Annotated in this window: 49 protein-coding genes and 1 pseudogene (1 of these 50 running past the window's edge); 23 read left to right on the forward strand and 27 right to left on the reverse strand. The window is 68.6% G+C overall.

Annotated features, from left to right (window positions below; all coding sequences use genetic code 11):
- Both AOM45_RS04030 and AOM45_RS04035 read right to left on the reverse strand, forming a co-directional pair.
- Positions 1-271 (reverse strand): annotated as a pseudogene (locus AOM45_RS04030) (hypothetical protein); the annotation flags it as partial.
- 473 nt (positions 272-744) lie between these two features.
- On the reverse strand, positions 745-1,326 hold the full coding sequence (locus AOM45_RS04035) for a Scr1 family TA system antitoxin-like transcriptional regulator (protein WP_030474096.1): 582 nt from the start codon (positions 1,324-1,326) through the stop codon (positions 745-747).
- A 130-nt stretch (positions 1,327-1,456) separates the two neighbouring features.
- Here AOM45_RS04035 and AOM45_RS04040 point away from each other — a divergent pair, with 130 nt between their 5' ends.
- The 6 genes from AOM45_RS04040 to AOM45_RS04065 are packed head-to-tail and all read left to right on the forward strand — an operon-like array spanning position 1,457 to position 6,896.
- Entirely contained in the window at positions 1,457-2,593 is a 1,137-nt protein-coding gene (locus AOM45_RS04040) for an efflux RND transporter periplasmic adaptor subunit (protein WP_030474097.1), read from the forward strand.
- On the forward strand, positions 2,590-3,270 hold the full coding sequence (locus AOM45_RS04045) for an ABC transporter ATP-binding protein (RefSeq protein WP_030474098.1): 681 nt from the start codon (positions 2,590-2,592) through the stop codon (positions 3,268-3,270). The genes AOM45_RS04040 and AOM45_RS04045 overlap by 4 nt, the downstream gene beginning before the upstream one ends.
- Positions 3,267-4,460, forward strand: coding sequence for an ABC transporter permease (locus AOM45_RS04050; RefSeq protein ID WP_030474099.1), 1,194 nt, complete (start codon positions 3,267-3,269; stop codon positions 4,458-4,460). The genes AOM45_RS04045 and AOM45_RS04050 overlap by 4 nt, the downstream gene beginning before the upstream one ends.
- 11 nt (positions 4,461-4,471) lie before the next feature.
- On the forward strand, positions 4,472-4,957 hold the full coding sequence (locus AOM45_RS04055) for a hypothetical protein (protein WP_030474100.1): 486 nt from the start codon (positions 4,472-4,474) through the stop codon (positions 4,955-4,957).
- Complete coding sequence (locus tag AOM45_RS04060; RefSeq protein WP_030474101.1) at positions 4,957-5,649, forward strand: response regulator transcription factor; 693 nt, start codon at positions 4,957-4,959, stop codon at positions 5,647-5,649. The genes AOM45_RS04055 and AOM45_RS04060 overlap by 1 nt, the downstream gene beginning before the upstream one ends.
- Positions 5,646-6,896, forward strand: a complete 1,251-nt coding sequence (locus AOM45_RS04065; protein WP_030474102.1) for a sensor histidine kinase — start codon at positions 5,646-5,648, stop codon at positions 6,894-6,896. Before AOM45_RS04060 ends, AOM45_RS04065 begins: the two co-directional genes overlap by 4 nt.
- A 19-nt stretch (positions 6,897-6,915) precedes the next feature.
- Here the strand turns inward: AOM45_RS04065 and AOM45_RS49180 are convergent, their stop codons facing one another.
- The 3 genes from AOM45_RS49180 to AOM45_RS04080 all read right to left on the reverse strand — a co-directional run bounded on the left by AOM45_RS49180 (position 6,916) and on the right by AOM45_RS04080 (position 9,342).
- Positions 6,916-7,974, reverse strand: coding sequence for a DUF1684 domain-containing protein (locus AOM45_RS49180; protein WP_081902848.1), 1,059 nt, complete (start codon positions 7,972-7,974; stop codon positions 6,916-6,918).
- Positions 7,971-8,690 (reverse strand): class I SAM-dependent methyltransferase, encoded by a 720-nt coding sequence (locus AOM45_RS04075; RefSeq protein WP_051784842.1) that lies wholly within the window; start codon positions 8,688-8,690, stop codon positions 7,971-7,973. The genes AOM45_RS49180 and AOM45_RS04075 overlap by 4 nt, the downstream gene beginning before the upstream one ends.
- 67 nt (positions 8,691-8,757) lie before the next feature.
- Positions 8,758-9,342, reverse strand: coding sequence for an XRE family transcriptional regulator (locus tag AOM45_RS04080; RefSeq protein WP_174517887.1), 585 nt, complete (start codon positions 9,340-9,342; stop codon positions 8,758-8,760).
- A 47-nt stretch (positions 9,343-9,389) separates the two neighbouring features.
- Between AOM45_RS04080 and AOM45_RS04085 the strand changes: the two genes are divergently transcribed.
- A complete protein-coding gene (locus AOM45_RS04085; RefSeq protein ID WP_051784843.1) occupies positions 9,390-10,742 on the forward strand; it encodes an MFS transporter in 1,353 nt (450 codons plus the stop codon).
- On the opposite strand, the gene AOM45_RS04090 is transcribed toward AOM45_RS04085, so the two are convergent.
- The 4 genes from AOM45_RS04090 to AOM45_RS04105 all read right to left on the reverse strand — a co-directional run bounded on the left by AOM45_RS04090 (position 10,678) and on the right by AOM45_RS04105 (position 15,704).
- Positions 10,678-11,766, reverse strand: a complete 1,089-nt coding sequence (locus AOM45_RS04090; protein WP_030474107.1) for an FAD-dependent oxidoreductase — start codon at positions 11,764-11,766, stop codon at positions 10,678-10,680. The two genes, AOM45_RS04085 and AOM45_RS04090, sit on opposite strands and share 65 nt — an antisense overlap.
- A 98-nt stretch (positions 11,767-11,864) precedes the next feature.
- Positions 11,865-13,007 carry a galactonate dehydratase gene (gene dgoD / locus AOM45_RS04095; protein WP_030474108.1) on the reverse strand — a complete coding sequence of 381 codons (1,143 nt, stop codon included), beginning with the start codon at positions 13,005-13,007 and terminating at the stop codon, positions 11,865-11,867.
- Positions 13,004-13,681, reverse strand: coding sequence for an SDR family NAD(P)-dependent oxidoreductase (locus AOM45_RS04100; protein ID WP_030474109.1), 678 nt, complete (start codon positions 13,679-13,681; stop codon positions 13,004-13,006). Before AOM45_RS04100 ends, dgoD begins: the two co-directional genes overlap by 4 nt.
- Before the next feature lie 10 nt (positions 13,682-13,691).
- Positions 13,692-15,704 (reverse strand): DUF8189 domain-containing protein, encoded by a 2,013-nt coding sequence (locus AOM45_RS04105; protein ID WP_030474110.1) that lies wholly within the window; start codon positions 15,702-15,704, stop codon positions 13,692-13,694.
- 49 nt (positions 15,705-15,753) lie between these two features.
- Here AOM45_RS04105 and AOM45_RS04110 point away from each other — a divergent pair, with 49 nt between their 5' ends.
- Positions 15,754-16,344 (forward strand): bifunctional 4-hydroxy-2-oxoglutarate aldolase/2-dehydro-3-deoxy-phosphogluconate aldolase, encoded by a 591-nt coding sequence (locus AOM45_RS04110; RefSeq protein WP_030474111.1) that lies wholly within the window; start codon positions 15,754-15,756, stop codon positions 16,342-16,344.
- Between the two features lie 16 nt (positions 16,345-16,360).
- On the opposite strand, the gene AOM45_RS04115 is transcribed toward AOM45_RS04110, so the two are convergent.
- The 4 genes from AOM45_RS04115 to AOM45_RS04130 are packed head-to-tail and all read right to left on the reverse strand — an operon-like array spanning position 16,361 to position 21,216.
- Positions 16,361-18,304 carry an alpha-galactosidase gene (locus AOM45_RS04115; protein ID WP_030474112.1) on the reverse strand — a complete coding sequence of 648 codons (1,944 nt, stop codon included), beginning with the start codon at positions 18,302-18,304 and terminating at the stop codon, positions 16,361-16,363.
- Positions 18,301-19,122, reverse strand: a complete 822-nt coding sequence (locus AOM45_RS04120) for a carbohydrate ABC transporter permease (protein WP_059362205.1) — start codon at positions 19,120-19,122, stop codon at positions 18,301-18,303. Before AOM45_RS04120 ends, AOM45_RS04115 begins: the two co-directional genes overlap by 4 nt.
- Before the next feature lie 2 nt (positions 19,123-19,124).
- On the reverse strand, positions 19,125-19,952 hold the full coding sequence (locus AOM45_RS04125) for a carbohydrate ABC transporter permease (protein ID WP_051784844.1): 828 nt from the start codon (positions 19,950-19,952) through the stop codon (positions 19,125-19,127).
- A gap of 1 nt (position 19,953) precedes the next feature.
- Positions 19,954-21,216 carry an ABC transporter substrate-binding protein gene (locus tag AOM45_RS04130; RefSeq protein ID WP_030474115.1) on the reverse strand — a complete coding sequence of 421 codons (1,263 nt, stop codon included), beginning with the start codon at positions 21,214-21,216 and terminating at the stop codon, positions 19,954-19,956.
- Between the two features lie 78 nt (positions 21,217-21,294).
- On the opposite strand from AOM45_RS04130, the gene AOM45_RS04135 reads away from it, so the two are divergent.
- Positions 21,295-21,981: a FadR/GntR family transcriptional regulator gene (locus AOM45_RS04135; protein WP_030474116.1), complete on the forward strand. Its 687-nt coding sequence runs from the start codon at positions 21,295-21,297 to the stop codon at positions 21,979-21,981.
- A 555-nt stretch (positions 21,982-22,536) separates the two neighbouring features.
- Here the strand turns inward: AOM45_RS04135 and AOM45_RS04140 are convergent.
- Together AOM45_RS04140 and AOM45_RS04145 are read right to left on the reverse strand one after the other, a co-directional pair.
- A complete protein-coding gene (locus AOM45_RS04140) occupies positions 22,537-23,730 on the reverse strand; it encodes an HNH endonuclease signature motif containing protein (RefSeq protein ID WP_059362208.1) in 1,194 nt (397 codons plus the stop codon).
- 540 nt (positions 23,731-24,270) lie between these two features.
- Positions 24,271-24,858: an NADPH-dependent F420 reductase gene (locus tag AOM45_RS04145; protein ID WP_030472324.1), complete on the reverse strand. Its 588-nt coding sequence runs from the start codon at positions 24,856-24,858 to the stop codon at positions 24,271-24,273.
- 66 nt (positions 24,859-24,924) lie between these two features.
- On the opposite strand from AOM45_RS04145, the gene AOM45_RS04150 reads away from it, so the two are divergent.
- Both AOM45_RS04150 and AOM45_RS04155 read left to right on the forward strand, forming a co-directional pair.
- Positions 24,925-25,293, forward strand: coding sequence for a winged helix-turn-helix transcriptional regulator (locus tag AOM45_RS04150; RefSeq protein WP_030472325.1), 369 nt, complete (start codon positions 24,925-24,927; stop codon positions 25,291-25,293).
- Between the two features lie 91 nt (positions 25,294-25,384).
- On the forward strand, positions 25,385-25,798 hold the full coding sequence (locus AOM45_RS04155) for a hypothetical protein (RefSeq protein ID WP_156094290.1): 414 nt from the start codon (positions 25,385-25,387) through the stop codon (positions 25,796-25,798).
- Here AOM45_RS04155 and AOM45_RS04160 read toward each other — a convergent pair whose 3' ends face one another.
- Complete coding sequence (locus AOM45_RS04160) at positions 25,799-26,806, reverse strand: LacI family DNA-binding transcriptional regulator (protein WP_236703116.1); 1,008 nt, start codon at positions 26,804-26,806, stop codon at positions 25,799-25,801.
- Between the two features lie 134 nt (positions 26,807-26,940).
- On the opposite strand from AOM45_RS04160, the gene AOM45_RS04165 reads away from it, so the two are divergent.
- Genes AOM45_RS04165 through AOM45_RS04200 form a run of 8 tightly spaced genes read left to right on the forward strand, consistent with a single transcriptional unit; the run spans position 26,941 to position 36,320 of the window.
- Entirely contained in the window at positions 26,941-28,440 is a 1,500-nt protein-coding gene (locus AOM45_RS04165; RefSeq protein WP_030472328.1) for a sugar ABC transporter ATP-binding protein, read from the forward strand.
- Positions 28,437-29,483 (forward strand): ABC transporter permease, encoded by a 1,047-nt coding sequence (locus AOM45_RS04170; protein ID WP_030472329.1) that lies wholly within the window; start codon positions 28,437-28,439, stop codon positions 29,481-29,483. Before AOM45_RS04165 ends, AOM45_RS04170 begins: the two co-directional genes overlap by 4 nt.
- Positions 29,476-30,435 carry an ABC transporter permease gene (locus AOM45_RS04175; protein WP_035913155.1) on the forward strand — a complete coding sequence of 320 codons (960 nt, stop codon included), beginning with the start codon at positions 29,476-29,478 and terminating at the stop codon, positions 30,433-30,435. Before AOM45_RS04170 ends, AOM45_RS04175 begins: the two co-directional genes overlap by 8 nt.
- Positions 30,432-31,496, forward strand: a complete 1,065-nt coding sequence (gene rhaS, locus AOM45_RS04180) for a rhamnose ABC transporter substrate-binding protein (RefSeq protein WP_030472331.1) — start codon at positions 30,432-30,434, stop codon at positions 31,494-31,496. Before AOM45_RS04175 ends, rhaS begins: the two co-directional genes overlap by 4 nt.
- 1 nt (position 31,497) lies before the next feature.
- Complete coding sequence (locus tag AOM45_RS04185) at positions 31,498-31,809, forward strand: L-rhamnose mutarotase (RefSeq protein WP_030472332.1); 312 nt, start codon at positions 31,498-31,500, stop codon at positions 31,807-31,809.
- 17 nt (positions 31,810-31,826) lie between these two features.
- Positions 31,827-32,981: an L-rhamnose isomerase gene (gene rhaI, locus AOM45_RS04190; RefSeq protein ID WP_030472333.1), complete on the forward strand. Its 1,155-nt coding sequence runs from the start codon at positions 31,827-31,829 to the stop codon at positions 32,979-32,981.
- A gap of 1 nt (position 32,982) precedes the next feature.
- Complete coding sequence (locus AOM45_RS04195; protein WP_030472334.1) at positions 32,983-35,007, forward strand: bifunctional rhamnulose-1-phosphate aldolase/short-chain dehydrogenase; 2,025 nt, start codon at positions 32,983-32,985, stop codon at positions 35,005-35,007.
- Positions 35,004-36,320 (forward strand): rhamnulokinase, encoded by a 1,317-nt coding sequence (locus tag AOM45_RS04200; RefSeq protein ID WP_030472335.1) that lies wholly within the window; start codon positions 35,004-35,006, stop codon positions 36,318-36,320. Before AOM45_RS04195 ends, AOM45_RS04200 begins: the two co-directional genes overlap by 4 nt.
- Here the strand turns inward: AOM45_RS04200 and AOM45_RS04205 are convergent.
- The 4 genes from AOM45_RS04205 to AOM45_RS04220 are packed head-to-tail and all read right to left on the reverse strand — an operon-like array spanning position 36,268 to position 40,854.
- Entirely contained in the window at positions 36,268-37,947 is a 1,680-nt protein-coding gene (locus tag AOM45_RS04205; RefSeq protein WP_030472336.1) for an amylo-alpha-1,6-glucosidase, read from the reverse strand. The two genes, AOM45_RS04200 and AOM45_RS04205, sit on opposite strands and share 53 nt — an antisense overlap.
- Before the next feature lie 12 nt (positions 37,948-37,959).
- A complete protein-coding gene (locus AOM45_RS04210) occupies positions 37,960-38,754 on the reverse strand; it encodes a carbohydrate ABC transporter permease (RefSeq protein WP_030472337.1) in 795 nt (264 codons plus the stop codon).
- A complete protein-coding gene (locus tag AOM45_RS04215) occupies positions 38,751-39,629 on the reverse strand; it encodes a carbohydrate ABC transporter permease (RefSeq protein ID WP_236703117.1) in 879 nt (292 codons plus the stop codon). Before AOM45_RS04215 ends, AOM45_RS04210 begins: the two co-directional genes overlap by 4 nt.
- Before the next feature lie 7 nt (positions 39,630-39,636).
- Complete coding sequence (locus AOM45_RS04220) at positions 39,637-40,854, reverse strand: sugar ABC transporter substrate-binding protein (protein WP_051784519.1); 1,218 nt, start codon at positions 40,852-40,854, stop codon at positions 39,637-39,639.
- A gap of 166 nt (positions 40,855-41,020) precedes the next feature.
- On the opposite strand from AOM45_RS04220, the gene AOM45_RS04225 reads away from it, so the two are divergent.
- A complete protein-coding gene (locus AOM45_RS04225; protein WP_030472340.1) occupies positions 41,021-42,031 on the forward strand; it encodes a LacI family DNA-binding transcriptional regulator in 1,011 nt (336 codons plus the stop codon).
- Between the two features lie 242 nt (positions 42,032-42,273).
- On the opposite strand, the gene AOM45_RS04230 is transcribed toward AOM45_RS04225, so the two are convergent.
- From AOM45_RS04230 to AOM45_RS04240, 3 genes are read right to left on the reverse strand one after another with little or no spacing between them, the layout of a single operon-like run.
- The gene (locus AOM45_RS04230; protein ID WP_030472341.1) at positions 42,274-44,856 is read right to left on the reverse strand and encodes an RNaseH domain-containing protein; all 2,583 of its coding nucleotides are present in this window, start codon (positions 44,854-44,856) and stop codon (positions 42,274-42,276) included.
- A complete protein-coding gene (locus AOM45_RS04235) occupies positions 44,853-48,035 on the reverse strand; it encodes a hypothetical protein (protein ID WP_030472342.1) in 3,183 nt (1,060 codons plus the stop codon). The genes AOM45_RS04230 and AOM45_RS04235 overlap by 4 nt, the downstream gene beginning before the upstream one ends.
- Positions 48,032-49,120 (reverse strand): restriction endonuclease-related protein, encoded by a 1,089-nt coding sequence (locus tag AOM45_RS04240; RefSeq protein ID WP_236703118.1) that lies wholly within the window; start codon positions 49,118-49,120, stop codon positions 48,032-48,034. Before AOM45_RS04240 ends, AOM45_RS04235 begins: the two co-directional genes overlap by 4 nt.
- Positions 49,121-49,395: 275 nt before the next feature.
- Between AOM45_RS04240 and AOM45_RS04245 the strand changes: the two genes are divergently transcribed.
- Both AOM45_RS04245 and AOM45_RS04250 read left to right on the forward strand, forming a co-directional pair.
- The gene (locus tag AOM45_RS04245; protein WP_030472344.1) at positions 49,396-50,565 is read left to right on the forward strand and encodes an SEFIR domain-containing protein; all 1,170 of its coding nucleotides are present in this window, start codon (positions 49,396-49,398) and stop codon (positions 50,563-50,565) included.
- On the forward strand, positions 50,562-53,681 hold the full coding sequence (locus AOM45_RS04250) for a DEAD/DEAH box helicase (RefSeq protein WP_162185746.1): 3,120 nt from the start codon (positions 50,562-50,564) through the stop codon (positions 53,679-53,681). The genes AOM45_RS04245 and AOM45_RS04250 overlap by 4 nt, the downstream gene beginning before the upstream one ends.
- A 23-nt stretch (positions 53,682-53,704) precedes the next feature.
- Here AOM45_RS04250 and AOM45_RS04255 read toward each other — a convergent pair whose 3' ends face one another.
- Positions 53,705-54,676 (reverse strand): hypothetical protein, encoded by a 972-nt coding sequence (locus AOM45_RS04255; RefSeq protein ID WP_030472346.1) that lies wholly within the window; start codon positions 54,674-54,676, stop codon positions 53,705-53,707.
- A 129-nt stretch (positions 54,677-54,805) separates the two neighbouring features.
- Between AOM45_RS04255 and AOM45_RS04260 the strand changes: the two genes are divergently transcribed.
- Complete coding sequence (locus AOM45_RS04260; protein ID WP_030472347.1) at positions 54,806-55,180, forward strand: SH3 domain-containing protein; 375 nt, start codon at positions 54,806-54,808, stop codon at positions 55,178-55,180.
- A 64-nt stretch (positions 55,181-55,244) separates the two neighbouring features.
- On the opposite strand, the gene AOM45_RS04265 is transcribed toward AOM45_RS04260, so the two are convergent.
- The 3 genes from AOM45_RS04265 to AOM45_RS04275 form a co-directional block, all read right to left on the reverse strand.
- The gene (locus AOM45_RS04265) at positions 55,245-55,595 is read right to left on the reverse strand and encodes a molybdenum ABC transporter substrate-binding protein (RefSeq protein ID WP_156094292.1); all 351 of its coding nucleotides are present in this window, start codon (positions 55,593-55,595) and stop codon (positions 55,245-55,247) included.
- Positions 55,592-55,801 (reverse strand): hypothetical protein, encoded by a 210-nt coding sequence (locus AOM45_RS04270; RefSeq protein ID WP_030472349.1) that lies wholly within the window; start codon positions 55,799-55,801, stop codon positions 55,592-55,594. The genes AOM45_RS04265 and AOM45_RS04270 overlap by 4 nt, the downstream gene beginning before the upstream one ends.
- Before the next feature lie 119 nt (positions 55,802-55,920).
- Positions 55,921-57,671 carry the 3' portion of an XRE family transcriptional regulator gene (locus AOM45_RS04275; RefSeq protein WP_030472350.1) on the reverse strand. The gene runs 481 nt beyond the window's last position, so the window shows 1,751 of its 2,232 coding nt (coding positions 482-2,232); its start codon lies off the right edge, out of view; its stop codon occupies positions 55,921-55,923.

Here is a 57,671-nt window from a genome sequence, read left to right on the forward strand (position 1 = left end):
CTCCGTCCGCACCAGCGGTGCGTGCGCCTTTGTTGCCGCGCACCCTTTCCCACGCCACCAGCACGAACGCGGGATCGACCACGAGATTGAACAGATCATCGAACCGGCGACCAGGTTCCTCGGCCGCCCAACGGTGCAACTTGGCCTGGATCTCCAGTACCCGGCGCTCCGCCCTCAACAGGGTCAGCTCGTCCGGTTCACGGGTATTCACCCGCGCCCTCCCGGCATTCCAGCATCCTCCGATTGCAGAATCACTGGTCCCCTTCGCCATGTGCACGCCTCTCGCGTGCTCGGACTACTACGGAACCTCCGCCCCATCCGGTGACCCTCAGCCGGCAACGAGCCTGCCCCAGCCTCCAGGCTGGATACCTGAAGCCGGGGCGGCCACGGATGGTTCCCACGTTCACTCGATGTTCGATCAGCCCGGCAGGCACCCAGCTCTACCCCGGCAGCATCGCCACGCCTACGCCGCAGACCTTCAGCGAGGCCTCCACGCCGACCATGAGAAACGGCCATGGAGTCGGCTGTTTCACGAAACAACAGCCGCGCACTGCACCCCGGCCCATATCCGCCAGATTGGAGCCGGTTCCACTCTTACGGGGCGTCAACCACTGGTTCGCTCACGCTGCACCCTCGGGCCTCGCTAGCCGGACCCGCACCATCTGGCAGTGCTGGCACGTCCCGGCGTTGTCAGAGCTGCTTCCCGCCCTCCCCGGCGTTCCCCAGGTCAGACTGCTCCCAGCTTCACCCAGCCGCTGCGACGACCAGACGGCAAGGGCCTCTCACCCTCACTCGAACATCAAGCGCCTCGTGGCGCACCTCGTGGACGTAAAACAAGCAAGTCGGCCGATCATGGCGCTTCAAGAGCGACTGGCGATCGATCCTGGACTGTACCAGCGCAGAGATTCGCTCCTCGGCAACGAAACCCGTCATTCGATAGAGGCCGTCGGCGTACTCCGGTGTCTGCAGGAGGCCGGACACTGCCTGCGTGTCGTAACGCATGATCTTCTTGGCAGTGGACTCCGCCAGTGCGAGAGTGCGCAGATTGTCCGACACCTCGACGATGTACTCGTCGAAGGCGTTGCGGTAGCGCCGCTTGAAGTCCTCGAAGAAGTCGATGTCCTTGCCGCACATGGACAAGTACTGGACGAGATCGATCTCACTGGCACGGTACTTGCCGGTCTCGATGGTCGACAGCTTGCTCGGATCCCAGCCGAGCCGGACCGCGAGCGCGGCTCCGTTCAGGTCGGTGCAGGTCTCGCGCAGCTTGCGCAGTTGTTCGCCCAGATCCCGGCTGTAGGCGGTGGAAGCAATGGTCGTGGCCATGCCTCGACGCTAGGGCTTTCTCGAAGAGCAACAAGGTGCTCATTCGGGTGAAAATGAGCCTCTCGATCATCAGGAAACTGCCAGGAAACTCGCAGCCGGTCTACAGCTTGGCAGACGACGATCCGTCCCCATGAGTCGACGTCGCAGATCCCTGTTGATCAACGGGCTGCTCGTGGTGGTGCTCCTCGGTGCCGGTGTGGCCGGCTACCTGGTGTTCTTCGGTTCCACCGGCAGCGCCCAGACCACCACCGCCCGCACCGCCGCAGCAGCCAACCGCGACGTCAGCGAGGTGGTGACGGCGTCGGGGACGGTGCAGAGCTCGTTCAGCGCCGCCGCGTCGTTCGGCACCAGCGGCACGGTCACGGAGGTCGACGTCAAGGTCGGCGACACCGTCACCAAGGGCCAGCAGCTCGCCAAGCTCGATCCCACGCAGGCTCAGCTGCAGGTCGACATCGCGCAGGGCAACGTCGACGCGGCGCTGGCCAAGGGCACGGGCACGACCGCGCTGCTCACGGCGTACCGGCAGGCGCAGCTCGCGCTCAAGCAGGCGCAGGACGCGCTGGCCGCCACCACGCTCACCGCGCCCGGCGACGGCACGATCACATCGATCACCGGTGCCGTCGGGCAGAAGGTCGGCAGCGGCAGCACCTCCACCAACAACAGCAGCACTTCCAGCACAACGACCAGCACCACCACCACGTCCGGGTTCGTCGTCGTCACCGACCTGAAGAACCTCGTGGTGCACGCGAACGTCTCCGAGTCCGACGTCAGCAAGCTCAAGGGCGACCAGGCCGCGACCGTCACGGTCAACGCGATGGCGACGCAGCCGATCCAGGCCAAGGTCACTCAGGTCGACCTCACCCCCACCACGTCGAACAACGTCGTCCAGTACGGCGTCACGCTGACGCTGACCGAACCGCCCGCGGGACTGCGGCCAGGTCAGTCGGCGAGCGTCGAGGTCACCGTGAACTCGGCGACCAACGTCCTCGCCGTGCCCGCCGCGGCCGTCCAGACCGTCAGCGGCCAGAGCAGCGTCCAGGTGATGGAGAACGGCGCGGAAACCCGCAAGACCGTCGAGATCGGCGTTCGCGGCGACCAGTACGTGGAGATCAAGTCCGGGCTGACCGCCGGCGAGGAGGTCGTGCTGCCGCAGGTGACCACGTCGACCAACCAGAACCGCACCGGTCAGCAGCAGGGTGGCAACTTCCCCGGCACGGGTGGCGGCAACCGCAACGGCGGCTTCGGCGGCACCGGGACCGGTCGATGAGCCCCGTCATCGAGGTCAGGAACCTCCGCAAGACCTACGGCGCCGGCGACACCGCCGTGCACGCACTGCGCGGACTCGACCTGACCGTCGAGAAGGGCGAGTACATCGCGATCATGGGCGCGTCGGGGTCGGGCAAGTCGACGCTGCTCAACATCCTCGGCTGCCTCGACGTGCCGACGTCCGGCAAGTACCTGCTCGACGGCATCGATACGGGCGAGTTCGACGAGGAGCAGCTCTCCTTGCTGCGCAACAGGAAGATCGGTTTCGTCTTCCAGTCCTTCAACCTGGTGCCGCGGACCACGGCACTCGCCAACGTCGAGCTCCCGCTGGTGTACGCGGGAGTTCGACGTGCCCAACGTCGCGAGCGGGCGCTGGCCGCGCTGGAGCTCGTGGGCCTCAAGGAACGCACGCACCACAAGCCCAACGAACTGTCCGGTGGCCAACAACAACGCGTCGCCATCGCCCGTGCGCTCGTCACGTCGCCCGCGATCGTGCTGGCCGACGAGCCCACCGGGAACCTCGACACCGAGTCCAGCCGCGAGGTTCTGGGCATCCTCGACCGCCTCAACGCCAGCGGCCGCACGGTCGTGTTGATCACGCACGAGGACGAGGTCGCCGCGCACGCCATGCGGACCGTGAGGGTCGTCGACGGCAGAGTCGCGGGGGTGCTGGTGTGAGGCTCTTCGAAATCGGCGCGTTCGCCGTGCGCGGCCTGACCGCGAACAAGATGCGGTCCGGCCTGACCACGCTGGGCATCCTGATCGGTGTCGCGTCGGTGATCCTGCTGATCGCGGTCGGCAACGGCGCGTCGAGCGCGGTGCAGCAGAGCATCGCCGGGCTCGGCACGAACATCCTGACGATCAGCCCGCAGCGCGCCCAGCCCGGCAGCAGCGCCAAGCCGCTGACCACGGCGGACGCGGCGGCGCTGGTGAGCCCCGACTCCCCCGACGTCAAGTACGCCTCGCCGGTCGTGAGCGCGCAGGCGACCGCGGGCTACGGCAGCACGAGCTACGCGATCAACCAGTTCATCGGCTCCGATCCGCACTACTTCGAGACCACGAACAGCGCTGTCGCCCAGGGGAACCTGTTCTCCGACAACGACGTCCAGCAGGCGCGCAAGGTCGTCGTGATCGGCGCGACGGTCGCCACCCAGCTCTTCCCGGGCACCGATCCGGTCGGGAAGTCCATGCTGGTCAACAACATCCCGTTCACCGTCGTCGGAGTGCTGGCGGCCAAGGGTTCCAGCGGGTTGCAGGACGCCGACGACATGGCCGTCGCGCCGCTCACGACCACGCAGAACGCGTTGACCGGCTACGGCAGCCTCACCCAGATCGTCGTGCAGGCCCGGTCAGCCGACGCGTTGCCGAACGCGCAGGCCCAGGTCACCACGATCCTCAACGGCCGGCACAAGATCACCGGCACGACCGCCGACTACCGGATCCTCAGCCAGGACCAGCTGCTCACCGCGCGCACCGCGACGACGGAGACGTTCACCGTGCTGCTCGCGTCGGTGGCCGCGATCTCGTTGCTGGTGGGAGGAATCGGCATCACGAACATCATGCTGGTCACCGTCACCGAGCGGATCCGCGAGATCGGCATCCGCAAGGCGGTCGGCGCGCCGCGGTCGTCGATCCTCGGGCAGTTCCTGATCGAGGCCACGCTGCTGAGTCTGTTCGGCGGGGCGCTGGGCGTCGCCGCGGGCATGATCGGCAGCCAGTTCACCATCGCGGGCATCAAGCCCGTGCTCGTGCCGTCGTCGGTGTTGCTCGCGTTCGCGGTGTCGGCGTTGATCGGCCTGTTCTTCGGCAGTTACCCGGCTTCCCGCGCGGCGAAGCTCCGCCCCATCGAAGCCCTCAGGCACGAATAAGGAGAAGTTCTGTGTCCAATCCACTCGACCAGCCGCTCGAGGACGACCTGACCACCGAGCTGAAGGAACGCAAGCGCGGGGTCGGCAAGACCACGATGATCCTCGGGGTGGCGGTGCTCGCGATCGTCGCGTTCGTCGGCGGGGTGTTCGTGCAGAAGTCCTTCGGTTCCACCCAGACCCCGACGCGCCAGAACGCGGCCGGCCGCCAGTTCAACGGCACCCCGCCGTCCGGTCAGAACCGCCCGAACGGCGGCAACTTCGGAGGCCGCGGCACCACGGGCACGATCGACCACGTCGACGGCACCACGGTGTACGTGAAGACGCCGAACGGCCAGATCGTCAAGGTGTCCACTTCGGACACGACGAAGGTGCAGATCACGTCAGAGGGCAAGCTCAGCGACCTGAAGGCGGGCCAGCAGGTCGTCGTGCAGGGTCAAGCCGGCCAGGACGGCACAGTGACCGGGCAGACCATCACCCAGCGGCCGTCCAACGGCTGATGCAGGATTCACGCGTGGAACGTGGCCGGTTGCTCGTCGTCGAGGACGAACCCAGCATCCGCGAACTGCTGTGCGCCAGCCTGCGGTTCGCCGGGTTCACCGTGTCCAGCGCGGCAACCGGCTCCGAGGCGTTGACGGCCGCCCGCTCGGACGCGCCGGACCTGGTGCTGCTCGACGTGATGCTGCCCGACCGCGACGGCTTCGAGGTGGTGCGGCGGCTGCGTTCCGACGGCGTGCGCGTGCCGGTGCTGTACCTGACCGCGCGCGACAGCACGGACGACCGGATCACGGGCCTCACGATCGGCGGCGACGGTTACATCACCAAGCCGTTCAGCCTGGAGGAGGTCATCGCGCGCGTCACGGCCGTGCTGCGCCGCACCCGGCCAGGTGGCGAGAGCGAGCAGCTGACCTGCGGCGATCTCTCGCTGGACGTGGAAAGCCACGTCGTGCGGCGCGGCTCGCGGGTCGTGGAGCTCTCGCCGACGGAGTTCCGGCTGCTGCACTACCTGATGCGCAACAGCGGGCGGGTGCTGTCTAAGGCGCAGATCCTCGACCAGGTGTGGTCGCACGACTTCGACGGTGACGTGGGCGTGGTCGAGTCGTACATCTCGTACCTGCGGCGCAAGGTGGACTCCTCCGAGCCGCGTCTGATCCACACGGTTCGCGGCCTGGGGTACATGATCCGCCCATGACGTTGCGCGTGCGGCTGGTGGTCGTGCTCGTCGCCCTGGTGGCCGCGGGCCTGTTCGGCACGTGGCTGATCGGGTCCAAAGTGATGGAGAACTACCTCCTGCACCAGCTCGACGCCCGCCTGGACCGCGCGGCGGCGATCGCCCGGCCGTTTCCCGGGCGGGAGAACGTGATCCTGCGGTCACCTTCGGAGGTGCTGTCCGGCACGCCGTTCGAAGGGCTGCCGGGCTACGGGAAGCTGACGCCCGGCGAGCACGTCACCGTCGGCTCGCACCGACTCGTGATGCACGAGCTCGATGGTGCGGAGCTGATCGTGGCGACCGACCAGTCCGAGGTGGACAAGGCCGTCGGTGACCTGCGGGTGGCGTTCCTGCTGATCAGCCTCGGCGCGTTGCTGCTCGTGGGCATGGCCGGGTATGCGCTGGTCAGGGCCTCGACGCGGGCGTTGGAGGAGGTCGAGCAGGTCGCAGGGGAGATCGCGGCCGGTGACCTGTCCCGGCGCGTTCCGGTGCGGCGGCCCGGCAGCGAGGTCGGGCGGCTCGCGTCGGCGTTGAACACGATGCTGGGGCAGATCGAGCAGGCGTTCGCGGTGCGGGTGTCGTCGGAGAACCGGATGCGGCAGTTCGTGGCCGACGCCTCGCACGAGCTGAGGACGCCGTTGACGTCGATCCGGGGCTATGCCGAGCTGTACCGGCAGGGCGCGGCGACGGACGCCGCCGAGGTGCTGAAGCGGATCGAGGACCACGCCGAACGGATGGGGTTGCTCGTCGAGGACCTGCTCCAGCTGGCACGGCTGGACTCGGCGCAGCCCCTGTCGCTGTCCACTGTGGACCTGGTCGTGCTCGTCACGGATGCCGTGGTCGAGGCACGCGTTCGTGACGCGGACCGTGTCGTCTCGCTGGAACTTCCCACCGGACCGGTGCTGGTGCAGGCCGACGAGGCGCGGGTGCGGCAGGTGCTGACCAACCTCATCGACAACGCGCTGATCCACACGCCGGCGGGGTCGCCGATCGAGGTCCGGCTCACGTCCGACCGCGTCGAAGTGGCTGATCACGGGCCCGGATTGGAGCCGGAGCAGGCGTCGCGGGCGTTCGAACGGTTCTACCGCGTGGATCCCGCGCGCGGACCCGGCGGCACCGGGCTGGGGCTCGCGATCGTGGCCGCACTGGTCGCGGCGCACGGGTGGCGGATCGAGCTGGACACCGCGCCGGGTGAGGGCGCGGTGTTCCGGGTGCTGTTCGGGACGTGACCGGTTCGTCGACCTGGCGTCAGCCGGGCAGGCTCGCGTACTCCTCGATGCGGGTGATCAGCCCTTCCTCGAACCGGAAGTACACGGCGGCGTCTACCTGGAACACCGCGCCGTCCTTCATCACGACCTTCACGACGTGCTGTTGCATCACCTCACCTGGCTGGTCGAACTGCCGGGTGACGTCGTAGCGCATGGACGAGATGGGCCCGACCTTGGCGGCCATGCCGGCGATGTTCTCCTGGATCGTCGAGTCGCCCTTGCCGTCGTTGTGCCAGACGGTGGCGTTCTCGGAGCACATCGCCCGTGCCGCGTCCCACTCCCTGTTCTCCAGGTGGCGCAGGTAGGTGGTGGTCTTTTCCTTGAGGTCGTACATCAGCGCGCGTTCTCCTGCTTCGACTCGCGTGGGGAGGTGGTTGCCGGGCGGTGAGAGGGGGCAGCTGAAGACCGCCGGGGCCAGGTGATGGTGCGAGAGGGAGGCCTGGTTGAAGTCGACCGTCAGCCTGCTGCCGGGTTCCAGCAGCGGGAGCACCAGCCAGCGGCCGATCGCGGGCGTCTCGGTGCCGTTCGTCTCGTCGGTGAAGACGACAAGTCGTTGGCCCGGCATGGTTTCGATGACGTGCAGGACGTACTCGGTGCCGTTGATCGTGACGACCAGGTCGACCGGGGCCAGGACCGAGTCGGTGGTGCGCGGGGACGTCAGGTGCTCGACGTCGAGGCGGCGACCGTCCGGTGCGGCGCGGAACTCGCCCTCGAAGACCCAGGCGGGGTCGTACGGATAGGCGTCGATTCCGCTCGGCGCCTGGACCCCGTCGTCGGTGACCACCACGCCGTAGAAGCCGTCCGCACCGCCGGCCAGAGCGACCCGCCCCGTGCCGAGCTCGACAGGACTGCCGCTGGGGACTTCGCGCGTCACGCCGTCAGCCGTGTGCGTCAACGCACCCGACTCGGTGATCCGCCACTCCCCCGGGATTCCTGGTAGGACACGGGTTTCGTGACCGGTGACGGTGCCTTTGGCGACGACCTTGACCTTGTCCGCGATCTCGTCCCGCCTGGCCCGGCGCCACTCCTCGTGGTTCATTTGCTCGCCGCCCAGACGGTTCGCTCGGCGCGCAGTGCGAGGTCGTCCCGGCTCAGGGCCCGGTGCAGTGCTTCGGGATCGAGCAGCCGCCGCAACACGGCGTGCGCGTACCGTTCCACCGCCGGAGACCGTCCGATGTGGATGGTGAGCGTCCGTTCGCCCTGCACCGTGAAGCCCGCGGCCGTGAGCTTGGGACCCCAGTCCGCGCCGCGGTGAGGAACGCGTTCGTCGTGCCGGTGCTGTTCGAGGTGGCTCTCGGGGGCGTCGTCCGGGAGGAACTTCGGCAAGCCCGCCATCTCCACGACGGCGAGCACGCCGCCCGGCGCGAGCGCGTCGTGGACCTGACGCAGGGTTCGATCGGGGTCTGCCAGGTGGTGCAGCGACCCCGACGCCCACACCAGATCCGGCGAACCGACGTCCGGCCACTGCGCGTCGAGGTCGGCCTGGACCGTGCGCACGTGGTCGGCCAGACCGTGCTCGCAGGCTCTGTCCCGCAGGCTTTGCAGGTGGTCGACCGACGCGTCCACGGCGGTGACGTGCGCTTCGGGGAACTGGGTCAGCAGCGCGAACGTTCCGGCGCCGGTGCCGGAGCCCAGGTCCACGATCTGGCGCGGGTTCGTGACGGGCAGCCACTTGATGATGGAGGCGGTGTGCTCGGCGACGACTTCCGCGTCGAGATCGAGGATCTCCGCCTGGCCGTGTCCGTGATCGTTCATGTGGCCACCGTAGGACGGCCATGCGCCAGGTGCACGATCACTTGCGTTCAAGGCAAGGCGATGAGCGTCAACGCTGCCGGTCGCGCAACACCTTGTCCGCGTTGTGGCCGCGCCGGGCCTCGCGGTCGAAGATGCCGAGGATCTCGCACGGTCCGCCCGCGGTGCCGATCGCGTGCGGGAGCATCGTCGGGAACTCGGCCGCCTGGTTGGTCTCCACGCGGAACCGCCGGTTGCCCAGCAGCAGGACGGCGGTGCCGGACAGGACGACGAGCCACTCCCGTCCGGAATGCGCGCGCAGCGAGGCCGGGTTGTCGGGCGGCGGGTTCGTCATGCGCTGGCGCATCACGGTCATGCCGGGTTCCGCCCTGATCGGCCACCGCATCAGGCCGTGCGCGCCGTCGATCATCGGGCTGACGATCACGTCGTCGGTGTCGGTCTCGACGAGCTGGTCCAGTGACGTGTCCAGGGCCCGCGCGAGCGTGACGAGCTGGTCGAGGGCGAGCCGGCGCTGGCCGTTCTCGATGCGGCTGAGCGAGGACGGGCTCAGCTTGGCGCGGCTCGCGAGCTCGTCCAGCGACCAGCCCTGTGCCACCCGGAGCGCGCGGATCCGCTTGCGCACGAGGCTGTCGAGATCGCCGTCTTCTTGCGTCATGCGCATGATCGTATGCCTGGTCCGCAAGGTCTGCCTACCGTCGCGGCATGACACATCGCAAGACCTTGATCGCGGTCTCCGTGGCGTTGATGGCCGTCATCTCCTCGGTGACCGGCCTGAACGTCGCCCAGCCCGACCTCGCCGCCGAGTTCGGCGCCTCGCAGAGCACCGTCCTGTGGATCATCAACGTCTACGTCCTCACGCTGTCCGCGTTGCTGCTGCCGCTCGGCGCGGTCGGCGACCGGTGGGGCCGCAAGCCGGTGCTCGTCGCCGGCCTGGTCGTGTTCGGCGTCTCCAACGTGATCGCGGGAGTGGCGCAGTCGGTCGAACTGGTGCTCGCGGCACGCGTGCTCAGCGGGATCGGCGCGGCGACGATCATGCCCGTGACGCTCGCCGTGATCACCTCGACGTTCCCGGAGCGGGAGCGCGGGCGGGCGATCGGGGTGTGGACCGGTGTCGCCGGGGGCGGAGGTCTGCTCGGCATGTTCCTGTCGGCGGTTCTCGTCGACTGGGCGAGCTGGCGCTACCTGTTCGTGCTGCCGGTGGTGCTCGTGGTCGTCGCGCTGGTGATGACCACGCGGTCGGTGCCCGACTCGCGTGAAGCCGCGGAGCACCCGTTCGACGTCGTCGGATCGGTGCTGTCCGGGGTGACCGTGGCCGGGCTGATCTTCTTCCTGCACGAGGGCTCGGTGATCAGCCTGGTCGCCGGGGTCGCCGCCGGAGTCGCCTTCGTCGCGTGGGAGCTGCGCCAGAGCGCTCCTCTGCTGGACGTCCGGCTGTTCCGCGAACGTGGCCTGGCCGACGGTTCCGCGGTGCTGGTGACGGTGTTCGGGGTGCAGGCGGGCGTGTCGATCGTGCTGTACCCGTACTTCCAGACCGTGCTGGGATGGTCGGGCCTGCTGGCCACCGTGGCGTTGCTGCCGATGGCCGGGTCGATGATGGTGGCGTCCGGTCTCGCCCCTCGCCTCGCCGAACGGATCGGGCCTCGCGCCACGACCGCCACCGGGATCGCCCTGGGCGGCGCGGGCCTCGCGCTGATGGCGGTGCTCGTGTCGGCGGGCGGTTACCCGGCGATCCTGCCCGGCATGATCGCGATGGGCGTCGGCACCGGACTGTCCATGCCGCCCGCCACCGAGGCGATCACCGGTGCGCTGCCACGCGAGCGCCAGGGCGTGGCCTCCGCGCTCAACGACGTCACCAGGGAGCTCGGCACCGCGCTCGGCGTCGCGTTCCTGGGCGCGCTGGTGGCCAGGACCGTCGACGCGGGTGGGTCCTTCGTGGACGGTTGGAGGACCGCCATGTGGGCGGGAGTCGCCCTCATGGCGGTCCTGCTCGTCACTGCTGTTCGAGCAGCTCGAGCAACTTCTCCGGCGGGTTCTCCCCGAACAAGCTCTCGATGAGCTCCTCGCTGTCGGCACCGGTCTCCGCCGCCCGCACGAACATGGCCTCCTCGTACTCGGTGAGCGCCGCCTCCACGTCACCGGGGTGCGCGACGAGGGCCTCGGCCAGTTCGGCACCGTCCACCATGGCCAGGTTGGCGCCCTCACCGTTGGGCGGCATGAGGTGCGCGGCGTCACCGACGAGCGTCACGCCGGGCACGCGGTCCCAGCGGTGGCCGGCGGGCAGGGTGTAGTGCTTGCGCAGCAACGGAACCGTGTCGGTCTCCGTGATGAGCGCGGTGAGCTCCGGCGCCCAGTCCTCGAACTCCCGCGCGACCTGTGCGGGGTCGGTGACGTCGAGGGTGTCGAACCACTCCTCGGGCTTGGTGAAGTCGATGTAGGCGTGGAGCGTGTCGCCGCGCTCGCGGTGCGCGAAGATGCCCTTGCCCTGGCCGGGCGCCATCAACGAGCCCCCGCCGACGACCTTCGCGGCGGCGGGGTGCCGGGTGTCGGCGTGGTGGAGGTAGGTCTCGACGAACGCCACGCCGGTGTACTCGGGCGTGGCGTCGCTGAGCACGCGCCGGACCCGCGACCAGGCGCCGTCCGCGCCGACCAGCAGGTCCGGAGCAACTTTGGAGCCGTCGGCGAACGTGACCTCACGGCCCTCGACGCTCGTCACCTTGTGGCCCCACCGCACGGTTCCGGCGGGGAGCGAGTCGAGCAGCATCTGCCGCAGTTCGGCGCGCATCACCTCGGGCCGCCCCTCCGAACCGTCGTCGGCCTTCTCGTGCAGCACGGTGCCGTCGGGGCCGAGGATGCGCATCGCCTGGCGGCCTTCGAGGATCAGGGCGCGGAACTCGTCCACGAGGCCCGCGGCCTTGACGGCGTGCTGGCCGTTGTAGTCGTGGATGTCGAGCATCCCGCCCTGCGCTCGCGACGTCGGTGACTCCTCGGCTTCGTAGACCACGGACGGGATGCCGTGGACGTGCAGCACGCGGGCGAGCGTGAGGCCGCCGAGGCCGGCACCGATGATCGTGACGTGCATTCGGGCTCCTTCGAGGTCGTGATCCGGCAACACGACCAGGCTGGCCCGCGGCGCTGGTACCGGCCGCACACCTCACTGGCAGCCGCTGACAGGCGCTGTCACCACTCGGCGAAGCTGCCGTCGTCGTGCCGCCAGATCGGCGACCGCCACGCGTGCCCGACCTCCGCCGCCCTCCGCACCGCCGCCTCGTCGACCTCCACCCCCAGCCCGGGCCCGGTCGGCCGGGCGATCCACCCGTCCACGACCCGCACCGGCGCCATGTCCACCAGGTACGCCGGGTCCGTGCCGTGGTAGTGCATGCCCGCACTCTGTTCCTGGATCAGGAAGTTCGGCGTCGTGAACGCGACCTGCAACGACGCCGCCAGCGAGATCGGCCCGAGCGGGCAGTGCGGTGCGATCGACGCGCCGTAGACCTCGGCCAGCGAACCGATCCGCCGCAGCTCCGAGATGCCGCCCGCGTGGGACGGATCGGGCTGCACCACCGCGACGCCCGCCTCCAGCACCGGCTTGAACTCCCAGCGCGAGAACAGCCTCTCGCCCGTCGCGATCGGCACCGCGGACGCCTGCACCACCGACGCCAGCACCTCGGGTGGCAGCTCCGGCAGCACCGGTTCCTCGACGAACATCGGCTGCACCTCTTCGAGCATCCGCACCAGACGTCGTGCCATGGCGGGAGAAACGCGGCCGTGGAAGTCGAGCGCGAGATCACCGTCCGGGCCCAGCGCCGCACGGGCCTCCCGCGCGCGCTCCAGCACCGCCTCGGCCTGCGCGGGGGAGGCGATGGGGCGCATTTCGGCTGTGGCGTTCATCTTCACGGCGGTGAACCCGGCCGCGACCTGGCCCGCCACGGCCTCGTGCACGCTCGCCGGGCGGTCGCCGCCCACCCACGAGTACGCGCGCACCCGGTCACGCACCGGGCCGCCGAGCAGTTCGTGCACGGGCAGACCCCGTGCCTTGCCCGCGATGTCCCACAACGCGTGGTCGTAGCCCGAGAGTGCCGACGACAGGACCGGGCCCCCGCGGTAGAAACCGCCGCGGCGCAGGACCTGCCAGTGGTCCTCGACGCGCAGCGGGTCCTGGCCGATGACCAGGTCGGACAGCTCGTGCACGGCCGCGCGGACCGTCTCCGCCCTGCCCTCCACGACCGGCTCGCCCCAGCCGGTCACTTCCTCGTCCGTGCTCACCTTCAGGAACAACCAGCGGGGCCCGACCAGGAACGTCTCGACCGCTGTCACCTTCATGAACTGTCCTTTGCCGCGGACCAGCCGCCGTCGACCAGAATCTCCGCGCCCGTCACGAAGGACGTCCCCGGAGACAACAGAAATCCGATCACCGACGCCACCTCGGCCGGGTCGCCGAGGCGTCCGGCAGGGGTGGCTCGGGCACTGCGTTCACGATCTTCGGCGGAAACCCGGTCCCACGCCGCGGTCAGCACGGGACCAGGCAGCACCGCGTTGACCCGGACGTCCGGCGCGTACTCGACCGCGAGCTGGCGGGTCAGTGCGACCAGGCCGCCCTTCGAGGCCGCGTACGCGCCGTGTCCGGGGATGCCGAAGTGCGCGTGCACCGACGAGACCAGCACGACCGCGCCACGCCGTTCGCGCAACGACGGCAGGCAGGCCCGCAGGCCGTGGAACGCGCCGCCGAGGTTGACCCCGAGCTGGCGGTCCCACGACGCCGGCGTGGTCGCGTCCAGCGGAGCTACGTCGACCGTGAAGGCGTTGCTCACCAACGCGTCCACACCGTCGGTGAGCTCCACCGCCCGCCGCCACGTCTCCGGGTCGCTGACGTCGCCTTTCACCGCCACGTCACCGGTGAGGTCGATGCCGACCACCCGGTAGCCGTTGTCGGTCAGGTGCTGTGCCGTGGCGGCACCGATTCCCGCTGCCGCCCCCGACACCACCGCGCACTTCATGCAGTTTCTCCTAGAGCTTCTGCCGGTAGACCTTGTTGTCCGGCCCGCGCACCACCGTCCACGCCGATCCGTCCGGTCCAGCAGTAGCACCGACGGCGCCGACGAGCGAGTTGCTCGGGAACTCGTTGCGCTTGAACCAGCCACCCCAGGCGCCGTCCGTGCGGTTGACCTGCCAGAGCGTGTAGTCACCTGCCCGCGCGAACAGGTAGATCCGGTCGGCGTACTCGACCAGGGTCGGGCTGCCGGAGATCACGCCTCCGAGTGACGTCCACGAGCCGCCGGACACCGGACGGACCCACACGCTGTCGTCCGCGGTCCGCACGGCCACCTGACCGCCGGCCACGCTCGGCCTGCCGTAGATCGGGGCGTCACCGGGCGCGCCGAGCGAGGTCCACGTGCCGCTGTACTGCCAGACCTCGCCGTCCGAGCCGCGAGCGACGATCGTGCCGTCCGGAGACACCGAAGGCGCGTCGGCGAGCTTGCCGCCCAACGACTTCCAAGTTCCCCACTGTCCGTTGTGGAGCCTCCTCTGCCAGGCCCGGTTGTCGGTGCCGCGCACGGTCACCTCGACGTCCGAACCGACGGTCCGGACCGCGGGCTGGCCGAGGATCGCCTTGCCCAGGCTCGACCACTTGCCGCCGCGCAGCATCTTCAGCTCACCGCCGAGACCGCGCGAGAACACGATCGCTTCCTCACCGACGCGGGCGATGGCGGGCGACGCGGTGGCGTCCGCTCCGACGGCCTCACCGGGCACGAGGTCCGTGCCGCGCAGCTTGAACATCGCCGTGCCGTGCGGAGGAACCGTCACCGTGTACTTGTCCGACTGCACACCTCGATCAGTGCGGGCACGCAGGTCACGCACCGACACCGCACCGCGCAGGCCCGCGTCGGCGAAGTTCACCGTCATCTCGGCGGGCACGTCACGGCGGTTCAGCAGCACGACCGAGCGCTCACCCCTGCGTGACAACACCTTGCTGTACACGTCGGTGTCACCGGTCGACGCGACCCGCACGCCCTGGATCGCCAGCGGGTCCTGGTTGACCGCGAGGATCTCCGGGTTCTTGAGCGTCGAGACCATCGACGGCGGCAGCGTGCGCGGGTCCGAGCCGATGATCAACGGTGAGGCCATCTGCGCCCACATCACGAACTGCGAGGTGGACTCCTCCTCGTTGAGCTCGTAGGTGCCCTGCTGCGTCTTGCGCATCGGGATCAGGTAGTCCGGGTCGTTGTAGTGGCCCGGACCGTTGGACTCGGCGTGCCACGCGTTGCGGTCCATGTTGCGCAGCACGTCACGCCAGATGCCCTCGTACGGCGTGCCGAACGCGACGTCGGTCGAGGTGCGCCACGAGTCGGCCAGCAGCGGACCGAACGTGTACGAGATGTGCGCGACCTGGTCCGGCGTGTGCGGGACGCCCCACTCGTCGGTGACCGGGTTGCACAGGTTCAGGACCATCGGCCGGCCCGCCTTCTGCACGGCGGCGCTGAAGTCCGCGAACGCCTGCGCGGGCTTGAGGTTCGCGAAGATCCCGCAGAGGAAGTCGATTTTGATCGCGTCGAACTTCCAGTCGGCGAACCGTCTCGCGTCCTTCTCGTAGTAGCCACCACCGCTGCCGGCCGCACAGTGCTCGCCGTCGGACGGCCCGGCGTCGGTGTAGATGCCGGCCTTGAGCCCCTTGGCGTGCAGGTCCGAGACCAGCTTCGGGAAGCCGCCGGGGAACTTCGCCGGGTCCTCCACCAGGTTTCCCGCGCCGTCACGGGGAGTCGGCGCGTTCCACCCTCCGTCGATCCACACGATCTTGTAGCCCGCGTCGCGCAGGCCGCTGCCCACGAGGAAGTCCGCGACACCGCGCACGTCCTTCTCGTTCGGCGCACCAAGGCCGAAGTACGTGTTCCACCCCATGTACGGGGTCTTGGCGACTCCACTGTCGTAGTAAGTGGGCGCTCCTTGGTCGTCACCGGCGTGTGCGGGTGTCGCCACCAAGGACATCAAGGCGATGGCCAACGCGACTCTGCGAACGGACATGGCGGGGAGCCTACAATAATTCCTAATTTATGTGTAGTAGTCTGACTGCGTGAGCTACCGCTACGAGATCACCCGGGCAGTCGTGCGGCAGGGCATCATCGCGATCGTCCGCACGCAGGACGCCGACTCCGCCGTCAAGGCCGCCGTCGAGTTGCTGGACGCAGGCCTGACGTCGCTGGAGCTCCCGCTGACGAACCCGCAGGCACCCCAGGCCATCCAGCACCTGCGAGAGTCCTATCCGGACGCGACCATCGGCGCGGGTTCCGTGCTGGACGAGGCTTCGGCGGTGGCCGCGATCCGCGCGGGCGCGCAGTTCCTGGTCGCTCCCAACCTGAACGCGTCGGTGATCCGGGCCGGACACAGGTACGGCGCGGCTGTGCTGCCGGGTGCAGGCACGGTTTCCGAGGTCGTGCAGGCTCTCGAGGCGGGCGCGGACGCCGTGAAGGTGTTCCCCGCGCCGACGCCGCAGTGGGTGAAGGACGTCCTGGCGGTGCTGCCGTACGCGCCGCTGGTGCCGACCGGTGGCGTGGCACCGGCGGACGTGCCCGGATGGCTCGACGCGGGCGCCGTGGCATGCGGGGTCGGTTCGGCGCTCACGCGCACGCCGCTTGACGAGATCAAAGCACTCATCAGGTCGTGAGCGGGTGGCCGCCCGCTCAGCACGGCCGCAGGCCCACCACTTCCGCGTCGTTCGACGCCGACCAGCCGAACGGCAGGCCCACGTGAGTCAGGTGCGCGGCCGAATACACCTCGCCGCTCTCGTCCGCATAGGACTTGGCCGTGAGCCCCTTCAGCTTCACGCGTGACGACTGGCCGGGAACCACCGGGACACCCGTCAGCGGCCCGGTGTTCCAGGCCAGCACGACCACCCGATCCCCGGTCGAGTACTGGATGGCGTCGTTCAGCAGGTGCACCTCACCGCCGTGCACGACGTCCCGGATGTCCTTGTAGCGGGCGATCAGCACGGCGGCCTCCTCACGTTCCTCACGCGTCCAGCGGCGCACGTCCGCGCCGATGCCGAGCACACCCGCCATCGCGAGCACGAACCGGAACTTCAGCGACCGCGGCCGGGCGTCGAACGTGCCGGGCGCGTCGGTGACCCACGACGACATCAGGTGCGGGGCGTGCATGTGCAGGAACCCGTGCTGGATCTTCAACCGGTCGAGCGGCGCGGTGTTGTCGCTGGGCCACACGACGTCGACACGAGCGGTGGTGGCGAGATCGGTCCGGCCTCCCCCGCCCGCGCAGCCCTCGACCAGCACGTGCGGGTGTTTCTCCCGCAAGTGGTCGAGGACGCGCCAGTAGTTGCGGACGTGCGCGTTGTCGAGCTCACCGGCGCGTTCGGTGGCGGGACGGTTCAGGTCCCACTTCAGGTAGCTGATCCGGTAGTCGGTCAGCAGCCGGTCCAGAGTGGACACCACGAACTCGTGCACCTCGGGCAGGCCGAGGTTGAGCAGCAGCTGGTTGCGGATCAGCGTCGGCTCACGGCCCTCGGTCCGGTACACCCAGTCCGGGTGCTCGGCGTACAGCTGCGACTTGGGGCTCACGCACTCCGGTTCGACCCACAGCCCGAACTCCAGGCCCATTGCGCGCACATCGGTGACGAACGCACCGAAGTCCGGTGATTCCGGGTACCAGTCGCCCAGCCCGCCGGTGTCGTCGTGCCGACCGGCGAACCAGCCGTCGTCGACCACGAACAGCTCGACCCCGAGGTCGGCGGCGATGCGGGCCAGCTCCCGTTGCCTCGGCAGCGCGACCTCGAACCCCGTTGCCTCCCACGAGTTGTAGAGCACGGGTTTGTGAACAGGCCTGGAGCGCAGGCGGTCGTAGGCGTGCCAGACGCGCGCCAGGCCGTCCGTCGAGTACGCCAGAGCCAGTTCGGGGGTCGTGAACGTCTCCCCCGGCCCGACGACGACCGGACCGAGCATCCCGGCGCGCACACGCGTGAGCCCGGAAGGCTCGACCTCAGCCGTGATCTCCCAGGAACCGGACCACGCCAGCGACACGCCCCACGTGTCGTCCACGGACAGCCACGGCGCGTAGTTGTGTCCGGGAACGCCGTAGGAGCTGCCGATCCGGAACCCGCCCGCGGGCAGGTCCACGTGGTCCAGCTGGAACTCGCGCGCCCACTCGCCGTGCAGGAAGGACAACCGCGGGGTGCGCACCGGCAGCGTGACGCCCGCCGACCCGATCCTGTCGAGCCGCAGCGGCTCGTCGCGGGTGTTGGTCAGCTCGACCCACCGCGCCAGCACGTCGACATCGGTCTCGGGCCGGTAGCAGAGCACGGCGCGGATGCCGGCGACCTCGTCCACGAACGCCAGCCGCAGCACGCCACCGGTCTCGGTGGCGCCGTCGAAGGCGAACCACGAGTCACCGGCCAGTTCGAGGTCGGCGCCGGTGAACGGCCGTTGCCCGCGCGGCACGTACTCGACCGGCGCCGCGTCCGCCTCGGTGATGAAGTGGATCTCGCCGAGGTTCTTCAGCGGCGACGGCCCGCACTCCACGCCGTGCGGGCCCCACGCCACCAGTTCCGCCCACCGGCCGCCGGGTTCGACGGCCACCGTGTACGAGGTGGTGGCCATCTCGAGCGTCCACGTCATTTCACCGCTCCCACCGCGAGTCCGGAGATGAAGTGCCGCTGGAACCGCAGGAACACCGCCACGGTCGGGATCGCGGCGATCACCGAGCCGGCCGCGATCACGTTCCAGTTCGACACGTACTGGCCCTGCAACGCGAGCAGCGCGGGCGTCACCGGCATGACGGAGGACGACCGCAGCACCGTGATCGCCCACAGCAGGTCGTTGAAGATCCAGGTGAACGCCAGTGCCGCGAGAGCTGCCAGCGCCGGCCTGGTCATCGGCAGCACGATCCGCCAGAAGATCTGCACGGGCCCGGCGCCGTCGATGGTGGCCGCCTCCTGCACCTCGTTCGGCATGGCGCGCATGAAGCCCTGCAGCACGAACGTGTAGAAGCCCAGGCCGAACCCGACCTGCACGACGATCAACGCGACGAGCGTGTCGTAGATCCCGAGCAGCTCGGTCAGCTTCGACACCGGCACCAGCAGGATCTGCGGCGGCAACAGGTTTCCCGCGAGCATCAGCAGGATGATCGAGCGCCGGCCGGGGATCTCGAAGCGGCTCAACGCGTACGCCGCCGCCGAACTCAGCGCGAGCGACAGGAACACCGTCGGGACCGTCACGAGGACGCTGTTCCACATCGCTCGAGCGCCACCGTTGGTCCACGCCTCGCCGAACCCGGCGAACGTGAACGACTGCGGTGTCGAAGCCAGCCCGTGAGCCGCGATGTCGTCGAACGAGCGGACTGCGGTGATCAGCACCGCCACGATCGGCAGCAACCACAGGAAGGACACTGTGCCCGCCACGGCGTGGAAGACGCGGCCAGAAGTGCTGCTGGACATCTTCAGTTCTCCCGGAACGCGCGGACGAGGTAGGTCACGATCACGCCGAACGCCAGCACGAAGATCACGACCGCGAGCGCACTCGCGTACCCGAGCTTCAGCGACTGGAACGCGGTCGCGTACATGTACGTGCTGAGCAGCTCGGAAGAGTGGTAGGGCCCGCCGCGCGTCATCGACCACACCACGTCGAACGACCGCAGCGAGTCGATCACGATCACCGACAGCACGACCGAGTTCACCGACCGCAGCTGCGGCCACGTGACGTGCTGGAACTTCTGCCAGGCCGTGGCACCGTCCAAAGTGGCCGCTTCGTAGAGCCCCGGGTCAATGCCTTTGAGCCCGGCCAGGTACAGCACCATCACGTACCCGACCTGCCGCCACAGCGCCGGAACCAGCACGGCGTACAGCGCGGTGTCCGGGTCGGCGAGCGGTGACGAGTCGAAGAGACCGCCGGGCTGGTAGAGCACCTGCCAGATCAACGAGGTGGCGACCAGCGAGAACACCACCGGCACGAACAACGCCGCCCGGTACACCCCGACGCCGCGTCGTTCCTTCTGCAGCAACACCGCCAGCCCGAGACCACCGACCGCGGACAGCCCGCCGAACAGCACGAGCCAGATCGCGGTGTTGGTGACGGCAGTGTGGAAGACGGGGTCCTCGAGCATCCTGGCGTAGTTGCCGAGCCCGGCGAACCGGGGCGGCGAGACGCCGTCCCAGTTCGTCAGGGAGAGCCAGAACCCCTGCAGCGCGGGCCAGAAGACCCAGAACCCCTCCACCAGCAACGGGATGAGCACGAACAGGAGCAGAACAGGAGGGACCCGACGGCTCATGTCAGGACGACCACACCTGCTGCGCGGCCTTCTGCCAGTCCGCGAGGATCGTGTCCAGCTGGTCGGGCTGCTGGAGGAACTTGATAAGCGCGGCGTCCGCGGTGGGCTGCAACGCGTCGCTGGAGTCGCGGTTGAAGAACTGCGTGATCTCCGCGGCCTCCTTGAGGTGCGCGCGGCCCTTCTGCACGAGCGGCGTGCCGGAGTCCTTGGCGTTGGGGTGCGTCGGCAGGATCGTGCCGGAGGAGTTCTTGATGTAGACCTCCTGCCCCTCCGCCGAGGCCGCGTAGGTCAGGAACTCCTTGAGCTCCTTGACGTGCGGCGACTTCGAGCTGGCGAAGAACCCGTCGGTCGGCCCTTCCTCCGCCAGCGGCACCTTCGGGTCGATGATCGGGAACCGGAAGAAGTCGATGTCGTCGAGAGCGTCCTTCGGTGCCGCGTCGGCGAAGAACGCGCCGGTGAGCAGCATGCCCGTGCGACCCTGCAGCAACGCGGTCGTGGCCTCCTGGAAGCCGATCGCGGTGCCGTTGGGATCGGTGTAGGGCAACACTTCCCGCCACGGCGTGAAGATCGCCTTCACCTTGGGATCGTCGAAGCGCTGCTTGCCGGCGAGCAGCTCGCGGTGGAACGGCGCGCCGTTGATCCGGATGTTGAAGTAGTCGAACCAGCTCGACGCCGTCCACGGCGAGTCGGAGCCCGCGCCCATGCCGAGCGGGATGACACCCTTCGACTGGAGCGTCTGGCAGAGCGCGACGAACTCCTGCCACGTCTTCGGCGGGGTGACGCCCCACTTCTGGAAGTTCGACCTGCGGTAGAAGAAGCTCCACCAGTAGTACGTCGTCGGCACGAAAACCCTGCCGCTCAACGTCTTGAACGCCTGCGGGTAGTCGCCCATGGTCTGCCAGACGTCGCTGACGTCGAGCAGCAGCCCTTTCTCCTCGTACCCCTTGAGCAGCGAGCCGGGGTACCAGGTGAAGAGGTCGGGCGGGTTAGCCGAGGTGAGGTAGCTCGGCAGCTGGGTGCGGAAGGTCTCGGACGCCACGGTGTTGACCGAGGCCTGCGAACCTTTCCTGTCGTTGAACGCCTTGACCAGTGCCTCGATCGCCGCCTTCGCCGCGGGCGCCGAGAGGTTCGACTGGATCGTGGCCGTGCCCGCCGTCTGAGCGACCGGGCCGGAGGACGCCGAGGTGGCGCAGGATGCCGTGCCGCTGACCAGCAACCCGGCTCCCGCGGCGGCGGTGACGCGGAGGAAGTGACGCCTGTCCATGGCGGACAAGACTGCGCTTTGGGCATGATCAAGTCAAGAATAATTCATAATTTATGATGTGCCGTATGATCCCGGTCCATGAGCGAGAAGCGGCTGCGTGGCGTGCACGGCCAGACCGTCGAAGCGCTGGCGGGCCGGATCCTGGCCGGCGAGATCGCCGAGGGCGACACCCTCGACCTCCCGGCACTGCGCGAGGAACTCGACGTGTCGCTGACGGCGTTGCGCGAGGCCCTGAAAGTGCTGTCGGCCAAGGGCATCATCGACGCCAGGCAGAAACGCGGCACCTTCGTGCAGCCGCGCTCGTCGTGGAACCTCCTCGACACCGACGTGATGCGCTGGCAGACCCAGGCAGGCGCCGACCACGGCCTGTTCGACGAACTAACCGAGATGCGCGTGATCGTAGAACCCGCCGCAGCCCGCCTGGCCGCCGAACGCGCGTCCGACACGGACATCGAGGCACTCTCGGCCGCACTGGACCGGATGGCCGACGCCCGCGACCTGGCCGCGACCGTCCGTGCGGACCTCGAGTTCCACCGGTTGCTGATGGCGGCCACGCACAACACGTTCCTGACGCAGGTCGAGCGGATCATCGCGATCGGGCTGGCGGAGCGGGACAAGCTGGTGCACGGGAGCGTGGACGACGACCCGGTGCCGTCGCACCGGGCGGTGCTGGACGCGATCGCGGCGCGAGACCCTGAAGGTGCTTACGAGGCGATGCGGGCGCTGGTCGACAAGTCGGGGGCGGACCTCGATCGGCTGCGCTGAAGCCGCCTTGAGAGTCAGCCTCCAGTATTCGGACTTCGACTGGGCAGCGTGGTCGCGGTTGTGCCGATGGTTGCGTGGGTCGTATGACGAGCCGGGTCATTTCATCGCCGCTTCGCGACGATTGCGATTGGCGCTTGACTTCGGGGCCCTTGCGAGGCGCTGTGTCGGGCGGAAAAGGTCGGATGCTCCGCACCCGCCCGATCCGAAAAGGCTAGCACCTCGCACCCAAAGTCAAGCCCCAATCGCAAGCGTGCGTGGTCCCGTTTGTTGTTCGGCTCGCCTCATTACCGCTTGCCCGATGACGCATAGCCCTGTCCGGCTCGGCTTCGCCATCGCGGTTGTCGGGTGCTCAGCTTCGCCGTCGACAGCGGTTCAGCGGGAGAGGCGGTTGTGGTTTGCCGTGGCCACTTTGCCGTCGCCGTCGCGGAATTGTCGACGCGCGACAGAATGGCCCGACGCGACAATGAGAAAGCCATAGCCCATCCAGCCATCGGCCAGGCAGCATTGATCTGCCCGCTAGTCGTGGCGGGCGGCATCGCTGTGCCTGCCTGACGGTCAGGCGATGTTGATCGGGTTGCGTCTCGGCTTTTGTTGGGGGTCGAGCCAGTCAGGTGCATAGAAGGTCGGTATCCCGTTGACCAGCTTGACGTCCCACTTGCTCTGGTGGACGAGTGTGTGGTGGTGGCGGCAGAGCAGCACGGCGTTGTCGACGGAGGTGTCGCCGCCGTTGGCCCAGTGTCGGATGTGGTGGGCGTCGCAGTGTCTGGGTGGTCTACCGCAGCCCGGAAACGCGCAACCCCGATCCCTCGCGACCAGGGTCCGTCGGATTCCGGCGGGGAAGGTGCGGGTCTTGCGGCCGATGTCCATCGGCTGGCCCTGGCTGCCCAGCAGCAGCGGGATGATGCCCGCGTTGCAGGCCAGCTGCCGCACCTGCTCGGCGGGGATGTGATCGCCGTTGTCCAACATGCCCTGACCCACCTGGTTGGCGAGGTCCTCGTGCCGCATCGTCACAGTCAGCGTGACCGGCTCGCCGCCGTGTTCGGGCAGCTGGTCGGCGCGCAGCATCAAGTCGACCAGCTCGGCCAGGGCGTCGCCCTCGCGTTCGGAGCGGCTGCGCGCGTCTGGGCCCTGGCCGGTGTCCGGACGGGGCTTGGCCAGCGGATCCAGCAGCGCCTCGTACTTCGCACCGGTGACCTTGTCCAGCTTCGCCCGGATCTCCAGCCGCCCGTTCTTCCACTGCATCAAGTGCTGATTGCCCGGCGGCACGGGCTCGGGATCACGCGGCTCCGGGTCGTTCTGGAAGAGGCTGTACGCGAGCTTCTTGCCCAGGGTGCGGACCGTGTGAGGCTCGAAGTCGCGGGCGTAGCCCACCACGTCGGCTTCGCGGTCGGCGGGCACGGTCTTCATCACCGCCGCGACCGCCGCGACGTGGTCGACCGACAGCGCGCCCTCGGCCACCGCCTCCGCCGTGAGCGGAAGCTTAGGAGCGAGCTCACTGCCGGTCGGGGTGATCTCATTCGTCAGCAGCGCGGCAGTGTCGATCCACCGCTTGGCGACGTGAATGTCCCAGCGGACGACGTGCCGCAACACCTTCGGCAAATCCTTGTAGCCGAGCTCGCTCGCGGCTCCGCGCCGATCCAATTCGGCGACGATCTGCAACGCGGCATTCTCACGGACCCGGATTTCCGTCACCTCGTCGACGAGACTGCGGAGCAGCTCGTCGGTGGAGAGGAGGCGGGTTTCGATCACGTGTTCTAATCTACCGCAAGATCACGAACGAATAACGGGCAAAGCCGCACACGATCGGGTGAACCAGCGATGGCGAAGCCGAGCCGAACCGGGCAATGCGAACGCAGGCAAGCGGTAATGAGGTGGGCCGAACAACAAACGCAACCACGCACGCGTGCGATTGGGGCTTGACTTTGGGAGCGAGGTGCTAGCCTTTTCGGATCGGGCGGGTGCGGAGCATCCGACCTTTTCCACCCGACACAGCGCCTCGCAAGGGCCCCGAAGTCAAGCCCCAATCGCAATCGTCGCGAAGCGGCGATGAAATGACCCGGCTCGCCATACGACCCAGCCGACCACGCTGGAACGAGACCAAAACCAGCAAAAGGTGACCCCTCCGCTGGAACCCGCGCCGAACCACGAAACCCGACCCGCGCACGCTCCAAACACAAGCCGGCCACGCAACCCAATCTTCCGCGAGCAGCCGACGGAGCGCCCCCACGCGAGCGCCCCTCCCGGCATGGACGTTCTGCCGCGCACCCCCGCCCAACGATCCGCGACTGATCAGTCCGGTACGGCGAACGCGGCCTCCAGCGGCGGCAACACGGCACGTGCGTCGACACCCGAGAACCACAGCCCCACCACGAACGCCGACATCGCCTCCAGGTACCGGGCCCGGTTCAGCCCACCGGCGCGGACGGGCTCCGCTTTCAGGTCGCGGACGAGTTCCTCGACCTGGGCGAGCGCGTCGGCGTCGTCGCCGCACAGCGGAACGGCGAGTCGTCGTCCCTCGAACACCCGCTCCTCCGCCTGCCACACCTCGGCCGCGCAGAGGTTGAACGCCTTCACGACTCGCGCACCCGGCGCCAGCCTCGCGACCCGTTCCGCGACGGCGTCCTCCCCCAGCACCATGTTCCCGTCGTCCGGCTCGAAGGCGTTCGTGCAGTCGATCAGCGTTTTCCCGGTGAAGTCGGCCTGTGTCAACACTTCCGCCAACGCCGGCACTGGCACGGCCAGCAGCACGACGTCGCCGAACTCCGCGGCGGCACGGATCGAATCCCGCCTGCCGTACCGGATGTCGTGCCCGGCGGTGGACCAGCCGCCGCCCAGTGCTCGTGCCATCTGCCCGGCGCCGATGATTCCCATTCGCATGCCGCCGACGATAGGAAGTTCGAAAGGCACCCTCGGGTGCGCAACGGCGCTGGCAGGCTGTACGGCGTGATCGAACAGAGGGATCTGGGGCCGTACGGCGACTTCGAGGCCGACTGCCCGGCGCGGATCGCGGTCGACCTCTTCGGCAACTCCTGGCTGACGGTGATCGTCTACACGCTGCGCGACGGGCCGATGCGCCCCGGTGACCTGCGTGCCGCGATCGGCCACATCAGCCAGAAGATGCTGACGCAGACGTTGCGGCGCATGGAGAACATGGCTCTCGTGGAACGTCGCCGGTACGCCGAGGCACCGCCGCGCGTCGAGTACTCGCTGACCGAGGCCGGACGGGACCTGCTGGTGCCGATCTTCGCTCTCGGCGCCTGGACCGAGCGGCACGGGGACTCAGTCCGCAATGCGATGTTCGGCGAGATCTGAATTCGCTTGGCCCCTCGCGTCGTTGATCAGGGCGTGGCTAATGTCGTCTCGCGGCCGCATTCGACTTTCCACGACAACGAGGTGAAAAAACGTGCGTGCAATTTCGACGTTGGTGCTGACCGCGGCCGCGCTGGCCGCCACGGCACTACCCGCGGCGGCGACCCCGCCCGTCGAGGCCGCTGTCGTTCTCCAGGCCCAGGGACGGCTGGAGGCGCGGGGTGCCGCTGTCACCGTGCCGACGCGGGTGAAGTGCCAGAACGGCGCTTCCGGGTCGCTGTGGGTGCAGGTCACGCAGAACGTGCGCGGCGAGCTCGCGGTCGGCGAGAAGTACATGCCGACCGTTCCGTGCACCGGTGACTTCCACAAGGTGGACGTCACCGTGGTGTCGCGGACGAAGGCGTTCCGGCCGGGTGTCGCATTCACGACCGCGACGCTGAACGTCTATCTTCCGCCGGACAATTCGACGGCGTTCGACGAAGCGCGGGAAATGACGCTCGTCCGCTAGTCAGCGTTTGACGGCACTGGACGCGCGGACCACGAGTTCCGGTTTGAACTTCACGTGCCGGTGCTCGTGGTCCGGATCGTTCTCCGACAGCAGCAGCTGGGCGGCGGTGCGGCCCAGCTGTTCGCGCGGCTGGCGCACCGACGTCAGCGGCACGGCGGCGGCCGCGGCGAACTCGATGTCGTCGTAGCCCACCACGGCAAGATCGTCCGGCACGCGCAGCCCCTGCTGGGTCATCGACTGCAGCAGGCCGAGCGCGAGCAGGTCGTTGGCGCAGAACGCCGCCGTGGGACGACGCGAGGAGGGCAGGCCGACGAGCCTCTCCCCCGCGCCGCGGCCTTCCGCCACCTGCAGGCCCTTCGTCTCCAGCACCGTGAGCGCGTCGGCGGGTAGTCCGGCGTTCGCCAGCGCGCGCAACGCCCCGTCGCGACGGTCGCGCACCTGCTGTATCGACAGCGGGCCGCCGACCATCGCGATGCGGGTGTGACCGCTCTCGATCAGGTGGGTCACCGCGAGCTCGCCCCCGAGCACGTCGTCGACGGCGACCGAGCAGTGCGCTCCGTTCGTCGTCTCGCGGTCGACCAGGACGACGGGGGTGCCGCGCTCGGCGAACTGGGCGCTCTCGGCGTCGACGGGGGTGATCAGGATGCCCTCGACGCGCTGCTCGTGCAGCAGCTCCAGGTACTCGCGCTCACGGCCGCCGTCCGACGCGCTGTTGCACAGGAACAGCGCGAGACCCGCTTCCCGCGCCGCGTCCTCGACCCCGCGCGCCACGTCCGTGAAGAACGGGTTCGCCGCGTCGAGCACGACGTAGGCGAGCACCCGGCTGCGGCCCGCTCTGAGCTGGCGCGCCGACTCGTTGCGCACGAAGCCGAGCTCCTCGATCGCGGCCAGGACCCGCTGGCGCGTGGCGGGCGCGACGACCTCCGGCCTGTTCAGCACGTTCGAGACGGTCGCGTTCGAGACGCCGGCGTGCTGCGCGACGTCGCGGATGCCCACTGACGGCTTCACGGGCGACTCCCTGACGGACCTTTGTTGAAACGTGACAACGAATCGTACCCCGTGTCCCTTGACATGTCGGCGTAACGCACCCAGAGTGCACGTAACTCAGCCGTTAAAACGTTTCAACATCGAGGAGACGGAACGTGGACGGACCTCCCGTGGTGGCTCTGGACGAGGTGAGCAAGTCCTTCGGCGCCGTCCGCGCGCTGTCCGGGGTGTCGCTGCGGTTGCTGCCCGGCGAGGCCCACGCGCTGCTCGGCGAGAACGGCGCCGGCAAGTCGACGCTGATCAAGACGCTGGCCGGGGTGCACCGGCCGGACGCGGGCCAGGTGCTCGTCGACGGTTCCGCGCAGAGGTTCTCCGGACCGGCCGACGCGCTGGCCGCGGGCATCGCGATCATCTACCAGGAGCCGACGCTGTTCGGTGACCTCACGGTCGCCGAGAACGTCTTCATGGGACGCCAGCCGCTCGGGTTCGGCCGCCGCATCGACGTCGCCGAGATGAACTCCCGCACGTCGGAACTGTTCGCCCGCCTGGGTGTGAAGCTCGACCCCGCCCGGCCGGCGCGCGGACTGTCCATTGCGGACCAGCAGCTGGTCGAGATCGCGAAGGCGCTGTCGTTCGACGCCCGCGTGATCGTCATGGACGAGCCGACGGCGGCGTTGTCGGCGCACGAGGTCCAGCGGCTCTTCGGTGTGGTCAAGGCGTTGCGCGACCAGAACGCCGCGGTCCTGTTCGTCTCGCACCGGCTCGACGAGGTGTTCGCGTTGTGCCAGCGCGCGACCGTGCTGCGCGACGGCGAGTTCGTCTGGTCCGGCGAGCTCTCCGGTGAGACGCCGGACTCCCTGGTGCGCCGGATGGTCGGCCGCGAGCTGTCGCAGCTCTTCCCCAAGGAGGACACGACCGCCGGTGACGTGCTGCTCTCGGTGCGGCGCCTCACCCGCGAGGGCGTGTTCACCGACGTCTCCTTCGACGTCCGCGCGGGCGAGATCGTCGCGCTGTCCGGACTGGTGGGCGCCGGCCGGAGCGAGGTCGCGCGGGCGGTGTTCGGCATCGACCGGCCCGACGGTGGATCCGTGCACGTGCGCGGCAAGAAGCTCAAGTACGGCTCCCCCACCGCCGCGATGGCCGCGGGCATCGGGTTCGTGCCGGAGGACCGCCGTCAGCAGGGACTCGTGATGGACGCGTCGATCGAACGCAACACCGCACTGGCCTCGCTGGGACGGCTGTCGACGTTCGGGCTGCTGCGCAGGAGCTCCGAACGCGCCCTGGCCCAGGACTGGGCGGTCAAGCTGCGGCTGAAGTTCGCGAAGCTGAGCGACCCCGTCGGCGTGCTGTCGGGCGGCAACCAGCAGAAGGTCGTGCTCGCGAAGTGGCTGGCGCGCAAGCCCTCCGTGCTGATCGTCGACGAACCGACGCGCGGCATCGACGTGGGGACCAAGGCCGAGGTGCACCGGTTGCTGTCGGAGCTGGCCGGACAGGGCGTCGCGGTGCTGATGATCTCGTCGGAGCTGCCGGAGGTCCTCGGGATGGCCGATCGGGTGCTGGTGATGCACGAGGGCCGGTTGGTGGAGGAACTGTCGCGGGCGGACGCGACCGAGGAGCGGGTGGCGATGGCCGCCGCCGGGCAGGTGGCGCGATGACCACCCAACTCGACACCGTCGCACCTCCGGCCGCCCGCCGCACCGCCGCCCGCCGCCTCACCACCCGAGTCGGTCGCGTCCGCGAGCTCGGCATCGTCGTCGCCCTCGCCCTGGTCGTCATCCCGACGGCGATCGTGAACCCGAGGTTCGTCCAGCCCCAGAGCCTGCGCGACCTCCTCCTGAACGCCTCGATCGTCGCCCTCCTCGCGGTTGGCCAGACGCTCGTGGTCATCACCCGCAACGTCGACCTGTCCGTGGGTTCGGTCCTCGGCCTGTCGGCTTTCCTGACCGCGCAACAGTTCGCCGACCACCCCGGCACGCCGGTCATCGCGGGCATCGGGTTCGGCATCGCGGTCGGCCTGGCGTGCGGCCTGCTCAACGGACTGCTCGTGGCCCTGGGCAACGTCCCCAGCCTCGTCGTCACCCTCGGCACCCTCTACGTGTTCCGCGGCATCGACTACGCCCTCGCCCAGGGCAGGCAGGTCAACGCCGCGAACCTGCCGGACGCGCTGCTCGACCTCGGCAGCGCACGGATCGTCGGCATCCCGATCCTCGTGCTCGTCACGGTCGTCGTGATCGCGGTCGCCGCCGTCTACCTCCGTTCCTACCGGTCCGGCCGCGAGCTGTACGCGATCGGCTCCAACCCGGAGGCTGCCACCCTGGCGGGCATCCCGGTCGCCAAGCGCACGCTCACCACGTTCGTCCTTTCCGGACTCGTCGCGGGCCTTGCGGGAGCGCTGTGGGTCGCGCGGTACGGCACGGTCGACGCGGCGGCGGGCACCGGGCTGGAGCTCCAGGTCGTCGCGGCGGTCGTGGTCGGCGGTGTGGCGATCTTCGGTGGCTCCGGAACCGTTGCGGGAGCGACACTCGGCGCTCTCCTGCTGGGCACGATCACCAGCTGCCTGGTGGTCCTGCAGATCCCCGCGTTCTGGCAGCAGGCGATCTCGGGCGCGTTGCTGCTCAGCGCCATCACCGTCGACCGGCTCCTGGCCCTGCGCCTGGCCAAGGCCTTGCGCACCACGGAAGGGACCAGCCATGCGTAACCTCCTGCGGTGGGAGACCGCGCTGGTGTTCCTGCTGATCGTCGTGGCGCTCACCGGCCAGGTCAGCACGGACGGGTCGTTCCTGTCCGGCGGCAACCTCTTCTACCTCGGCCTCGACATCGGCGAGATCGCGCTCATCGCGCTGCCGCTGACCCTGGTGATCGTGGCGGGCGAGATCGACCTGTCCGTCGCGTCGGTGCTGGGACTGTCCAGCGCGTTGATCGGCTGGCTGTGGAACGCAGGCTGGTCGCTGGAAACCATCCTGCCCACGGTGATCGTCGTCGGTGCGCTCTGCGGTGCGGTCAACGGACTGCTGGTCACGCGGCTCGGGCTGCCCAGCCTCGCGGTCACCATCGGCACGCTCGCGCTCTACCGCGGTCTCGCGCTGGTGGTCCTCGGCGACACGGCGGTCGCGGACTTCCCTTCCAGCTACACGGAGTTCGGCACGACACCGCTGCCGGGCACCAACATCCCGTACCCGATCCTGCTCGCCGCCGTTCTCGCGGTCCTCTTCGGCATCGCACTGCACGCCAGCTCGTTCGGCCGGTCCGTCTACGCGATCGGCGCCAACGAGGAGGGCGCGCGGTTCTCCGGCATCCGGGTCAAGCGGATCAAGCTGATCCTCTTCGTGCTCGCCGGTGCGGTCGCGGCGATCGCGGGCATCGTCTACACCTTCCGCTTCTCCAGCGCCCGTGCCGACAACGGCGTCGGGCTGGAGCTGGCCGTCGTCGCCGCCGTCCTGCTCGGTGGCGTGTCCATCTTCGGCGGCAAGGGATCGCTCTTCGGCGTGCTCGCGGGCGTGCTGCTGCTGGGCGGTCTGCGCAACCTGCTGATCCTGCAGGACACCTCGACCGAGGTGCTCACCATCGTCACCGGCCTCCTGCTGCTGGTGAGCGTTCTCGCCCCTTCCATCACCCGTCGCGTCGGAACTCTGCGAAAGGCCCACACATGAACACACGTCTAGTGCTTGCCCTGGTGGTGTCCGGGGCCGTCGCGCTCACCGCCTGTGGTGGCGGCACCACGAAGGACAGCGCGGGCCAGCAGACCGGCGGCGCCACCAACTCCGCCAAGGCCGATCCCAACGCGAAGATCAAGGAAGGCCTCAAGATCACCTTCCTGCCCAAGCAGGTCAACAACCCGTACTTCACCGTGGCGCAGAAGGGCGCGGAGCAGGCGGGCACGGCGCTCAAGGCCGAGGTCAAGGCCACCGGACCGTCCGACGCCGCCGCGTCCTCGCAGGTCACCTACATCAACACGGCGGCACAGCAGCAGCAGAACGCGCTGGTGATCTCCGCGAACGACGCCAACGCCGTGGCGCCGGCGCTGAAGAGCGCGCGTTCTCAGGGCTTGAAGGTCGTCACGTTCGACTCCGACGCCGCGCCCGACGCCAGGGACGTCTTCATCAACCAGGCCACCTCGAACGAGATCGCGGCCGGCCAGGTGAAGCTGATCTCCGAGGCGATCGGCGGCTCCGGTGAGATCGCGATCCTGTCCGCGACCCCGAACGCCACCAACCAGAACGCGTGGATCGAGGTCATGAAGACCGAGCTCGCGAAGCCCGAGTACGCCGGCCTCAAGCTCGTGGAGACCGCGTACGGCAACGACGACGACCAGACGTCGTTCCAGAAGACCCAGGGTCTGCTGCAGGCGCACCCGAACCTCAAGGGCATCATCTCGCCGACCACCGTCGGCGTCGCCGCCGCCGCGCGCTACCTCAGCTCCAGCGAGTACAAGGGCAAGGTCCAGCTGACCGGTCTGGGCACGCCGAACCAGATGCGCAAGTTCGTCCAGGACGGCACGGTGAAGTCGTTCGCGCTGTGGGACCCGACCAAGCTCGGCTACCTCGCCACCTACACCGCGGCCGCGCTCGCGTCCGGCCAGATCTCCGGTGCGGAGGGCGAGAAGTACAAGGCCGGTGAGCTCGGCGACTACACGATCGGCGCCAAGGGCGAGGTCGTCCTCGGCCCGCCGACGGTGTTCACCAAGGACAACATCGACAAGTTCGACTTCTGACATGCGCGTCTGCTTCACCTTGCGGGTCCGCCCGGATCGTCTCGACGAGTACCGGGCGCGACACCGCGAGGTGTGGCCGGAGATGCGGGCTGCCCTCAGCGAGGCGGGTTGGCACAACTACTCACTCTTCCTCGCTGAGGACGGCCTGCTCATCGGCTACCTGGAATGCGACGACTTCGACGCGGCGCTCGCGGAGATGGCGCGCACCGAGGTGAACGCGCGCTGGCAGACCGAGATGGCCGAGTTCTTCGTCGGTGACGGCAACGCCGACGAACGGATGCGGCCCCTCGACGAGGTCTTCCACCTCGATTGAGCTTTTGGGGAGAACAGATGAGCGTGAAGGACGCGTTGCGCGAGCAGCGGATCGAGACGCCGTCGTGGGCGTACGGCAACTCCGGCACCCGGTTCAAGGTGTTCGCGCAGCAGGGAGTTCCGCGCACGCCGTACGAGAAGATCGACGACGCGGCGGTGGTGCACCGGCTCACCGGTGTCGCGCCGACCGTCGCGTTGCACATCCCGTGGGACAAGGTCGACGACTACGGCAAGCTGGCCTCCTACGCCGAAGACCGCGGTGTCGCGCTCGGTGCCATCAACTCCAACGTGTTCCAGGACGACGACTACAAGCTCGGCAGCGTGTGCCACCCGGACGCGGCCGTGCGGCGCAAGGCGATCGGGCACCTGCTGGAGTGCGTCGACATCATGGACCAGACGGGATCCCGCGATCTCAAGCTCTGGTTCGCCGACGGGCTCAACTACCCGGGCCAGGACAACCTCCGCGCCCGTCAGGACCGGCTCGCGGAAGCGTTGCAGGAGACCTATGACCGGCTCGGTGCCGATCAACGGATGCTGCTGGAGTACAAGTTCTTCGAGCCCGCGTTCTACACGACTGACGTGCCGGACTGGGGCACCGCGTACGCGCACTGCCTCCAGCTCGGCGAGAAGGCCCAGGTCGTGATCGACACCGGGCACCACGCGCCCGGCACGAACATCGAGTTCATCGTGTCGTTCCTGTTGCGGGCGAACAAGCTCGGCGCGTTCGACTTCAACTCGCGCTTCTACGCCGACGACGACCTGATGGTCGGCGCGGCGGACCCGTTCCAGCTGTTCCGGATCATGCACGAGATCGTGCTGGCCGACGCGCTGAAGCCGGCGGCGGGCATCGCGTTCATGCTCGACCAGTGCCACAACCTGGAGCCGAAGATCCCGGCGATCATCCGGTCGGTCCTCAACGTCCAGGAGGCCACCGCCAAGGCGTTGCTGGTCGACCACGAGGCACTCGACGCGGCGCAGCAGGCCGGGGACGTGCTCGGCGCGAACGCCGTGGTGATGGACGCGTACAACACCGACGTCCGCCCGTTGCTCAGGGAACTGCGCGAGGAGATGGGACTCGACCCCGACCCGATGGCCGCGTACCGGCGGTCCGGGTACGCCGAGCAGATCGTCCGTGAACGAGTCGGTGGCGAGGCCGCCGGATGGGGTGCCTGAGATGAGTCACGTCGAAGCGCTGCTGGGCCGCAGCAACCGGCTCGGCAGCGACCCGCGCAACACCAACTACGCGGGCGGCAACACCTCGGCCAAGGGTGAGGAGGTCGACCCGGTCACCGGGCAGTCCGTCGAACTGGTATGGGTCAAGGGATCCGGCGGCGACCTGGGCACGTTGACCGAGGCCGGGCTAGCGGTGCTCCGGCTCGACCGGCTGCGCGCGTTGACCGAGGTGTATCCGGGGGTCGAGCGCGAGGACGAGATGGTCGCCGCGTTCGACTTCTGCCTGCACGGCAAGGGAGGCGCGGCACCGTCGATCGACACGGCCATGCACGGTCTCGTCGACGCGGCGCACGTCGACCACCTGCACCCGGACGCGGGCATCGCGTTCGCCACCGCCGCGGACGGCGAAGCACTGGTGAAGGCGTGCTTCGGCGACCGGGTGGCGTGGGTGCCGTGGCGGCGGCCCGGATTCCAGCTGGGGCTGGACATCGCCGCCATCAAACGAGACAACCCCCAGGCCATCGGCGTGATCCTGGGCGGGCACGGCATCACCGCGTGGGGTGCGACGAGCGAGGAGTGCGAGGCCAACTCGCTCGACATCATCAACACCGCTCAGCGCTACCTCGACGAGCACGGCCGCGCCGAGCCGTTCGGACCGGTGGTCCACGAGCCTCTCCCCGAACAGGAGCGCCGGATCAGGGCCGCCGAGCTCGCACCGGTGATCCGCGGTCTGGCCTCGACGGACTCCCCGCAGGTCGGTCACTTCACCGACACCGACGTCGTGCTGGACTTCCTGTCCCGCGAACGGCATCCCGAACTGGCCGCGCTCGGCACGTCGTGCCCCGACCACTTCCTGCGCACCAAGGTCCGGCCGCTGGTGGTCGACCTGCCGCCCACCGCGCCGCTCGACGACGTTGTGACAAGGCTTGAACAGCTGCACACCGCCTACCGCGAGGACTACCAGGGCTACTACGAGCGGCACGCCGAGCGGGACAGCCCGGCGATGCGCGGCGCGGACCCGGCCATCGTGCTCGTGCCCGGCGTGGGAATGTTCAGCTTCGGCAGGAACAAGCAGACCGCACGGGTCGCGGGTGAGTTCTACGTCAACGCGATCAACGTGATGCGCGGCGCCGAGTCGATCTCCCGGTACGCGCCGATCGAGGAACGCGAGAAGTTCCGCATCGAGTACTGGGCGCTCGAAGAGGCCAAGCTGCAACGGATGCCGAAACCCAAGCCGCTCGCCACCCGCGTCGCGCTCGTCACCGGCGGCGGTTCCGGCATCGGACGGGCCATCGCGCGACGACTCGCCGCGGAAGGCGCGTGCGTGGTGGTCGCCGACCGCGACGCCGACGCCGCACGGGAGGTCGCCGAGGGCATCGGAACCACCGACGTCGCGGTACCGGTGACGGTCGACGTCACCGACGCGGCAGGCATCGCCCGCGCGTTCCGGGAGGCCGCGCTCGCGTTCGGCGGGGTGGACCTGGTGGTCAACAACGCCGGTCTGTCGATCTCCAAGCCGCTCGCCGACACCACCGAGGCGGACTGGGACCTGCAGCACGACGTGATGGCCAAGGGCTCGTTCCTGGTGTCCCAGCAGGCGGCGAAGATCATGCGGGCACAGCGGATGGGCGGTGACATCGTCTACATCTCCAGCAAGAACGCCGTGTTCGCGGGCCCCAACAACGTCGCGTACGGCGCGGCCAAGGCCGACCAGGCGCACCAGGTCCGGTTGCTGGCGGCGGAACTCGGCGAGGACGGCATCCGGGTCAACGGCATCAACCCGGACGGCGTGGTCCGCGGCTCCGGCATCTTCGCGGGCGGCTGGGGTGCCCAGCGCGCGGCCGTCTACGGCGTGCCGGAGGAGAAGCTCGGCGAGTTCTACGCCCAGCGCACGCTGCTCAAGCGCGAGGTGCTGCCGGAGCACGTGGCCGCGGCGGTGTTCGCGCTGACAACGGGCGACCTGTCGCTGACGACTGGCCTGCACGTGCCGGTGGACGCCGGTGTCGCGGCGGCGTTCCTGCGATGAGAGCAACGGTCGCGGCCGTCGACCTCGGCGCCTCCAGCGGCCGCGTGCTGCTGGGCAGTGTCGGCGACGGCAAGCTGCACACCGAGGAGGTGCACCGGTTCCCCAACGGGCCGGTGCGCCTGCTCGGCACGCTGCACTGGGACGTCCTGGCGCTGTACCGGGAGGTGCTGACGGGTCTGCGGCTGGCCACCGAACTGGACTCCGTCGGCCTCGACAGCATCGGCATCGACAGCTGGGCGGTCGACTACGGCCTGCTCGACGCGCGCGGTGCGTTGCTGGGCAACCCTGTGCACTACCGCGACTCCCGCACCGAGGGCATCACGCCGGCGGAGGGGTTGTACGAGCTCAACGGGTTGCAGTTCCAGCCGTTCAACACGATGTTCCAGCTGATGGCGGAACCGTTGCTGGAGCACGCTTCGCAACTCCTGCTGATCCCGGACCTGCTGTCGTACTGGCTGACCGGCGAACGCGGCGCCGAGTACACCAACGCCACGACGACCGGCCTGATCGACGTCCGGAGTGGACGGTGGTCGGCCGAGCTGACGCGTGACCTGCCGTCCGGCCTGCTGCCGGACCTGCGTCACCCCGGTGATGCCGCGGGCACGTACGAGGGCGTTCCGGTCACGGCCGTCGGCTCGCACGACACCGCGTCGGCCGTCGTCGCCGTACCCGCCTCGACCGAACGGTTCGCCTACATCTCGTGCGGCACGTGGTCGCTGGTCGGCGTCGAGCTGGACTCCCCCGTGCTCACCGCCGAGAGCAGGGCCGCCAACTTCACCAACGAGGGCGGCGTGGACGGCACAATCCGCTACCTCCGCAACGTGATGGGCCTGTGGCTGTTGCAGGAGTCCCTGCGGTCGTGGAACACCAGCCTCGAACCGGTGCTGAAGGAAGCCGAACACGCGAAGGGCTCGGTCTTCGATCCCAACGACCCGGTGTTCCTCCCGCCCGGTGACATGCCGGCGCGGATTCAGCAGTGGTGCGGCAGGACCATGACCAGGCCGGAGATCGTCCGGTCCATTCTGGACAGTCTGGCGATCGCTCACCGCGACGCCGTGGTGGACGCGCAACGGTTGTCCGGCAAGGAGGTCGAGGTGGTGCACATCGTCGGCGGCGGCTCGCACAACGAGCTGTTGTGCCAGCTCACCGCGGACGCGTGCGGCCTGCCGGTGGTGGCAGGCCCCGCCGAGGCGACCGCGCTCGGGAACGTCCTGGTGCAGGCGCGTGCCATGGGCGCGGTCCACGGCACGCTCGCCGACCTCAGGGCGTTGGTGCGCGAGTCCCAGTCGCTGCGGCGGTATCTCCCCCGCTGAGCAGCAGGTAGGCGCTGGCCGTCCAGGTGTAGGCGCGGTCGCGCAGGCCCTGCCCGGTGAGCGCGTCGAAGTTCTCGGCGAACCCGGACTTCTCGCACGTCGCCCGGAACCGCGCGCTCACCTGGTCCGCGAGCTCCACCGCGCCACCCCGCCGCAGCCCGTCCTCGATCAGCACCGTGGCCGGGGCCCACACCGGGCCCCGCCAGTACCCGTCCGCCTCGTAGTGCGCGGAGCTGGGCAGCTCCGTCGCCGGACCGATCGACGTGAGGTGCTCCGCGACGCCCGTGCACAGCCGGTCGAACACCTCGCGCGGCAGGTGCTCCCCCAGCACGACAGGCATGAGGTCGAGCAGGCTCGCGGTGGACCGGAGCTCCCCCGAGGCCACCGCTCTGCTGACGAACCTGCTGCCGTCCCACAACTCCTCCAGCATCGCGGCGAGCATCTCGTCGGCCCGCTCCGCCCACGGCGTGGCATCGCCGACCTCGGCCGCGAGCACGGCCAGTTCCTTCATCTGCAACACCAGGAACGCGGCGAGGTCGGCGGACTCGACGAGCCGTTTCTCCCGGAACACCGTCGAGTTGTCCCAGCCGCTGTCGTTGCCGTGCTCGTAGTACGGCAGCCTCCTGCCGGGCGCCCGCCGGTGGTCGAGCCAGAACGACGTCCAGGCCGAGAGCTGCCGGTGAGCCGGCTCCGGGTCGGGCAGGCCGCCGGGCAGCAGTGAGCGCAACCGGCTGAGAGTCCAGCCGTGGATCGGTGGTTTCACGAAGTTGCGCAGCACCTCGGAGTGGGTGATCGAGTCCGGCAGCGCGCCCTGCTCGTCCTGGTGGTCGAACACCACCTGGAACTGGTGCCAGGCCAGCTCCGGTGCGCCGGGCGCGAGGGCCAGCGCGTTGAAGCAGTGGTCCCAGCTCCACACCTTGTTCATCCAGTGCTTCGACATCAACACCGCCGGGCGCCCGACGAACCCGGCCGGTGCCACGGTGGCCGACCAGAGCACGTAGCAGGCGAGCTCGGCGGCAGGAGCAGCCGATGGTGCCACGGCGTCGACGAACCGGCCGAACTCGGCACGGGAAGTGCTCACCTCGTCCGCGAACGTGCGAGGGCTGCTGAACGGTTCCTTCGCCGTGGTGAGCTCCTCGATCACGATCTCCCAAGGTTCCTCGCCCAGGACGACCGCCCGGTCCGCGGTCGCGAGATCCTCCGCGCCGACGTGGTTCGACTGTCCGGAGAGGATGGTCACGCGGAAGCGGTGACCGGTCTCGTAGGAGGTGAACACCGCTCCGCCGGAGGGTTCGACGAAGAAGTACGTGCCGGTGAACGGGGTCAGCGTGCGTTCGGCGGCGGCGACACGCATCCCCAGGCCGCTGCCCGAGATCCGGAGTGTGGTCGGCGAGGAGAACACGGCCTGGATCCGCGACTCGCCGCTGCGCCACGTGAGCACCGCCGGATCGGCGAGGATCTCGGTGGGTCGCGAGGGCACCAGGGACAGCACGGCGTGCATGCCGTTGCGGTGCGAGACGACGTGCACGTCCTGCGCGTACCTGGCCAGTCCCACCACCGGCGAGAGGCCGAACCACGCGCCGGACCGGCTGAACGGGATCTCCCGCACGGAGAACTCGGTGGCCACAGGGCTTTCCTTTCAGTCCTTGACGGCACCGGAGGTGACACCCGCGGCGACATAGCGCTGGGCCACCACGATGAGCACCGTCGCGGGCACGGACGCGACCACGGCGGTGGCCATGATCGAGTTCCACTCCTGGTTGTTGTTGCCGATGTAGCGGTAGATGCCGAGGGTCAGCGGCTGCATCCGGCCGCCGGAGTCGAGGGTTGCGGCGAAGAGGAAGTCCGACCACGCCCACAGGAACGAGAACAGCGCGGCGGTGATCAGGCCGTTGCGGCTGGAGGGCAGCACGATCGACACGAACGACCGCCACGGCCCGGCACCGTCGATCCTGGCCGCCTGCAACACCTCGTCGGGCACGGAGGCCATGAACGAGGTGAGGATCAGCGCGGCGAACGGCACCGCGATCGTCGAGTCCGCGAGAACCAGTCCCCACACGGTGTTCGTGATGCCGAGCTTGACGTAGATGCCGTAGAACCCCAGCGCCATGATGATCCCGGGGATCATCTGCGCGACCAGCAGCAGGAAGCCGAGCGTCTGCCGGCCGGCGGGACGGAGCTTGGCCAGCGAGTACGCCGCCGGTGCCGCCAGTGCCAGGGTCAGCACGACCGTGCCCAGGGCCACGAGCAGGCTGGTGCCGAGGTACGGCAGCTGCTCGCGCAGCACCCGCTCGTACCCCTCGGTCGTGGGGTGGACCGGGTACAGGCTGGGTGGCTTGCGCATGTCGCTCATCGGCGTGAGCGACACGTTGACCATCCAGTAGACCGGGAACAGCATCAGTGCCGTCAGCAGCACGCCGACCGCGGTCCTCATGACAGCTCCTGCCTGCGCTGCACCCGGATGTACAGCAGCCCGGCCACGACGGCGATCAGGATGAGCACGTTGCCGACGGCGGCGCTGGGCCCGAAGCGGGGCAGCGCGTTGCCGAAGCCCAGTTCGTACGACCAGGTCGCGAGAGTGGTGGACGACCCGCTCGGGCCGCCCTTGGTCATGATCCAGATGACGTCGAACACCTTCAGCGTGTAGACCAGCCCGAGCAGCAGGGTGATCGCCGAGACCGGGCGCAGCAGCGGGAACGTGACGTGCCAGAACGTCTGCCAGCCGCTCGCACCGTCCAAAGCGGACGCTTCGTACACCTCGCGCGGGATGTTCTGCAGCCCGCTGTAGAGCACGACGAGGTTGAACGGGATGCCGATCCAGATGTTCGCGATCGTCACCGACACCAGCGAGAAGTCCGGCGAGGTCAGCCAGTTGACCGAGCTCAGGCCCACGACCTTCAGTGCCGCGTTGACCAGGCCCGACTCGCTGTTGAGCAGCCACGCCCACGTGGACGCGGAGACGATCAGCGGCAGCAGCCACGGCACGAGGAACAACGCCCGCAACGTCGCCGAAAGCCGGAAGCCGCGGGCGAAGAACAGCGCTGCCGCGAGCCCGATCGCGTACTGGAAGAACAGGGACACCGCCGTGAACAGCACCGTGTTCAGCAACGCCGTGCGGAAGGTCGGGTCGCCGAACACCGTGAGGTAGTTGGCGAACCCGACCAGCGGCGCACCGCCGTGGACGAACGAGCGGACGGTGTACCCGCGCACGCTCAGGTCGAGGTTGGTGAACAGCGGATACGCGTAGCACACCGCCAGGTACGCCACGAGCGGGACCAGGAAGGCCCAGCCTGCGAGCCTCGAACGCACCGGCAACCTACTTCGCCGACGCCTGCGCGTCCCGCAGCGCAGCCTCCGGCGCCTTGGACCCGGTGAGAGCGGCCTGCACGGCACCCCACAGCGGCTGGGAGATCTTCGGGTACTTCGTGCCGAGGTTGTCCCCGGTGCGTCCCTTGGCGTTCTTGACCGCCTCGACCCAGACCTTCAGCTCCGGGTTCGCCGAGACCTGTTGCTGCTGCACGGAAGGCACGGCGGAGATGTAGGTCAGCGCGGTGTCCGCGGCGAGCACCTTGTCCGGCGCGGTGAGGCACGTGGCGATCTTGCCGGCCTTCGCCTCGGTGTCCTTGTTGTCCTGCACGGGAACGGTGACGAACTCACCCCCGGTCGGTGCGGGCGCGGTTCCGCCGGTGCGGCCGGGAATCGCGATCACGCCGTACTCGAACCCGGCCTTCTTCGCGTTGCCCAGCTGCCAGGTGCCGTTCTCGGCGAACGCGTAGTCGCCGGTGGCGAACTCCTGCCAGCTGGTCGTCTGGGTGTTGCCGACGACCGAGTTCGGCGCGTAACCGTTGTCCAGCCACGACTTCCACAGCTCGAGCGCGGCCTTCCCGGACGGCAGGTCGGTCAGCGACCCGCCCGCGCCCCAGAACCACGGCAGGAACTGGAACGTGCCCTCCTCGGTGCCGATCGCGGAGAACGTGATCCCCTTCTTGCCCGCGGCCTTCACCTTCGCCAGCGCCGCGTTCAGCGAGTCCCAGTCCTTGACCGACGCCGGGTCGACGCCCGCGGCGGACAGCACGGCCTTGTTGTAGTAGAGCGCCAGGGTGTTCGCGCCGATCGGCACGCCGTAGTTCTGGCCGTTGAGAGACCCTGCGGCGGAGAGGTTCGGCGAGACCTGTTTGGCGTCGAGCCCCGCCTCCTCGTTCGTCTTCAGCACTCCCGCTTCCGCGAGCGTCGACACGACGGGGTTGTCCACCACCAGCACCTGCGGCGCGGTCCGTTGCTGCGCGGCGAGCAGGACCTTGCTGGTCAGGTCGGTGGTGTCGTAGGCCTGGCGCCCGATCTTGACGCCGGCCTCGGTCCCGCACTTCTCGATCGTCTTCACCCAGTCGGACTCGGCGGTGAACTGCGGGTACGGGTCCCAGACGGAGAAGGTGTCCGGGGTCGTCGCGGTGGTCGGCGCGGACGAGCACGCCGCGACGAACGCGACCAGACCGAACGTGGCCAGCAGTCTGGTGGGCACAGAGGTGGGAGACATCGGGGTCCTTCCTTGCGGCTGCGCTGGCGACAAGAGGTCGAACCGGTTCGATTTGTGAAGTGGGCGTCAACGTAATCGCCTGCAGTGAGGTCGTGCAAGAGGCGAAGTTCTACGATGTTGTGCAGTCGAACCGGTTCCCAGAGCGGGCCGGGGACGGGAAGCGCGCATGAACATCGGAGAGATCGCCAAACGGGCCGGGGTGTCCCGCAGCACGGTGTCGTACGCCCTCAGCGGCAAACGGCCGGTGTCCACGGCGACCGCCCAGCGGATCAACGACGTCATCACCGAGCTCGGCTACCGCCCCAACGCCAGCGCCCGAGCCCTCGCCGAAGGACGCACCCGCACGTTCGGCCTGGCGATACCGCCCGCGAGCACCAGGCTCACCGACGTCCAGCTCGCCTTCGTCGCGAGCGTGGTCGAGTCCGCCGCCTCCCACGACTACGACGTGCTGCTGTCCCCGAGCGGCGGCGACCACGACAGGTCGTTCGAGCGGATCGTCGCCGGCCGCCGCGTGGACGGCGTGATCCTCATGGAGATCCTCCTGCAGGACACCAGGGTCGACCGCCTGACCAGCGCAGGCCTGCCGTTCGTGACGATCGGCCACGTGGAGGACCCGGCCGCCTCCTGGTGGGTCGACGTCGACTACGGCGGCCTGATCACCCGCTGCGTCCGCCACCTGGCCGACCTCGGCCACACCGACGTCGTGCTGATCAACCGTTCCGCCGAACTGGTGGCTGCGGGCTACGGCCCGGCGCTGCGCGCGACGACGGCGTTCACCGACACGACCGCGGCGTGCGGCATCAACGGGTACACCGTGTGCTGCGCGGACGAACCCGCCGCGGGCGTGGCGTGCGTCGAGGAGATCAGGACGCGCCGGCCCTCGGTCACGGCGGCGGTGACGATCAACGAGGCGGCCCTACCCGGCGTGCAGCGAGGCCTGCACCGCGCGGGCCTCGACGTGCCGCGGGACTTCTCGCTGACCGGGGTGATCGCCGACCGGCTGGCGGAAGACTTCCACCCACCGCTGACGGCCGCGGACGTGCCGGCCGGTGACATGGCCCGGCTGGCCGTGGATCTGCTGCTGGAGCAGATCGACGGTGTGGCGACGCCGCGGAACAGCATGCTGGCGCCGCCGATCACGTTGCGGTCGAGCACGGGGGCGCGCCGCAGAGGGTGAGCCCAGTGGGCGCCGCAGAGCTGAGGTTGCGCCGGTGGCGGTCGCGCAAGACACGAGCCCGCGCCGACGTGCATCGGCTAGCGTTCGCCTGCTCACAGGCCTGACGACCGCAGAGCTGGGCAGCTCGCTCCGAACAGGCTCGACACACGGAATCCTCGCCTCCGCTCTTCATCCCGGTCGGTCTGGTGCCGGCACCAGACCGACCGGATCACAGCTGGCGCGATTTCCCCTTTCGGCGGCCGCTATGCCGACTCCGCGCTCTCCATGTCGTCGTCCGCATCGACGGTCCGCCGGTATTGGGGGTGATTGAGGTCCATCAACCTCGCCAAATGCACGGGCACGGGATAGCTGGTCCGCCCGTCCCAGGAAACGGCGTGGTCGCACAACCTCGCTGCTGCCACGGCGTACCGCGCTGGATCGGAGTCCGCCCCCACGACCACGATCTCGGTGGCGGTGTGGGCATACCACGTGTACCTGCCCAGCTTGGCGCCTGCGGACCAGCGCCCTGCTTTCTCACCCAAACGAAAAGGCGGCCTACCACCGTCGAACTGGCGCGGAACGTTCGACAGGATCCACGTGTTCGCGGAACCGTCCAGCTTGTGCAGCGACCGAGTTGTCATGCCGATGCGCTGACCGTTCTCGGCCTTGGAGTCGGCGATGCGCACCTCGACCGGACGTGGCAGATCACGGCTCCCCGAGGTTACCCGCACGACAGCCCGAGGGAGGCGACCGACGGCCGGGCCCCAGCCCGGCAGGGCGAGGCGGCCGTTCACCAGGCATGAGGCATCCGGTTCGAGGTCGAGGTTCTTGTTGGCCAGCAACGGGTACAACGACCGTGCGCTGTCGCCGGAGACCATCAGCACGTAGCCAGCTCCGGTGGCGATGTGCACCTGAAGCGAACTGAGCGCGACGTCGATCGTTGCGACCAGCACTTCGTCCTGCCGTTTTCCACCCGGCAGCGAGCTCGCCCGGAACGCCGCGTTCGCGGTGAAGTAGTCGTGCCACCCGACTTCAGTGCCCGTCTTCCGCTCCCGCGCCGCCTGATACGCGAGAACCCGCCAATGGTCGCCATCCGGAACGGTGGCCACCAGCGACCAGCTCAACTTCGGCTGACCGCCGGTCCACGCGTTTCCACGCTGCTCCCTCACGTGCAGTCCGACGTAGGTCACCGGCTCCTTCGTCCCCAACGGCCCGAAGGACAACGCCTTCGTCATTCGGGGGTGGACCAGACCCGCGGCTCGCATCAGGTCGGCCAGGGCGGCGTGGCCGCGGAAGTCTTCCGCTGGAGTGTGAACCGGCTTGGTCTCCGGTGCGGTCGCCAGGAACTGGGCCAGCACACCGCGCTCCGCGAGCAGCCTGTTGACCAACGGTTTCGCGTCCTCGTCCGGGGTGTTGCCGTCGTACGCCGTCTCACAGAGCGCCAGCACTCGCGTTCCATCCGGTCCCACGAGGTGCGGAACTCGGTTCAACGCGGCAAACCGCTTGCCCTGCCTGCCGTGGACGAGCAACTCCTCGGCGTGGTGGAAGACGATCTCCACCCCCGCGCCGACATCGATCAGTTCGTCGTCGGGGAGGTCGTCCCCCAGCGAGGCCTGCTCGAAGTGGTACCCGAGCAAACGCAGCACACGAGATCGGGTGCGTGGCTCGTGGTAGAGAACGAGAAGCCGCAGTCGCTCGCAGCCAGCGCTCTTGATGACGGTCAAGAGGGAGTTCTCGGCCAGAAGATCAGCATCCCTGCCCTTTTCCGGCTTTCGCCTGGCCTGCTGGGAGAACTGGTGTCCCTTCACCTCAGTGGCGGTGAGGTTCGGGACTTCCAGCACCTCTGCGGCATGCCGGCTCAACTCTCGCACGGTGTACATACCCACACCACGGCCGACCGGCCATCGCACCGTTTTCCCCACGAGAGCACGCAATCGCCGGGGTTTCCCGGTGAGATCGAGGTCGTCCGGGACGAGCAGCTTTCCACCGGAGAGCAGGCGGGAGACCGACAGGGCAACCCGGCTCGTCGGCTCGATCCTCGTCCTCTCGCCCCAGCCTTCCAGCGCAAGGCCGAGCAACGGGGCATCGTCCCGGTGGGGTGCTAGCCACGCGGTGCGGGTGTTCACCAACCGCCGACTCAGCCACGCCACCGATGGATCGAGCACCAGTGCGGGCGTGCGCAGGTCCGGCAGCGTCTGCATCGACAACTTGACGCGCAAAGCGGCGTACTGGAGACCAGTTGCCTCCGTCCAGGAATCTGACCACAACGCCTCCGGGTCCCACACCAGCAGGTTGCCGTCCGTGTCGACCCGCAAGGTCACCTCGCGGCCATCGACCTTCCACGGCGTCGCGCCCAGCTTGCGAGCAGCCTCCCAGGTCGCGGCGTCGTAGACCCAGTTCGGCGCGTCGGGCTGATTGCCGACGCGCCGCACGTGGTCAGCGAGCGACACCTGCTCCACCGTGCTGGCCGCCACGAGATCCGCCAACTCGCTGACGTAGCCAAAAGTGATCTCGTCGTCAGGCACCCCGAGCACCGCCTGCTCCCAGAGCACCACGGCATCCCTCAGATCCTCGTGATCCAACGGCCTGCTGGCCACCAGCTGCCGTGGTGCGTCCTTCTTGCTGGTGGGAAACAGGTTCACGAAGGCACCGCTGTAGGCGCGCAGGCCGGTCGCCAGTCCGGCGTAGGGGAGGTTGACGTTGGCGTGCACGCGTTCCCGATAGCGGGCCCGCACCTGCGCCCACACCTCATCCACCGCTGCGGGGAGCCGGTGAAGGTAAGCCGTGCCGTGCAACTGGTCGGTCAGCGGGTAGGCGAGCAGTGCCAACACCTTGTCGATGGTCATGAGGACGCCTTGCCGTCGATGCCCGCGAACTCCAGCCAGGACTCCAGCGTTGAGCCGTAGATGCGCCGCAGCTCGTCCTGTTCGACGGGGCTGAGGTTGTCGTAGTAGTAGCGGAGCAAGCGCCGCATGTCCGTGCCGAGCTTCTCGTCGTGAAACGCGTCGTCCACGAGGAAGAGCTGCACCGGGGTGCCACCGCGCCGCGCCCGGCCCGCCAGCTGGATCATGTCGACGAGCATTCCTGCGACCGCCTCGGACTTGAGGGGCTTGCTCAGCCGGCTGAACCGCGGGTCACTGGTCAGGATGTGGAACAACCTCGAGAACGCCCGTCTGCGCTGTTCGGCCCACTCTCCGACCGGATCCGCGCTCGGGCCGCCACCGCGCAACGCGTGGGCGTTGACGCTCGCGAACATCTCCGCGGAGTCGGTGATCTGGGTCGGCGGACGCACGCACACCCAGACCGAAGCCAGCGCGGACTTCTGGCCACCTGGCACGAGGATGTTGAGGCCCCGCGTCACCAGACTCATCGGCGCGACGCACACCTTGACCTGTGGATGGCGCGTCGGCAGCAGCTCCAGGTCGTCGATCGTCAGCGTGACGACGCCGGAGGGCAGCACCACCGGTGATGTGCCGCTGTTCTTGGAGACGAGGACCGCCACCCAACTGTGGTCGGGTGTCTTGCTCGCGACCCCGGCCGCGAGCAGGGCGGCATGCCGGTAGGAGTTGCCGACGAGCATGCACCGCTCCCGGTCCGACCTCTCCTCGGCCAGTTTCCGCAGGTGCTTGTCGAGGTGCTGGTCCCACAACTGCGCACCGAGCTCCCTGACCGCCGCGTCCTTGCCGGACTCCTTGCGACCACCGATCTTGATCGGGTCCTTCATGGCGTCCAGCGTCCTGCCGGAGCGTGTGGTGAAGGCGCCAGGCTCGGCGTCGGTCATGGCGTAGGTGACGCGGGCCAAGACGTGCTCGCGCGCGGCGCCTGGGAAGTAGGCCGTCGCGGACAGCCCGAGGACCACGCGTTCCACCCCGGCAGCCGCCAACGCGACGGTGCCGCCCAACTGCGCGACGGTGGTGTGTGGATCACCGCCGACGGCCTGCACGGACAACGTGCCGCCCAACCTGGGGTCGTCGACCCGCTCGACCCTGAACCCGAACAGCAGGTAGCCGAGCGGGCCGTACGGGATGGGCTGGTGCTGGGTGACGGTGCCCAGTTGCTCGGCCAGCTCCCTGGCCGCAGGCATCTCCGTCCCCGGTGCAGCCACGGCGAAGGTGAGCCCCGTCAGAGCCTGGTGCAACGCTCCCAGCCAGGTGCGCACCAGTAGCGCGTTCACCACGTCGCGGCAGGTCTCGTCGTTCTTGACCTTCCGCGCGACCGTTTCCAGGAGCCGGTGCCGGATTTCCCGGAGATGGTCCTCCCCGCTGTCGTTGCTGACTGCGGTGACCAGCAGGTCTGCCACGTTTCGCAGCCACGCCGGCAGTTTCTCGCCGCCGGGTTTGGCCGTGTCCGGGAAGACCTGGTTGAACTGCTTGTAGACCTCGTCCGGCACCGGTTCGGCCGACTCGTCCTCGGTTGCGGGCCGGACGCCGAACAGGTGCTGGAGCAGGAGCTGGTCGCGGGAACCCGGTAGGTGCCAGCCGGAGTCCGCGCCGTCGGACGACCGGCGAGCCTGTGGGCGCTCGTCACCGAGCCACAAGTCACCTTCCAGCACGTAGTTCAGGAACTGATCGGCCAGGAACCGGGTTCGGGTCAGCGGCGGTACGACTGCGCGATCCTCCGCAGGCAGCAGCGCGGACCGGTCGGTGTCCAGCCTGACCAGAGGCAACTCGACCGCCGTACCACTGGCCGACAACCGCAGCTGGCGGGCTCCCGCATCGAACATGTTGCTCTGCAACAGGTCTACCTCGTCGACCAGGACCACTGCGCCCCGGCGCAACACGAACTCCCGAACCGGCAGCCGGCTCAGCTCGACACCGTCTACATGCACGGGAACCGGGATGGTTCCCGCCACGAAGTTGTGGTGGTTCGTCACGACGATGTCGGCGGACGCCGCGGCGCTCAGGCCCCGATGACGACCGCACGCCCCCAGGAACGGACAGGCGTGCCGTGGCTGCGGTTTCCGCTTGCCCTTGGAGTCAGTCGCGTCGCACACCCGCCGCAACCCGGTGCACGGCTCCTCCCCGGCAAGGGGATGCGGTCCATCGACCATCAGACCCGCGAGGGTGCAGCCGTAGCCCAAGGTGTCGAACCGCTCCCAGTTGCCCCGGTCGGCCGCCTGCTCGGCCTTCTCCGCGAGTCGCCGCGGCGAGACGAGTGCGGTGCAGCTGACCGGCTTTCCCAGGACCGGCAGGTCCTCGTTGATCTTCTCGGCAGTCTCCACCGCCTCGTTCACCTTGCCGACGACGAGCACCACAGGCACTCCGTCATCCGCCAGCTGGAGCGCGAGCAGGCGCATGAGGACGGACTTCCCGACTCCGGTGGGGGCGTTGAGCAACCGGATCCCGCCCGGCTCCAGGAACAGCTTGGTGACCGCGGCACCTTCGTTGTCCTGCAGCCCTTTGAACAGCTCGTCGAGACGCTCGACCCGCCACGGTTCGTGCTTGTGCCACTCGGTGATCCGCTGTGCCAGCTGCCGCAGCTGTTCGCGGGCGACCGGCACGTCCTTCACCGCCGACGCAGTTGCGACGACGACCGGATCGATCGTCACGTCGTTGACCCAGGCCGGCAGGTCCACCACGGACTCGCCCCGCCAGCCGAATTGCCACCTGCCCTCACCCGCAACGGGCACCGGCGTGCGGCCCTGCGCGTACTTGACCTCAGCGTCGTCGAGAAGGCGAGCCACGAGCTCCAACGGTCGTTGACCGTGCCGCGCCATCACCACAGGAGAACCGTCATCGGTCCGATATGGACTGTCTGGATCCGCACACATCAGACGGACAGCCGCGTGAAACCTGCGCGGCGCCCCGATCTCGTTGGGCCGCACCCGCAGGAATCGGCCCATGAGCTGGCGGATGTCCGCGCTCTGCGCCGACCAGCCGTGCCACCTGTGCACCAGGCCCGCGGCGATGAGCGCTGCGGCATCCACTGGTACGGCCCGGCATCCGTCCTCGGGGAAGCCGAAGAACTCCTCGGCGAACGCGCAGGCGATCTGGGTCGCGAGCCCGCTGGGACTGGTGCCGATCACGCAGGCCTCCCCGCAGCATCAGCCAGCTCCTTCTTCAGCTGCTGCGCCGTCAGGACCCGGTAGCCGCAGCCGTCGACCAGCTGCCGAACCAGGTGGAGATCCTTCCGCTGGTGATCGGGGATGACGACGACCAGTTTCGAGGCGGCCGGAGGACAGGCGCGCAACGCCTCGCCCAGCGCTCTCGGTGACGCCCAGGTTTTGACGTCCACCAGCCACTCGTTCTCGCCGAGTTTGATCGCGAGATCGTAAAGGTCGCGGTGCGGCCACATCACCACGTCGGCCCGGAGGCCGAGTGCGTGGTCCCGCAGCTCGCACTCCAACAGACCCGGCAGTGTCATGTAGCGCCACGCCACACGGGAAACAGCGAACGATTCGCTCGTGGCCGGCTGTGCGTCGACCCGCGTCGCCGCTTTCCCGGTCGGTCTCAGCAAAGGCGGCTCGTTCTCGCGAGCGGTCGGCCGGCAGGCGTACGACACACCCCGACGGACATGCGCTTCGCACCGGACGGTCACCACAGGCCCGGTGCCGAGCACCCGCATCGGCCACCGGCACAACGGGCACGGGAAGAACCAGCCGCGAACCTGCCGGCCCGGCCACTGCGCAATCGGTTCGTAGAACCGCGAAAGCAGGCTGTCCCAGGTCCGCCGCAGGACGCGGAGATCTCCGGTGGGACGCTCGACGAGTTCCGCCCTCAACCGCGCGTACTCGCCTTGCGGAAGCCTACGCAGCATCTCGAACAACCGCCGCTCCTCCTGCTCGGCGGCCACCCGCTGCCACGGCCAGTGCTCCTCCAGCGCGGCGGCGGGCACCAGGAACTCGCCGCACAGGTCCTCCGCCTCGTCACTGAAGCTGCCGTCCTGGTCGAGCAGCTTCAGCTCCGCGATCCCGCTGACGTCCAGGTCGTTCGGCAGCAGGTGGCGGAGGTGCCCCTTGAGCCCCTCGCGGAAGCCGGCCATCGTCGGAGCCTTGCCCACGGGATGAACCGCGGACAGCACACCGAGACAGCTCATCAGAACACGCGCCTGCCGAGCCCGCGGCACGGCGGGATCTCCGACGACGGACGCCGCCAGGCAACACGCCGTCACGGCTTGACCACGGCGTTGATCGGCGGGAGTGCGGGTCGCCGAAACAGTTTCAGCCCAGCCTTCGACCACGAACGAACCCTTTCTGGAGCCGGTCACGGGATTGGCGAATTCGCACCCGGAAGCAAACCACAGCTCATTCACCACGGCAATTGGCTTAATTTGACGCGATATATGACAGTTTTAGGACATTTTTATGACACGGGCGGGGCGCACGTTGCCCAGCAATGCGTACGTCTAATCTGTCGCGACATCGCAGGTCCCCCGGAAGGAGTGGTATGCAGCCGGAAATCGGCATCGCGGTCCCGTTGACGCTGGTCGACAGGAGTGGGCGGCGGATCGACCAGGGGCCGGAGGAGGTGACGTTCGGCGCCGTCCACCTGCGCCGCTGGCAGGTCCACCCCGTGGCCGGCGCGAGCACCACGTTCCCCGGTTCGGCGGCACACCTGATCAAGGTCAACTTCGATCTGGCGCTCGACCACGACGCGCCGGCGGTGCGCTGGTTCGAGGTCGGCTTCTGCCTGGTGGAACGTGACTCGACGATCGTGGCCGCGGTGCCGCGGGGCGCCTCGGAACCGCAGCCTGAGGCGTCGTACGGTCTCAGCCGCAACCTGGAGTTCTTCCCGGCGGAGAGCAGCACCGCGCTCGTGCACGTCCCGGCGACCGAGGGCCCGGTCCACGTCTACGGCGCCGCCGGCGACCACATCCGCTGGCTCCGCGTCTCCGGTGTCGAATCGAGCATTCGGCCAGGCTCCTATTCAGCGTGGATGGTGTTGCTCACCTCTGCGGACCGCACGAGCGAGAAATTTCGGCTGACCTCCCGTTTCGACCCGGAACTCGCGGACGGCGATGACTTCGGGACAGTCACCGCGTCCCGCGAGTTCTCCATCGAGCTGGCAGGACCCGACCTGGCACCACAGGTCGACACCTCCCGGACAAGCGGAGCCACATTCGGGCTTCCCGCGCGTTCGACCCGCATCTTCATCTGTTATGCGCATGAGGACGATGCGCACAAGAAAATGGTCCGGGACTTCGCCGACCTGCTGCGCGCCTGCGGTCTGGATCCGAGGATCGACAGCGACTACGAGGGACCACGCCAGGACTGGAGCCAATGGGCGGTGCGCCAGATCAAGGAGGCGGACTTCGTCGCCGTGATCGCCTCGCCGACCTGTCAGGCTGTCGGCGACGGCACGTACCAGGGCAAGGACCGCGCCGGTATCCGCCACGAACTCGGTGTGATCAGCAACCTGCTGCAGATGGAGCCGGACTGGGCACGCCGCGTGTTGCCCGTCATCCTTCCCGGCCTGACGGTCAACGACATTCCCATGTTCCTACGTCCGAGGACCATGGATCACTACCCGGTCGAGGCATTGATCAAGAGCGAGCTCGGCACACTGCTCAAGGCCGTTGACACCGCCCCTCCGTGGCAGGGGTGGGAGCGGCCTTGAGCGGCACCCTGCACGCGCTCTGCATCGGCATCGACAACTACGAGGACCCGGGCTTCAGACCGATGCAGTTCGCGAGGCGCGACGCGCTCGCCTTGCACGCGTTGCTGACCGACAACTCGAACGGCGACTGCGTCCTGGTCCAGGACGCGGAAGCCACGAAAGCCCGACTGGTCAGGGAACTCCGTCGCCTCGCCGAAGTCAGCACCGACGACGACGTGGTGTTCATCAGCTTCTCCGGACACGGCACGCGTACGCGGGAGCTCGCCACCTACGACGCGATCCCAGGGTATTTCGCGGACACCGCGCTGCCACTGGCGGAGTTCGTCTCACTGGTCCGGGCGATCAAGGCACGGCTGCTGGTCGTCGTGCTCGACTGCTGCTTCTCCGGTGGCATGCTGGCGAGGGCGTTCTACGAGCACGGGGACGACGGTGGAGCCGCGCGGTCGGACGACATCGGCGCGTGGGACGTGCTGAAGTCGATCAGCGGCGACGGCCGGATCTTCCTCGGCGCGGCCTCCCCCGACGAGGAGGCGTTCGAGGTGCCCCGCTACCGGCACGGAATCCTGACGCACCACCTCATCCGAGGACTCATGGGCGACGGCGACGTCCTCGACGACAGGGGCAGGGTGTGCCTCATGTCGTTGGTGCGGTACGTCCAGACGAAGGTCAGCGCGGAGGAGATCGGGACCAGGAAGCACCGGCAGCACCCGACCTTCGAGGGCTCGATGCGCAAGCCCAGCTTCCCGCCGCTGCAACCGCGGGCGCGCTACCTCGCGATCGGTGACCACGCCCAGCCCCCGCCGGTCAACAAGGACCTCATGTCCCTGGTTCCGCACGGCATCGATGAGACCATCGCGAAGCTGTGGCGCAGCCGGGTCCGCAAGCTCAACGACGTGCAGGTCGCGGCCATCAACGCGGGCGGACTCCTGCACGGGTGCAACGTCCTGGTGAGCGCACCGACGGCGAGCGGGAAGACGCTCGTCGGCGAGATCGCCGCACTGCACATGTTGGACGGCAACCGGAAGGCGGTCTTCCTGCTGCCAACCCGCGCACTCGTCAGCGAGCAGTACAAACGGTTCCAGGAGACCTACGGTCCGCTCGGTCACCGGGTCGTACGCGCCACGGGCGGCCTGCGCGAGCAGGTCCGTGATCTTGTTTCGGGCTCGTTCGAGATCGCGGTGGTCACGTACGAGACCTTCATCGGCCTGTACTCCGCGCACCCGACGCTGCTGGACCGGGTAGGTGTGCTGGTGATCGACGAGATCCAGAACCTGCTGCTGCCCGACCGGGGTCCGCGGCTGGAGCTGTTGCTCACCAGGCTGCGCAAGGCCACCCAGCAGGGTCAGCCGGTCCCCCAGTTGGTCGGGCTGTCCGCCGTGCTGGGTGACCAGCAGGCGCTGGCGGGCTGGCTGGGCGCATACCCGGTCCCGCTCGAAGAGCGCACCATCGCGCTCTCCGAAGGCGTGATCGGTCCGAATGGCAGCTATCGCCACCGAGTGCACGGTGGTGGGCAGCAGGTGAAGGAAGCCGTACAACACCTGGTCGCCGCCTCGGCGGAGGTCAGCCGTGACCAGCTCGCCGAGCGGTTGGTCGCGACACTGGTGGCACAAGGGGAACGCGTCCTGGTGTTCCGAGCGCGGCGAGCCGGCACCAGTGGTTTCGCTCGACAGCTCGCCAGGCAACTCGGCCTGTCCCAGGCCAAGTCCTCGCTCACCGCGCTGCCCCAGGGAGACGAGTCGCGAGTGGGCCTGCTACTGCGCGACTGTTTGAACAACGGGGTCGCCTTCCACAACGCCGACCTCCTCGATGCCGAGCAGGAGGCGGTCGTCCAAGGCTTCGGCGACCGTGCCGGTGACGTTCGGGTCGTCGTCGCCACCACCACGCTGAGCCAGGGCGTGAACCTGTTCGCCGACTCCGTGGTCATCTGTGAGCTGGATCATCCGGACCGGCCGTACACCCCAGACGAGTACCAGAACATGGCGGGACGGGCCGGCCGCGACCAGCCTGGGCGAGCGTTCGTCGTCTGTGCCGGCGAGGCAGAGACGAAACGCGTTTGGCGCGACTACGTCAATGCCGAACCGCAGCCGGCTCGATCCGCACTGGTCGGTCCCGATCTCGATCTGGATGCTGTCGTTCTGGCCGTGCTCAACGTGCTGGAGCACGAAGAGCGCGGAGCCGACGCGGCTGGAGTCGCCGACTTCCTTCGGTGGTCGTTCGCCGCCTTCCACGAACGCTGGGACGACGCAGGCAACCCGTTCTCCTTCGACCGGGTGCGGGTCGCGATCGAGGCCCTTCGCGAGGAGGGATTCCTGGCCTCCGACGCCTGCGGGTGCCGGCTCACCCCACTCGGCGAGACCGTCGTCCGCAGCGGGCTGCCGGTCTCGTCCGCCCGTGCTCTGGTCGCCACGTTCAGGGAGGTCGTTGCCGAGGACCTGACCAAGATGACGCTGATCGGTGCGGCGCAGCTGGTCACTGAAGCTGACGACGGCAGATTCGCCAAGAGGTCCACCAACTGGCAACGCGAGTACGACAGGTTCGCCGGCGAACTGGTCCGCCAGCGTTGCTCACCGGCCGTGGCGGGCGCATTGCTGGGGCCACGCAGTGAAAAGCGAGCCAGGACCGGCAGAACCCGGCGGGCGATCGCGTGCCTGATGTGGTCGGCCGGTCAGCCGATCGCAGAGATCGAGACGGCACTGTCGCTCTACCTGCGTCCGGAAGCGGGCATCCGCGACCCCGGTCCGATCGCGTACGCCGCACAACGCACGGCCGACATCATCCAGCCCGTCATCGACATCGCGCGACACCTGCACCCGGAATCAAATCTCGGCGAGCTCGCCGAGAACCTGCCCTGGCAGCTTTCCGCGGGGGTCGCCAAAGGACTCGCCCCCGTGGCCAGACACCTGAACCGCACCGTCGAGCGGGCGATGTACCTCCGACTGGGTCGCGACAGGCTCACTGATGCTACGGCCATCGCAGCCGCAGAACTCGAGCAGTTGCTCCACTGCACGGGCGGCGACGAGCCCCTCGCTGCAGCCCTGCGCGCGGCGGCCGAAGCAGCGCTGGAGGAAGCGAATCAACCTGCCCTCGACGACCTGATCGCCCCGCCGGAGGACTGAACCCGACTGTCCGAAGAGGACCATCAGCGCGGAGCAGCCGGCTCCCAGCCGATCCCGCACGAACGGTTCAGCGTCAACCCGGTGAACACGGCGTGCACCTCGCCCGCCGTGTTCACCTCGAGCGGATCTCTGGCGAACAACGGGTCCGTGATGTCGATCGGGAGCTCGTCCTGAAGACGCCAGGCCCGGCTCGGTGCCCTGTCCGGTGGGAACCGCACCACGAGGTCGAACCGGTCGCAGGGCCGGGCCGGCGTGCAGACGTAGTAGGGAGCGAACGTGGTGGGCAACCGCGTGCGGATCACAATCGTGTGCTCCTCGCCGACGCCAAGCGATCGGGGGAGGTCGAGGTCAAACCTGACTCGCGTCGATCCCACTCGCTCCGGTGTCCGCAGAATCGCGCCGCGGAGGACGTCCAGCCCCAGGGTGGCGAGGTCGAGCGGCTGGTTCTCGGCGATGGTCATGGAGAAGTCGACGGCGGCCAGGTGTTCGGTCCTGCTGACGACGCGGCGCTGCTCGATGATCTCGGCCTTCTCCTCCCCCAGAACCACGAGGGTGACGAGGTCCGCTGTGTGCCAGGTCCATTCTGGCTCGCGTTCGGCACTGTCCGACTGCGCGAGTTCGATCAGCGTCTCCGCGATTCGACCCATCAGATGATCCACGTGACGGCGCGCGGTTCGCACGTCGCGTTCCATCTCGGCGGCCATTCGCGATATTCGCTCCTCGAATCGCCGCTCGCCGTGGTCCTGCAAACCGAATGCGGTGGCCGCCACGGCGGCGAGGTGGTCGGGCAGCACAGCGACGACTGCGGTGAGCGCCTCGACGAGCTTCGCGCGTTGCACCGACTGACTGTCAGAGCCGGAGAAACCGCAGATCAGACGCAGCTCCGGACCTATGCGAGCGGCTATGTCACGGGACTCGACGCCGTACCCCTTGCGCAGCGCCTTCAGTTCGGCGACAACCCGGCCGAGTCGATTCGACGTCCCGCTCTCACTCATTCGACTATTCCTCGTGATCAGGCCTGAACAACCGCTTGTTGACCGGCTACTGACCTTATATCGCACATTTCGCCGGTTCACGATGGCGACAGTCCGAGGAAGTCAGTCCCAATCGAAAGGCGGGTTCTCATGAACAACGTCGCGAACGTGCGCGGGTTGCGGTGGAAGGCGTTGCTGGCCGCGGTGGGCGCCAGTGCCGCCACCCTGCTCATGTCAGCCCCGCAGGCCTCCGCAGACGTCTCCGCGTTCTTCGGCCCGAGCTACATCGGATCGAACTCCGGCGGTGCCAACCTGCGCACGTGCGGGACAACCTCGTGCGGCATCATCGGCTACAACTCCAACGGCACCTCGGTGACGATGCTGTGCTGGGCCGACACGCAGTGGGTCTACCCGCCTCAGTCCGACTACGGCTCGCCGCGCTGGTTCCGGATCGCCTCGCCGGCCGGCACCGGATGGACGCACTCCTCGCTGGTCGAGAACCAGACTTCGGTGGGCCACTGCTGATCTGCACGCCAACACGGGATGGGCAACGGCCGGTGGAGCCGTCGCCCATCCTCCTTTCACGCCACTATCCGGGCAACGAGGATCCACGACCCAATTGTTGACCGCACAGCTGTGCGATGTGTTGCGTCGCGTTCATCAGCGCCATGACGGTGGTGCTCTTCGAGTCGGAGATCGCGTCGAGTGCTTCCGCGTCCGACTTGAGCTGGTCACCACCCTCGTAACGACCGGCCACACTGGACAGTGAGCCGGCATCGCTGAAGATCGCGTTGTCGAAGAACCCGTTGGCTTTGCTCACGCTCTGCCCGAGCTCCTGATAGCTCTCGCACACCTCGTCCTTCGTGGTCGGTGCGAGCGAGCAGCCCCCGAGAGCCACGGCGACCACGATCATCAGCAGCACTCCTCTCATCGCGGTCACCAGATCCACACCACGAAACGGCCACCGCGGAAGAGGTAGATCGAGTACAACGCGCACAGGGCGCCGGGGATCAGCAGACTCGCGTTGACGTCGAAGCCCACGTAAAGGCCGACGGCGGCGAGGATCGCGTAGTACACCCAGGCGACCGAGCGCCGCCTTCGCTTCTGGTTGTCCTGTTGTGGTTGCTGTGCTTGGGGTTCGTCCACTGCGGCCTCCGGACGGTCGGGTTCTTCATTGCCTCCCGCTCGTCATCGGACGGAGTACAGTGCTGTTAACGACTTGCCGCAGGTTGTCACGGAACTGCCCGACTTTTGGGCAGACCGTGTCACGCCAGGGATGTTCGGGCACGCATCTCGCCGACCATGACGTCGTTCAGGCCGCGGTGCAGCTGGTCGGCCGCTGCCCAGTACGTTGCCGCCTCGGCCCGACGTCCTTTCACCGCGTCAACGTTGCCCAGACCAGTCGTCGCGCGGGCCAGCTCGTACTGACTCCCGCAGTTCCTGGCCAGCTGAACCGCGCGTGCGTAGTGTTCGGCCGCGTCGTCGAGCCGACCGGCCCGGAAATGAGCCCACGCTGTGCAGTTGGCGGACATGACGACGTCCAGCTCCAGGCCGAGTGCCGCGAACTCGGTCCGGGACTCCTCGGCGTGCCGCACGGCGTCTTCGCACAGACCGAGTTCCACCTCGGCCAGCGCCATGCCTCGCAACGCGATCGCCGCGTTGCGAGGAGCATTCATTCGCAGGTAAGAGGCACGCGCTTCACTCAGGTCACGCACCGTCCTGCGTGGATCGCCTCGGTAAAGCGCGATCCACGCGATGTTGGACAGCGCGTCGGTCACCCCGCGCGAATCCTCCAGTTCACGGAACTGCTCCAGCGCCTCCTCGTAGTAGCCGATCGCCACCACCAGCTCGCCCCGGTCGGCATGGGCCATGCCCAGGTTGTTCAAGGTCATCGCGAGCGCCTTCCCGTCCCCGGCGACACGAGCGGCGTCAGCAGCGAGGAGATGGATGTCGATCCACACGTCCCACAGCTTCGTCAGGAAGAAGAAGTCCCTGAGCAGGAACGCCAGCTGCCAGCACTGGTCGTGGAACCCACGTGCCGCCGCAGCGCGGCACAAGGCCACCAGGTTCGGCCACTCGGCGTCGATCCAAGCGGTGGCGGTCGCCTGCTCGGTGAACTTCACCGAGACCTCTGGGAGCGTTCCGACCGACAGCGCCAGACGATGCCGGTGTGGTGCGAGGAACTCGTCGCTGGACTCGGTCAGCACGAGGCTGTGGTCCAGCAACCGCCGCAACGCCGCCGTCTGCTCGGCCGGCTCGATACCCGGAAGAAGGCGGTCGCCGGCGAACGCGCGCACGAGGTCGTGGACGGTGACGTGGTTCGTGCCGAGCGGTGAAACGAGGTGGACATCGCCGAGGTCGTCCAGCAACCGTCGCGTCTCCACGAGCCCCAGGTCGGCGAGCGCCGCCGCTCCGCGCACCTCCACGTCGCGGCCAGGATGGAGTGCCAGCAGTGCGAACAATCGCAGCTGGGCAGCGGTCAACGCCTGGCACGACAGACTGAACGCCGCGGCGACACTGCGCTCGCCGTCGTTCAACGCGCTCAGCCTGGACGCCTCGTCGACGAGTCGTTCGTCGAACTCCTCCAGCGTCCACATCGGACTGCCGTGGAACCGCGCCGCGGCGATGCGCACCGCGAGCGGTAGTCGGCCACAGCGATCAACGACTCGGGCAACGACGTCGTCCAGGGCTGAGCGCGCACGCTCCCCCGCGATGGCGCGAAACAACGACACCGCCGTTTCCGCGGGCAACACGTCCACCGTGACGTGCATCGCCTCGTCCAACGCGTTCAGCCGGTTGCGGCTCGTGATGATCACTCGACACCTCGGTTCGGAAGGCAGCAGCGGCGCGACCTGGCGCGCACTGCCGACGTTGTCGAGTACGAACAGGCATCGCTTGCCGCGCAGCACACTGCGGTAAAGGTTGGCTCTGGCGTCCGGATGGGACGGGATCTGCTCGGCGGGGACACCGAGCATGCGCAGAAGTGGGTGGAACGCGTCCTGTGCGTTCGCGGCCT

Source organism: Lentzea aerocolonigenes (assembly GCF_000974445.1).
Classification (GTDB): Bacteria; Actinomycetota; Actinomycetes; order Mycobacteriales; family Pseudonocardiaceae; genus Lentzea; species Lentzea aerocolonigenes.

Bases quoted from the DNA above. Each gene is read 5' to 3' on its own strand.
- AOM45_RS04035 (WP_030474096.1), bottom strand. From the start codon at position 1,326: ATGGCCACGACCATTGCTTCCACCGCCTACAGCCGGGATCTGGGCGAA.
- AOM45_RS04040 (WP_030474097.1), top strand. From the start codon at position 1,457: ATGAGTCGACGTCGCAGATCCCTGTTGATCAACGGGCTGCTCGTGGTG.
- AOM45_RS04045 (WP_030474098.1), top strand. From the start codon at position 2,590: ATGAGCCCCGTCATCGAGGTCAGGAACCTCCGCAAGACCTACGGCGCC.
- AOM45_RS04060 (WP_030474101.1), top strand. From the start codon at position 4,957: ATGCAGGATTCACGCGTGGAACGTGGCCGGTTGCTCGTCGTCGAGGAC.
- AOM45_RS04065 (WP_030474102.1), top strand. From the start codon at position 5,646: ATGACGTTGCGCGTGCGGCTGGTGGTCGTGCTCGTCGCCCTGGTGGCC.
- AOM45_RS49180 (WP_081902848.1), bottom strand. From the start codon at position 7,974: ATGAACCACGAGGAGTGGCGCCGGGCCAGGCGGGACGAGATCGCGGAC.
- AOM45_RS04075 (WP_051784842.1), bottom strand. From the start codon at position 8,690: ATGAACGATCACGGACACGGCCAGGCGGAGATCCTCGATCTCGACGCG.
- AOM45_RS04080 (WP_174517887.1), bottom strand. From the start codon at position 9,342: ATGACGCAAGAAGACGGCGATCTCGACAGCCTCGTGCGCAAGCGGATC.
- AOM45_RS04085 (WP_051784843.1), top strand. From the start codon at position 9,390: ATGACACATCGCAAGACCTTGATCGCGGTCTCCGTGGCGTTGATGGCC.
- AOM45_RS04090 (WP_030474107.1), bottom strand. From the start codon at position 11,766: ATGCACGTCACGATCATCGGTGCCGGCCTCGGCGGCCTCACGCTCGCC.
- dgoD (WP_030474108.1), bottom strand. From the start codon at position 13,007: ATGAAGGTGACAGCGGTCGAGACGTTCCTGGTCGGGCCCCGCTGGTTG.
- AOM45_RS04100 (WP_030474109.1), bottom strand. From the start codon at position 13,681: ATGAAGTGCGCGGTGGTGTCGGGGGCGGCAGCGGGAATCGGTGCCGCC.
- AOM45_RS04105 (WP_030474110.1), bottom strand. From the start codon at position 15,704: ATGTCCGTTCGCAGAGTCGCGTTGGCCATCGCCTTGATGTCCTTGGTG.
- AOM45_RS04115 (WP_030474112.1), bottom strand. From the start codon at position 18,304: ATGACGTGGACGCTCGAGATGGCCACCACCTCGTACACGGTGGCCGTC.
- AOM45_RS04120 (WP_059362205.1), bottom strand. From the start codon at position 19,122: ATGTCCAGCAGCACTTCTGGCCGCGTCTTCCACGCCGTGGCGGGCACA.
- AOM45_RS04125 (WP_051784844.1), bottom strand. From the start codon at position 19,952: ATGAGCCGTCGGGTCCCTCCTGTTCTGCTCCTGTTCGTGCTCATCCCG.
- AOM45_RS04130 (WP_030474115.1), bottom strand. From the start codon at position 21,216: ATGGACAGGCGTCACTTCCTCCGCGTCACCGCCGCCGCGGGAGCCGGG.
- AOM45_RS04135 (WP_030474116.1), top strand. From the start codon at position 21,295: ATGAGCGAGAAGCGGCTGCGTGGCGTGCACGGCCAGACCGTCGAAGCG.
- AOM45_RS04145 (WP_030472324.1), bottom strand. From the start codon at position 24,858: ATGCGAATGGGAATCATCGGCGCCGGGCAGATGGCACGAGCACTGGGC.
- AOM45_RS04170 (WP_030472329.1), top strand. From the start codon at position 28,437: ATGACCACCCAACTCGACACCGTCGCACCTCCGGCCGCCCGCCGCACC.
- AOM45_RS04175 (WP_035913155.1), top strand. From the start codon at position 29,476: ATGCGTAACCTCCTGCGGTGGGAGACCGCGCTGGTGTTCCTGCTGATC.
- rhaS (WP_030472331.1), top strand. From the start codon at position 30,432: ATGAACACACGTCTAGTGCTTGCCCTGGTGGTGTCCGGGGCCGTCGCG.
- AOM45_RS04185 (WP_030472332.1), top strand. From the start codon at position 31,498: ATGCGCGTCTGCTTCACCTTGCGGGTCCGCCCGGATCGTCTCGACGAG.
- rhaI (WP_030472333.1), top strand. From the start codon at position 31,827: ATGAGCGTGAAGGACGCGTTGCGCGAGCAGCGGATCGAGACGCCGTCG.
- AOM45_RS04195 (WP_030472334.1), top strand. From the start codon at position 32,983: ATGAGTCACGTCGAAGCGCTGCTGGGCCGCAGCAACCGGCTCGGCAGC.
- AOM45_RS04200 (WP_030472335.1), top strand. From the start codon at position 35,004: ATGAGAGCAACGGTCGCGGCCGTCGACCTCGGCGCCTCCAGCGGCCGC.
- AOM45_RS04210 (WP_030472337.1), bottom strand. From the start codon at position 38,754: ATGAGGACCGCGGTCGGCGTGCTGCTGACGGCACTGATGCTGTTCCCG.
- AOM45_RS04220 (WP_051784519.1), bottom strand. From the start codon at position 40,854: ATGTCTCCCACCTCTGTGCCCACCAGACTGCTGGCCACGTTCGGTCTG.
- AOM45_RS04225 (WP_030472340.1), top strand. From the start codon at position 41,021: ATGAACATCGGAGAGATCGCCAAACGGGCCGGGGTGTCCCGCAGCACG.
- AOM45_RS04230 (WP_030472341.1), bottom strand. From the start codon at position 44,856: ATGACCATCGACAAGGTGTTGGCACTGCTCGCCTACCCGCTGACCGAC.
- AOM45_RS04245 (WP_030472344.1), top strand. From the start codon at position 49,396: ATGCAGCCGGAAATCGGCATCGCGGTCCCGTTGACGCTGGTCGACAGG.
- AOM45_RS04255 (WP_030472346.1), bottom strand. From the start codon at position 54,676: ATGAGTGAGAGCGGGACGTCGAATCGACTCGGCCGGGTTGTCGCCGAA.
- AOM45_RS04260 (WP_030472347.1), top strand. From the start codon at position 54,806: ATGAACAACGTCGCGAACGTGCGCGGGTTGCGGTGGAAGGCGTTGCTG.